The following is a 54,487-nucleotide window of genomic DNA, read 5'->3' as shown; positions in this document are numbered from 1 at the left end:
ATTTAAAGTGGTACGCGAGCTGGGTTTAGAACGTCGTGAGACAGTTCGGTCCCTATCTGCCGTGGGCGTAGGAAAATTGAGAGGAGCTGCTCCTAGTACGAGAGGACCGGAGTGGACGAACCTCTGGTGTACCGGTTGTCACGCCAGTGGCATAGCCGGGTAGCTAAGTTCGGACGGGATAACCGCTGAAAGCATCTAAGCGGGAAGCCTCCCTCAAGATGAGTTTTCCCATGAAGCCCGTTGAAGACTACGACGTTGATAGGCAAGGTGTGGAAGCGCAGTAATGTGTGAAGCTAACTTGTACTAATTGGCTGATTGTCTTGACCATATAATCTGAATTACTTTGGGTTATAGAAGTAGACGATAAAATAGAGTAGAATGTGTTACCTCGAATCTTTACCAGTCCTTGGGCTTGTTGATTGAAACCAATCATCAATCTGAAGGCAAACAGTTTTCCTGGCGACAATAGCGGTTTGGAACCACCTGATCCCATCTCGAACTCAGAAGTGAAACGAACATGCGCCGATGATAGTGTGAGGTTTCCTCATGCGAAAGTAGGTCATCGCCAGGGTTTTATTCCAGAAAAGCGGCTTTTTAGCCGCTTTTTTTTTGTCAATTTATTTATCGATTTTAAAATCATAAGGATATATTAAATTTCCGTAGGTATTTTTTTCTTCGTCAGTTTTCTTTCTTTCCTTGGTGTTTCCATAAGCAAATTCGATCGGTTTATCTTGAAGCTTATCGTTACGTAAAATTGCAAATACTATGGAGCACACTAGATTAATTTATTTCGTGGCGATCATGAATTAGGTGAGGATATCAGAATAATTACTCGTTATTTTTATCTATATTTTCTAATTTGTGGCCATCCAGATGACGTTGTTGTCGTTCAAAGTCTTGCTGATCTAATTGCTTTTCTATTTTTGTCCTTCCGAATTTAATACGATTTTCAGAAGCTTTTTTTTCCTTTTCCACTTTATTTTTAGCTTTTCTTTTCTTATTCAGATTAATCACGTCTGCCATAGCATTCTCTACCAAAAGATGTTGATTATACTATAGCGTATATATCCCATATAGATCATCTAACTGCATAAGTGAAGCGAAAAAATCCTATGTTATATAATACATATTGACTTAAGAGTCTGTAACCTCAAAAATGATCTTACAAATAAAATAGAACTACATTTTTAACCTGGACGTTAATGGCAAGATCAATCGGTATTAAGCATTATGTGACTATAGGGCTTCTGTTATTAAGCAGTTTATTACATGCCTCTTTTATTGAACAAACATTAGGAGCTGCAGTTGTTAGAGACGCTACAGCGGTTTATTTTAATCCGGCTGCCTTAACGGTAATTCCCCATCAACAACTTATTCTTTTAGGAACCATGGCACGAGCGCAATTTCAATTTGCTGGAAGCGCACAACAAGTTCCCTTCGGTGTTTCCGAGTCAGGGGCTGTGACTACAAAATCACATTTTATTTTGCCCTCTATGTACCTCAGCGTTCCCATAAACGATAAATTTTCTGGTGGTTTTGCACTGGTAATTAATGATTTTAATCGGGATCTGGATAATCATTCTGTTCTTCGCTACGTGCAGTCGCGTAATCAAACGGATGCTGTAGATTTAGTACCAGCAATAGGCATTAAAATTAATCAATTCTTATCTGTAGGTGGAAATCTAAATATCTCTCGTGCTCACTTGTACCAAGAGCCGATTTCAGGTGTGCCCCGTTTAAATATTCCTGACAGCCGAAGTATCAATAATACTAAAGCAAGGGGCTTAGGTGGTGACTTGGGGATTTTGATTCAATTAAGTAAATGGACCTCTTTAGGATTCAATTACCGTAGTACAATTACTTATAACTTTAAAGGAACCAGTACCATCACCAGTCCAGAATATGTCTCATCAGATGATTTTCATTTTAAATTCTGGACACCCGCGAGAAGCGTTTTTTCACTGAGTCACTTTCTAAATGAAAAGCTTGGCTTTGTGGGAACCATTCAATACCTTCAATGGGATGTATTTAAAGAGGCTTATGTCTATAATTTTGTAGCGCAATCTGGACGCCAGGCATTTATTGTTCCAAGGGGACGCATAGACTACAACTTCCATAATAGTTGGCTTTTGACCTTGGGATCGATTTATAATTTATCGTCAAAATGGAAGGTCAGGGTTGCAGGAACTTATAATCAATCTCCTTCAAATGGAGCGTTTCAAATAGGTACTGGTGATAGTTTGACTGTTGGTTTTTCTATGGGATATCAAATGCTGGAGCATTTGACTGTTGATTTCAGTTACGGTCATGCTTTTTATCAGAGAGAGCTTATTAATATCAGAGCAGCGCAGAATACCATCACCGGTGTGAATAATGGCATTCATGACGCGGTCTCCTTAAAACTCACCTTATCTGCATGATACTCAGGGGTTAATAATTGCTTTGCCCCTATCGGGATTATTTTTTACTCTTTACAATACTCATGGCCGTTGCAACTAATCCTCCCAGATCCGCCAGGTTTCCTGGCAGGATGAGAGTATTGTTTTCTTTAGCTACCTGGGAAAAGGCTTCTACATATTGCTCTGCCACTTTGAAATTTACAGCTTCCATGCCTCCCGATGACTGGATGGCCTGGGCTATTTGTTGAATGGCCTGAGCATTAGCTGAAGCTACTGCTTTAATGGCCTCAGCTTCACCTTGTGCGCGGTTAATTGCAGATTGTTTCTCTCCTTCAGATCTTTGGATAAAGGCTTCTCGCTCACCGGTGGCAATATTAATTTGTTCCTGCTTTCGCCCTTCTGAGGCGGCGATCAGAGCGCGTTTTTCACGCTCTGCAGTAATCTGGGCTTGCATCGCATGGATAATTTCCTTTGGAGGGGTCAAATCTTTAATTTCATAGCGTAATACTTTTACCCCCCAACTCGTAGCTGCCTCATCAAGCGCAGCTACCACTGCGGCATTAATATGTTCTCGCTCTTCAAATGTTTTATCCAGCTCCATTTTTCCTATAACTGAACGTAAGGTGGTCTGAGCGAGCTGGGTGATTGCTAATACATAATCACTGGTACCATAAGACGCAAGTCTGGGATCAGTGACCTGGAAATACAGGATACCGTCAACTTGCAATTGGGTGTTGTCTTTAGTAATACAGATTTGGCTGGGTACGTCCAGAGGAACTTCTTTGAGCATATGTTTGTATGCGATCCTGTCGATAAAGGGGATGACGACATTCAATCCGGGTGACAATGCAGCATGAAATCTACCCAGCCGTTCAACTATCCATGAATTTTGTTGTGGTACAACTTTCAATGCTGTAACGATAAAAATTACTGCTACAACTAAAATCAATAATGCAATTTCCATAACGCCTCCATACAGTATATCCGCAAGTCAAATCGGTTTTCGATTTGTTAATATTAGAACAGAACCTCGAACATCCTTGATGTAAAAGCTGCCTTCATGTCTAATCTCTTTGGCTTCCAGCTCTGCATCCCATTCAGTGCCTCGATAAAAGACACGTGCTGTTTCATTATCTCTCCACGTTAACACAACGACTGGTTGACCGATGTCCAGGTTTAAAGATGTTGCATCGGAAGGATGCTCATTTTTCCAGCGACGTAACAAAACAATACCGGCGATGCTCGCCAATCCTGCCAGTGAAAGTTGTGTTGAAAACGACAGACCTAACATCGCGAAGATGCCACCAATAGCCATTGCAATGGCGAGTATGAGTAAATAAAAAGTTCCTGTTGCCAGTTCCAGACCAAGCAGAATCAATGCTAATAAGAACCAATAAATATATAATGTCATGACTTATCCTGGAAATAATTTAAGCATGCTCAATCAACATGGCAAAATAAAAGCTTAATAATACTCATTATACACTAAAATATTTAAAGACTGCTGGCTAGGAACTTATCGAAAGAGGATTATCTGAATTGATTATTTTTTGGAAAAGCTTATCTTGATTCCTGGATTAGGTTATTATTAGGATTTGCTATTTATTGAACAGCTATACTCCGTCCAATTTTGATTTTGTAAAGGATTGTTATTTTCGATGTTAGTGCTCAGAGTGATACAGTTTATACAGGAGTTAGGATCGTCAGGTCCAACAATTCCCTGTGATATCAAGTTACATCAATTCCTATCCGATCGGTTTAAGGATAGTGCCCCAGTGGATGTTCTTAGTTCTGCAGATGTTCAGTTTTTATTGGAGTCCTATAAAGAACGATGGATCAGTGTGAAGGATACTGAAGACGATTATACTTTGAACTCTCAGGGAATTAATCAGGTATGGATTAAGTTTGCCCAGGAATTAGCTGAAGAGAACAATAAACAGCTGTTTCAGATATTAAGTCCCTTGTTAGTGCTCAGAGTGATACAGCTTATACAGGAGTTAGGTGCGTCAGGTCCATTAATTCCCTGTGATATCAAGTTATATCAATCTCTATCCGCTCGGTTTAAAGATAGTGACCCAGAGGATGTTCTTAGTTCTGCAGATGTTCAGTTTTTATTGGAATCCTATAAAGAACGATGGATCAGTGTGAAGGATACTGAAGACGATTATACTTTGAACTCTCAGGGAATAAATCAGCTATGGATTAATTTTGCCCAGAAATTAGCTGAAGAGAACAATAAACATCTGTTTCAGATATTAATTCCTTTTATAACCAATGACAAAGATTTTAACAATCTAACTTGTTTAACTGAAACAACCCGAATGGACAATTTTTATGTAGGGCATGGAGGACACACTCTGTACCGTAAAAGAGGGTTTTGTGAGCATTTATTAAAAAATGGTTTTATGCTGTCTACTTATCGCGATCTTTCAAATATCAAATTGCATCTGGTGACTGTTGATGAGCTGAGCAGGCTCAAATCCTGCAAGCAGACCAATGGTGAGTTTAAAATTGGCAGTGAAGTTTTTGTAAACTTTTGGGATTTTTTGAATAGAAAAGTTTTTCCCCGTCTGTTGGATAACGGGGAATTGCCCATGGAACTTTTACCTCGTTTATTAAGGTTGGTAGAGCAATATCATACTTTTAAAAATGCTGGCGCAGATTATACGAATTTTAAAAGGTCAGCCAATGAGTTTTTTCGGCTTCTTGCCCAGGGTGATTTACACAATATTAATTGTTTTTATGGGCAACAGATATCCTTTCAATCAAAGGACTATTACTTATTGGACTTTTTAATCGCAATCAACATGTCTCGCAGTTATGATTTGGATCAATTGCTTCATACATTGTTGCTGTGGTTATATAATATTAACCCTGCATTGAAAAGCTCTCTTGCTATTTTAGAATCTGTTTACAACTCAATCACCTCGCTAGCTTCAAGTAGCAGTAGCAGCGGGCAGTCCGTGAGTATTTCCTCTGAGGATCATCACCAACCTTTGAAGCATTGTTACCGTTTAATCGTATCATTGATGACCTCTGCCTTTGAAATGTGGCCTTTAACGGAGAGGACAATCAGTCTGTGGGACTTGAACAATGATGTTTTTCCTGAGGCTATGGAAATTTATAACTGTTTTTTACCTGCATTAAATGAAAACAGGGAGCAGGATTTAGAGGCCATTTATTTGTTTGTAAAGCAGCACTATTTTGCTCCGGCTCCTGTAAAAATGGGTTTTTTTTCCTGGATTTCAGGATTTTATTCTACAACAAGGTGGTATGAGCATGTAAGGCAAGAAACCCTGAATAGGTTAGGTGTATATTGGCATGAACCCGAGTTAATACTTCATGCATTATTACGTTTTAAACCGACAAGTTCTGTTATAACACCGCATATTAATTTATTTCTTGATGAACTACTCCATACGTATGCACAAACAGGCAGTGACTTATTAAAGCGGTTTCGAGTGAATATATTTTTTACTCGCTTATTGAAGAAATTTGATGCAGAGGATAAAACAGATTTGATAAGGTTACTGCAATTGTATGATTTAGGTAAAACCAGCACTGTCTTTCTCGATAATTGTGCTCATCATATTGGAAACAGATTAAATCAAATCAATTTAAGTCAGCCTGGACATCCCCAGTTGTTTTACAGCTTTGTTTGTCGTGCCGATAAATCAAAAGTTTCCATTTCAATGACCGGTTTAAAACAGGTAAGTTGCATTATTGATGCGTTCAAAGAAGCGTCGAGTTCGCCAAGCCTGAAATTGACTGAGAGTTCACGCCAATCGATGTTGTCTTATCTTAGAAACCTGGCGCGTCCTATTTTAACCGTTGGTGAATTGGAAGTAGCTAGCAATAGTTCTCAGTGTTTGGATTATTTGGGTGCTCCAACGTAATCTGATTTCCAAATACATTTGTGGTAGCTCCTTATAAAAACATCAGGGTGTGCTGACAATAGCCATGATAGCGTCTTAGGACGTTGAGACTGGCAAGCTTCGATAATCCCTTCAAGTTTCGACGTCCCGCGACTTGTTCGCGGGATCCAATTCACTCTTTATAGGCGCAATATATTCTTGATTTGCGCAAAATCTATCTATTCCGTGAACAAGTCGCGGAAAGTAGGCTTGAAAAAATGAAATGCCAACAGCCTCTAGGTTCTGTGAACGAATTTTTAATCTATTGCAAATAAGTCGTCATTGCGAACGAAGTGAAGCAATCCATTACAGCGTGTTAGCGAAGATTTGATCTGGATTGCTACGCTAACACTCGCAATGAAGGTTTTTTATGCAATAACTAAATTTTGTTTACGGAACCTGGATAGACGCGATTTAATATTTGTTCTTGCTAAATTGAGTACATAGTTTTATAAAATTTTCATAGCGTCTCAATGATACCTCACCATTCTGTACTGCTGCAATTATGGCACAGTGCGGGGTGTCAACATGGGTGCAATTTCGAAATTTGCAACGAGACAGGAATGGTTTAAATTCAGTATAACCCTGGGCAAGCAGGGAGGATTCCATATCCCAGAGACTGAACTCTCTAACACCTGGTGAGTCGATTAAAGCACCACCGCTTGGTAAATGATAATAGCGCGAGTTGCTTGTAGTGTGTCGCCCTAGTTCACTGCCTTCAGAAAGCTCATTTGTCGCAATATCTTTTTCATGTGGAAGAATTCTTGAAATCATAGACGATTTTCCAACACCGGATTGCCCTACAAAAACATTAATTTGATGGTTCAGGCTTTGTTTGAGTTGTTCAAATCCAATGGATTCTTTTTTATTGGTCATGATGATGGGATAGCCTAAATTCTGATAATCATTGATTAATTGTGTTCTGATTTCATCGCAGGGAAGATCGGTTTTATTCAGGACAATCAACGCGTGAAGATGGAGGATTTCAGCCATAATGAGGTAACTGTCGAGCAATGGCCAGCTAATTTCAGGTTTAGGGGCTATTACAATAATGAGTTGAGTGATATTCGCAGCCACAGGTTTTTTTAAACCGGTGCTGGTAGGCCTTGCCAGGATACTTCCTCTGGGATAAAGACTGACTACTACACCTTGTTTTACTCCTTCCATTTGCCAGACAATTCGATCCCCAGCGACCAAGGTATCCAGATTGGGTCTGATCGAACATCGTATGCGATTTCCCTGATTGTCTTCAATTTCAACATGTCTGCTGAATCGAGTAATCACTAAACCATCAGCAAGAGAGTCAGGATTGTTTTCTTTTGCCTCTTGATAATTTTGCTGTATTTTTTCAATACGTGCGGTTTGTTGTTTATTGATTCGTCTTTTACTCATGGTATCGATCTATATTATAATTGTCTCGTTTATTAATGATACAGTATGAAGGTAAATCCTATTTAATGAAAGTCTACTTGGTGGGTGGAGCGGTTCGGGATCAATTATTAGGCATTCCAATTCAGGAGCGTGATTGGGTTGTGGTTGGTTCAACTCCAGAACAGTTGCTCAACATGAAGTTTAGGCAGGTAGGTCGTGATTTTCCAGTGTTTTTGCATCCTCAAACTAATGAAGAATACGCTTTGGCAAGAACGGAACGAAAATCAGCTCCAGGATATTATGGCTTTGAATGTGATTTTAGCTCCGAGGTCACTTTGGAGGAAGATCTGGCACGCCGTGATTTAACTATTAATGCCATGGCGATGGATGAGCAAGGCACGTTAATTGATCCGTATCACGGGCAAAGGGATATTGAACGTAAAATATTAAGGCATGTTTCTCCGGCTTTTATAGAGGATCCGGTACGGGTTCTCAGAGTCGCCCGTTTTGCTTCCCGATTTCATAGTCTAGGATTTACTCTGGCAAATGAAACGCGTTCTTTAATGTATGAGATGGTTAAACGAGGTGAGTTATCTCATCTGGTTCCTGAGCGAGTTTGGCAAGAGTTCCAAAGGAGCCTGGAAGAGAAAAATCCCGAGCAGTTTATTATTTCCTTGCGTTCTTGTGGCGCTCTTGAAGTGATTCTGCCTGAAATTAACTCATTGTTTGGGGTACCTAATCCCTATCAACATCATCCGGAAATAGATAGCGGGATCCATAGTTTATTGGTCTTGCAATCGGCGGTAGCCTTAAGCCCGGATCCTGTAATCCGTTTTGCTGCTTTGGTACATGATCTGGGTAAAGCCATGACGCCGATACGCGAATGGCCAAAACATTATATGCATGAAGAGACTGGAGTTGCTGTAATCGAAGCTTTGTGTATGCGATTGCGAATACCCAATGATTACCGTGTTTTGGCTACTCTTGTTTCACGGCATCATTTGACCATTCACCGTTTTTTCGAATTGCGAGCTAATACTATGGTGAATTTATTGGAGCGTACCGATGCATTTAGAAGGCCCAATCTGTTTCATCAATTATTGATCGCTTGCCAGGCGGATGTTGAGGGGCGTGGAAACTCGCTAGACTATAAACAAAGAGAATTATGGTCTAAAATTTTATCTGAATGTGTTAAAGTAACCCCCAAAGAGTTAATAGAGCAAGGCTATGAAGGAAAGGCCATCAAGGAGGCTTTGCATGCACGTCGTGTAGCCCGCGTAAAACAATTACTAAATTCCTGGAAATGAAATGAAAAATAATCACAATTTAATATGGATAGATTTAGAAATGACAGGATTGGATCCTGAGCAGGATAGAATTATTGAAATGGCAACTATTGTCACAGATCCTCACCTGAATATTTTAGCTGAAGGTCCTGTGATTGCTGTGTCTCAACCCAAAGCCCTGATTGATGGAATGGATGCATGGAATACAAGGCAACACAATCAGTCTGGTTTGGTAAAAAGGGTATTGGAAAGTCATATTGGTGAAGCCCAGGCAGAACAATTGACCATCGATTTTTTAAAACAATACCTGGATAAAGGTAAATCACCTATGTGTGGGAATAGTATTTGTCAGGACAGACGATTTTTATATAAATACATGCCTGAGCTGGCTGCTTTTTTTCATTATCGAAATCTGGATGTAAGCACTTTAAAGGAATTGGCTATTCGTTGGAGGCCTGAATTATTGAATGGAGTTGTTAAAGAATCCAAGCATCTTGCCTTGGATGATATTAAAGATTCAATTAATGAACTAGCATATTATCGTCAGCATTTCATCAACTTGCCGGAAGTAACAAAATGATACAAAGAGAACGACTGGAATTACCTAATGGAGCGAATAAATTACTATTGCATTCGTGCTGCGCCCCTTGTTCCGGAGAGGTAATGGAGGCACTGGTATTTTCTGAAATTGAATTCGCTATTTATTTTTACAATCCCAATATTCATCCGGTGCAAGAATATGAAATTAGAAAACAGGAAAATATAAAATTTGCGGAAAAACATCACATTCCTTTTATTGATGCTGATTATGATAAGGACAATTGGTTTGAGCGAGCCAAGGGCTTAGAGTGGGAGCCAGAGCGCGGTAAACGATGTACCATGTGTTTTGATATGCGTTTTGAACGAACCGCTTTATATGCTCATGAAAACGGATTTCCGGTTATCTGCAGTTCATTAGGGATCTCGCGCTGGAAGGATATGAATCAAATTAACGATTGTGGCGTTCGCGCAGCAAGCCATTATCCCGATTTGGTATATTGGACTTATAATTGGAGAAAAAATGGTGGTTCTGAACGAATGTATGCGATCGCTAAACGGGAAGAATTTTATAAACAGGAGTATTGTGGTTGTGTTTACTCCTTAAGAGACACCAATGCCTGGCGAAAACAAAAAACTCGTGACAGAATTAAAATAGGGATCAATTATTATACCGACGAGCAGTAATCACAAGGAGCATTATGAGCAAACATTCGCAAGAAGGATCACATAATCATCATGACCACCATGGTCATAATCACGGTGAGGTCACTTACAACAAGTCCTTTCTAATTGCGATTATTGCCAATAGTGTCTTTGTGGTTTTACAGATTATCTATGCCTATGTAGCCAACTCAACCAGTTTATTAGCTGATGCCTTTCATAATTTAGGTGATGTGCTTGGCTTGATTTTGGCTTGGATTGCTATTGGCTTGATGAGTCTTAAACCGACCAAAAAAGCAACTTATGGTTTGAAGAAAACGTCCATATTGGCTGCATTAGTCAACGGAGGCTTATTAATTTTTACTTGCGGCATAATCGCCACAGAAGCAATGTATAAATTACTTTCTCCCACGGAAATTCAAGCGGTGTCTGTAATGGTTGTTGCAGGGATTGGAATTGTTGTAAATGGTACTACGGCTCTATTATTTTTGCGCGGATCTGATGATCTCAACATTCGAGGCGCTTATTTGCATCTATTTTATGATGCGTTAGTTTCTGTTGGTGTGGTTATTTCTGCTGCATTATTGTATTGGACTGGTTGGTTATGGATAGATCCTGTTGTGGGCTTATTAATTGCCATGGTGATAATTAAGGGAACCTGGTCATTATTTGCCGATAGCTTTAGGCTCATTATTGATGGTGTTCCCAGGGGGATTTCTTGGGCGGCGGTAAGTGAGTTCCTTATTTCCTGGCCTGGAGTTCAGAGTATTCATGATTTGCATATCTGGGCTATGAGTACTAAAGAAAATGCACTTTCAGTACATCTTTATATGCCTGATGATATTTTAACGGACGAATCCAGAGCAGAAATGGTCGCGCAGCTCAGAAAACAATTCGGGATTCAACATGTGACGATTCAGACAGAAAAGACAGAAAAGGATTGTAATGATGCCTGTCATTCACCAATGACCTGGATTTAATGGGCTGAGTGAATTTGAAAATAATCTAGTAATTTATGGGTATAGGCAAAGAATCGGTTTTTAGTCAATTAAGGATAAGCAAAATCATTAATGTTAATGCCCAAAGACCAGTGCCAATGCACATTCCAAGCACGTATTGTAAGCCTTTTTCTATATAAGTGAGTTTTTTTTCCTGTTTCATTGTGTGCTTCCAGCATGAACATGTTCTGGGTTTAGATGATTCAAATTTGAATGAACTTTTCCTTGTGAGTGAGTATATACCCCAAAAGCAAAATAAAAGAATCCTAATAAAAATCCAGAAATAATGCCTGAATACAACCACGTTCTGTTACGCCATTTTGATTTCTTTACCATGATAAACCTTTATTTTCTCCATAGATAAGACATAAAATAATTTACAGACTTCTCAGATTTTAAGCTCAATGGGTTAGTTATAACATAGCCGTTGCTTATTGGCCAGTTGATGCGTCTGAACAACCATAGCCTAAGTGTCTCAATCTTAATTCAAATTGAGTGAGGGCTGCATCAAGACTTGTCTATCGCTATTTCCAATCCTTTCCTGAAACTCTGACATGCCATAAATGGGTCGTTTAGTTTTTCATACAGTTTACCCAGTTCATTGTAGGCGGGCGGCGTAGGATTTAGCTCAATGGATTGCTCTAAATATTGTTTCGCTTTTCCCCATAAATGTTGAGCTATGCTGAGTCGTCCCAGGCATAGATACAAGGGGGCTGAATGGGGATTTTTTTTAAGTAATGATTCAGCGAAGGATAATTGGTGTTCGTCACAGTAAAATAAACCATAGAGCTCTATGAGTTGCGAATCCATTTCTTTGCGCAGACAACGCCTTAATAATGCTTCTGCTTGAGCATATTCTTGCTTTTGATTTAAGTAACGAACGTATTCTGAGACTATATCAGAATTGTACGTTAAGGATTTGGGGAGTGAATTAAAAAGATTGGTTATTGCCTCAGATTGATGTTGCTTGGTTAAATCAATGATGGCTCGCTGATAAGTATTTTTTTGTAATTGTTCAAAAGCACTATCAGAAATCACATGATGCTTTTTTAAATCGGGTAATAGGGCTATTAATTGCGGCCAATCACGAACTTCTTCATAAAGATTCATCAATAATTTTAAAACATAGGGATGTCGTGGCGCTAAATCTTGTAAATGTCTTAAAGTGGCTAATGCCTGTTCCCATTGATGGTTTGCAAGCTGAAGTTGCGCCTGGGTTAATTCCACTGCAATTTTAGCCTCTGGCATGGATTGTTGTGCTTCACGTAAATAATGGTCTCGTAATTGACTGTCGCCCATTTTTTGCGCGGCACGCGCCGCTGTCAGGTAATTCAGCAAAGGGGTATCTGTATTGGGTAATGCCTGGATTAAATGGTTTTTTGCTTTTTGCCAATAGCCTTCACTGTATTCAATTAATCCTTTTCGAGTGGTCGCTTGAGCCTTTTGCGCCAACCGTCGGGAATTCCATTTACCAAGGGCTCCAGGGGTTTTAGCAATTTTATGACACAATTGTAAAACAATATGCAGTACCATAAACAGGAAAAGCAGGCCGAATAGCATGACCCATAATGTGGTTTCGATAGTCCAGTGATTAATTGCGATTAATACATAGCCCGGATCGTAATTGAGCTGAATTCCCAGATATACCGAACCTAATAAGATTAAAAATGCAACGAGAATTCGTATCATTATCAGTTCGCTCCCTTCTCGCTTTTATTTACATTATTGTCCTGCTGTTCAATTTGCTCAATGATTTGATTCAGTTGCGGCAGGGCTGAGCCTGTTACGGGTTTTTCCTGAATTAGTTTGATGTTTTGTAATTCGCTTATTTGTTTTAGCAAGGCCAGCGTTTCGGGTGCTTGCTCATCAAATATTCTTTTGATGTTACTACTGGCTTGTTTCAGCGATAATTGATAAACCTCGGTATTATTATTCAGTATTGCCCACTGTGCTTCCTGGAGATTCAGTCTGATGCTCTCTTTTAATGCAGATTCGAATAAGGGGGACATCAGAGGTTTGATCTGTTCATCAGTACGGCGGACAATGACCAGTTGTTCTAACAATTTGAGATTGTCTTTTAAACGTGATTTCCAGGTTGAGGCGTTTGATGATTGAGGGAGTTCTGTCTGACCTGTTACATTATTTTTTTCGAGGGGTGATTGAATGGTCAGATTGCTCACACTGAGTTGTGCTGCATCCAGCTGGCTTAGTAATCCTGGAATATCAATAGGTGGCATCGCTTTTAACTGAGCAATCTCTTTAGCGATTATTTGCCGAATTTCAAAAATCTGAGGAGCGTTTAATTGACTTAGCAATTTATCGGCTTGCTGAAGCAGCGAAATTGACGCATTGAAATTGTCACTCCAATGCGTATTGATTTGCGCTAATTCGAGATAATAACGTGCTTTGAGAAGAAGCCAGTCTTGATTTTGATACAGGCGTTGTTGCATGGCAACTTGAAGCTCTTTATTTAAACTATCGATTCGGCTTTGCAGTTCGCGTTGCTGTTCTCGTATTTTATTTTCTTTCTCAGTCAATTGATCCTGAATGTTGGATTGATTTTGCCCCAAGTCCTCAACCTGAGCCATCAGGGTTTTATTTTCATCGGCTAAATGCGATTGTAATTTTTTATTGGTCTGAGTGTTATAAAGATTAAAGGCTATTGCTGTAATGGCTAGAATTAGCGCAGCTTTTGCGAGTAAGGTATTGTTTTTATTGCAAGGACGATGATTGAGTTCTTGTACTGGATTATCCTGGGTACGGTCTGCCTCATGGTGTACTTGAGTTGTTTCTTTTTTTTCGTTTTCATTGCTATTGGTCATGGATTAATCCTTGATAATAATCAAACAATGCATTCATCATCCTGTCTGGATGACTTATTATAGTTTTCGTAATACCATTTAAAGCAGCTGAATGAGCAAGTCGTTCACTTAGAACAATAAAGGGTTTATTTTTCAGCCAGTAATGAGCGTCCTTGCAGAACATGTTAAAAAGGTTATGCATGGACTGTTCACTTGTTAACAGTATAATATCCACCAAATCTTCACGCCATAATGAATTGATCAGTTGATGATTCACTTCGGGCATTACTCGTTGGTACACTTCCAGGCTGAATAGATTGGCTCCCTTTTCCAATAGGCTTTGTTCAATGAGTTGCCTGCCTCCTACTCCCTTAAATAATAGCACGGTTTGATTTTTTAATTGTTGCAGACTGTTGAGTGCTAATAAATGTTCGCTATCGGGAACATCAGGAATCTCTTTGACTTCAATATGAAATTTGCTTAATTCTTTTGCACTCCCATGACCAATTGCGATGACATTAATATGCTCTGGCCACACTATATTATGACGTGCGAGTTGAGTAAAACAATATTGTACTGCGTTAGCGCTGATAAAGAGAGCATGATGTACTTTATTTAAATCGGGTAATGAGTTTATCCATTCCTGTTCCGTTGCAACTATTTCCAGAGTAGGGCATGGTATGGCGATTCCACCGGCTTCAGTGATTGCGCTGTTAAGGGTTTTAGCTTGTTCTTTGGGACGTGTATTCAAAACACGCAGCCCATGCAATGACTGACTCATGGAGCGATACGTTCCAGTAACTGTGCCGCGCCGTTCTTTAAGAGATTTTCGGTGCATTGCATTGCTAATTGATGAGCCTGATCCAGCGTTCCTGTTTGAGTATCGCAGATGATTTGAGACCCATTCAGGTTTAAAACTTTTGCTTTCAACAGGAGTTGAGTGTTTGAGGTCGGTTTACAAAAAACAGCTAATGGAACATGGCAATTACCGCCGAGTTGAGCATTTACCGTTCGCTCCGTCTGAACACACAGTGAGGTAAGTGGATCATTTAAAACGCTGATGATGTTTTGCATGTCGTGATCATCTGAACGGCTTTCAATACACAATGCGCCCTGACCGCATGCGGGTAACATCATGTCGTCGGACAGCAGTTCTGTAATGGAGTGCTCCAGTCCCATCCGCTCTAGACCCGCTGCTGCCAGGATAATGGCATCATATTCACCCGCTTCGAGTTTGGCGAGGCGGGTGTTGATGTTTCCTCGCAGGGTTTTAATTTGGAGATCGGGTCTGTAAGCCAGTAATTGCGATTGTCGCCTAAGACTCGATGTGCCTACAACAGCGTTTAGAGGAAGAGCATCACATTGGGAGAACCGAGAGCTAACCAGGGCATCATAAGGATTGTGTCGTTTACAAATTGCGGTCAAACTAAGCCCAGAGGGCAGTTCTGCGGGCATATCCTTTGTGGAGTGAACTGCAAAATCGGCTCTATTATCCAGCAAGGCCTCTTCAAGTTCTTTAACAAATAACCCTTTTCCGCCAGCCACTAATAATTTATCTTTAAGAAATTTGTCGCCTGAGGTTACCATGGGCAGTAATTCGATAGTCAAAGAAGGCCATTTCATTAAAAGGGTTTCTCTGATATGGTTTGCTTGCCATAGTGCCAGAGGGCTTTGACGTGTAGCGATGCGAATGGTTTTTTGCTTCATGGATTATCTGATGCTTGTAAAATAAGCGCTGATAATAGCATTGATTCGTTCTTTCTGCTAAGGGGATGTCGTTTGGCAAGCTCAGAATTATAGGGTGAGTTGAGCCTTTTAATTTCAATGTTCTGAGAAGTGATGTTGGGGTTCAATTGAGAGTTGCTCAACACATTTTATAAAAAGGGGAAGGGAGTAAACAATGTGGCAAGTTAAAAACATTGTAAAGCATTTAGACGAGTCCATGCAGCGGAGTCTTTCCAATTCTGCTCATCAATTGGTTGCTGTTGGCGCCATAGCTTTTTTAGGGTTTCCTTTTTTTTACCTGATTTGGGCATATTGGTTTCCTCAGCCTTATGAAAGTATGCTCTTGCGTCTTATTGGCAGTCTGTTAGGTCTGGGGTTAATGCTGACTCCATATTGGCCTGCCCAATGGAAGAATTATTTATCCTGGTATTGGTTTTTAACCTTATTGTTTACCTTACCGTTCTTTTTTACCTTTCTTTTTTTGATGAATCAAGCCAGCGTTATTTCCGCAATGTCCTTATTATGCAGTGTATTTTTGTTAGTATTGCTCGTGGATTTACTGAGCTTGACCATCTTATTGAATTTGGGCGTTGGTATGGCGTTAATAGGATACTACTGGCTCTCTCCGCATATTTATTTCGGAGAGGAACATATAGAAATGGCCTTAGTGATTGTCTTTACCATAATAGCCGGCTCCACTTTAAATTATAAAACTGCTATGTTGCAGCAACAGCGTTTGGCTGGAATGGCTGCTGCTGCGGGAATGATTGCTCATGAGTTGAGAACCCCATTATTAGGAATTAAAAGCGGTGCACAGGCATTGGTTCAATATTTACCTGGATTGATTCAGGGTTATCAACTTGCAAAAGAGCATCAGTTGATTCCTGCTCCCTTGAGAGAACGCCGACTGCTTCAACTTGAAGGGGTTAGTGATCGCATTGTCAGTGAGATTGATTACGCCAATACAATTATTGATATGTTGTTGGTTAAGGCGGGTCGAGAGAATACAATACACAATTGTATTATGGAAACGTGTTCCATGGCCGAGTGTTTAAGTGAAGCGATTTCTCGATATCCTTTTTTATCGCCAAGAGAGAGAACTTTAATTACCTGGGAAGGAGATTTTCAATTTAAAGGTTCGAAGTTGCTCATGGAGCATGTCTTATTTAATTTAATAAAAAATGCATTATATATGATTGCTACCGCCCAACGAGGAGAGATTCAAATTTGGACCGAATACGGTGATAAATTCAATTATTTGTACTTTAAGGACACTGCAAAAGGAATGACCAGCCAACAAGTTTCTCGTTTGTTTAACCATTTCTATACCACGACATTTATGGGGACTGGTCTTGGGCTGTCTTTTTGTAAATTGGTGATGAATGGTTTTGGGGGCAATATTACTTGTGACGCTGAAGAAGGAAATTACGCTTTATTCAGCTTGAGTTTTCCAATTATCGATTAATTTTTAATATTCTGGAGTAGAAAATGAAAGGCACTAAATTACCCTGTTTAATCTATCTGATATTTTTTATGTGTTGTTCGAATCTCTTGTACTCGGGATCTACGCCTGAATTTTCTATTATTCCTTCAGTTCCCAATGGCAATATTGTCAGGGTTCCAGCTAATGGTACGGGGAATGTAACTTATATCGTAACCAATAACACTAAACTATCCCGTCCGTTGATTATGGTACCCATGACTGGTATTAGTATGATTGGCGGGGGTGCAACGAACTGCGTTGATGCTTTTTTCTTGCTTGCACCAAATCAGTCTTGTGTATTGGAACTTGAAATCCAGGGAAGCCAAATACCCGGTACTGGATATTTTGGCGGACCAATAATATGCAAGAGAATTGATAAGGATAAGCCCGATCCTTTTTTATGCTCAGAACCTTTGCCCCAGAATGTTTTGAATATCTACATTACTGCGCGTGAATAGGGGGTATAGAAATTTTGGCAGGGTGGACTACCTGTGCCTGGAAATGCCATAAAAGTGCATTGTTGGCTTCAGCTGAACCAAGGACAATCTTTAATAGACCATTTGCACGGGTATTATCACGTTACTTGTGTATGCTTGGGAAGTAACGGCGTTATTGCTGATTGAACTAGAACGACGCCGTTATTAAAATGAACCGTCTTGCACTGATTTTAAGACTGTGATGAACGTAAAGATAGAGCAATAAAGATGTAGGTCCAGCCATTGACTATCATTTCGATGGCAATAAACAGCCCAATTACCCATAAGCCGCTAATAGGCCATTGCGCTAATATCAGAACCCCTAAAATAATTGCAGTGATACCTGCTAATAATAACCAACCCCATCCTTTGGAATCCCGCAACACTAAAGCCATTATAATTCGGGTAAATCCAATGACGATGAGTACAGAGGCTAAAATTCCTGTTATTAATGTTGATGCCAGGAATGGGTCATAAAATACCAGGCATCCTGCTGCAATGTAGAGCACAGCAATCAGGGCTTGCCAGATGATCCCTTTCCATTCTTTATGTTTAAATACATCAATAACATGAGTGATACCGGAGACGATTAGTAATGCGCCAAAAAAATACATGCTAACCAGTGTTAAACCAACTACCATGCCCAGACCGATACAGCCCAGAAAGAGAAAGAGTATTCCGAGCCCTAAAATCCAACCCCAGTTGCGCTTTAATTCACCGACTATTGGTTGATAAACGTCATTCGAATTAGCCATAAAAATATCCTTATTTAATTTCAGTACTTGTGAGCAGGATGACTTCGAATTTTAAGAAAAAAGTAATGAAGTCAATTTAATATAGCCTAGGGTCTGTTGACAATTCAAGTTTCGACGTCCAGCGACTTGTTCGCGGGATCCAATTCACTCTTTATAGGCGCAATATACTCTTGTTTTGCGCAAGATCTATCGATTCCGCGAACAAGTCGCGGAAAGTAGGCTTGAACATAATGAAATATCAACAGCCCCTAATATTCAAGGAGTTGTCGAATGTTCGTTTCGTCGTTCCCGGTTTTATATGATAGAAATTAGTTACTGATGATTAATGCATATAAATCGCAAATAATTTGGCTTAAGTAGTCAATCATGATATTTTATAGGCAGGTTTCGCCTTGTTTCTTGATTTAGTTTGTAAAGGATTTAGTGCGTTACAATAGGATTTGTTTTCATATCGTTTTGCTCAGGAGGAGCTATGCAACATTTCTCTATACCTACCTGTTACTTTCCAAGTACTGCGGTATTTGTAGATGATAGTCGCGATTTTTTGCTCAACTTTGTTTTGCATTTAGATGAAGGATTGGCTTATCGCGTTTTTGATTCTCCATTTAAAGCGTTGGAATGCATCCATAAAAAGCGTTGTGAGTTGGAGCTATTGAGCCAGCGCTGCATTAGTGAATATACAGAAGCTAAAAATTGTCCTTTGACAAATCATACAATCAATCTGGATTTAGCCGCTATTCATGCTGAAGTTTATAATTCGAGACGATTTTCGGAAATATCCGTAGTCGTTGTTGATTACGCTATGCCAGGAATGGATGGCCTGGAGTTTTGCAGACGAATTGAAGATACCAATATAAAAAAAATCTTGTTAACAGGACAGGCTGATGAAAAACTGGCGATTGAAGCCTTTAATGAAGGTTTGATACATCGCTACATTAAAAAAAGTGATCCCGATGTGGCTGGGCTGATCATCAAGAGCATTCATGATTTGCAATTACAGTACTTCCAAAGTATGTCCGATATGGTTGTTCGTATGCTCTCGGTCACTTCGCCAAGCTGTCTTCATGATAAAAAATTTGCTGAATTATTTTGGGATTTGTGTAAAAAGAAAGGGATAGTGGAATTTTATCTCGCTGATAATTCAGGTAGTTTTTTCATGTTGGATGATGACGCCAATATCAGTTTTTTAATTGTAAAAAATGAAGCCGATATGCGCCTTCATTATGATTTGGCGCTGGATAATGGAGCCAGTGAAGAGGTTCTGGACCAATTACTCAGTGGAGAGAAAATTCCTTGTTTTTGGCAGTCTAATTCAGTGACGCCACAATGGAACGAATGGACCAATTGTCTGGTCCCAGCTCGTAAATTTGTTTCCGATGAAACCTATTACTATGCTTATGTGCAAGGTGCTGTTTTATTCGATGTTCGCCTGGATAAAATTTTATCCTATCATCAATATCTTGAAGAGTTAGATGCTGAGGAGATGTTCCTTACTTAATACTCCCCATTAAAAAAAGGAATATCTCGTTGATGCGCTACTAACTTGAGCAAGCAGTCTATCACTCGGAGAAGATCCCTTTTTTCGTGGTTGGAACTAAGGGATAAACGTATCAATGCTCTGTTCTTGGGGGTGGCAGGTGAACAAAATACAGCTCCAAAAATATCTTCCTTTTCCAGTTCATTGCGCAACCAAATCGTATTTGCTTCGTTTCCCGTCATAATTGGAATGATTTGTGACTCACTATCGCCAATATCAAAACCGTTTGCTGACAGGGCTTCTCGTAAAAACGTTGCGTTTGCATGCAATTTCTCTCGGCGCCATTCATCCCTGGAAATAATTTCCAGAGAAGATGAAAATCCAGCCAAATCATGAGGAACCAATGCTGAACTGAATATTGCTGGCAGGGAGGAATAGCGTACAAATTCAATTAATCGTTTTTTCCCGGCAATTAATCCACCTCTCCCTGAAAATGCTTTTGCCAAACTTGCGGTGATTACATCAACCTGATCGGACAGTCCTAGCAGGGTAACCAATCCTTTTCCACTTGGCCCATAAGTTCCAAGGGAATGCGACTCATCAACAATTAACAGGCAATCGTATTTTTTGGCAATTTTGACAAATTCCGAGAGGGGGCTAATTGTTCCTGTCGTGCTGTATATCGAGTCAATTGCAATAATCCCAGGTCCATGTCGCTCCAATCTTTTTATTAATGATTCTGTCGAATTATGTTGAAACGGAATGGGTTTGGCGTTAGCCGCTTTAACTCCGGCCCAAAAAGACATGTGGGTATAGAAATCTAGATATACTGGTGTATTTCGTTTGGCCAGAGCTTGAATGATCCCTACATTGGAACACCAGCCTGATTGAGTAAGCAAGCTTGAGGGATAGTTTAAAAAGGTGCTGAACTGTTGTTCGCAATTATCCAGCAATTGGCTATTGTTACTCAAAAACACGGCTGATTGCATTTGGCCATTACCGTATTTTCGCATGGCGTCCATCTGAGCATTAATTAATTCGGGATGCTGGCTAATATGTAAATAGTCATTACTTGAAAAAATAAGCGCGGTGGGAGTAGGGGTTTTTCCATTAAGAATATGCCGACCTTGCCATGACTTTTTCACTCGATCTTCGAAATAGTGTTCCATCGCATCGTTGATGAATTCAGGGTAGCGTTCGGTTTCTACATCTGATTCCCAAATCGATGACGCTGAATGATTATTTTCTGTACTGTTATCTTGAATTCCCATCCCTAGCTCAGCTTCTTGTCCATTGGCGGCAGTGTAACATGGCTTTAGCCGTTCCCCCAATAATCCTGTAAATGGAGGACGCAAATCTGACTTTTCCTCAAGATTTCATAAGTGAGACCAAGAGTCAGATGGTACACATCGAACTTGCGGCAGAAGTGGGACTTTAGTCGTTTTTTGCAGAACTTAGAGCGCATTTTTCTGCCGTCTTCTTTAAATGATGCTGGAAAAAAGCGTCACTTGTCGGTATGATTTTTAAATTGTAATCGAGAGGGCGCATTAATGAGGTTGATTAGCGTAGCGCTGTTAACAGCTTGTTCATTTTCTATTTTTGCATTGGATGATGTCGATAGGCAGCAAATACAACAAAGAATTCAACCCATAGGTAAAGTGCGTATTCAGGAACAAGGTAATGATACTTCTGGAGCCGGGGCGGTGGATAAGGCATCAACAACTGTAGAAGCTAAAGAACCAGGCCAGGAGACTTACGAACAATATTGCACTGTTTGTCATCGTGATGGACTAGCCGGGGCACCCAAATTTCGCGATGAAAAAGATTGGAAGCCTCGATTGGCAGGTAGGACGATTGATGAACTGGTTGCCTCAGCCATTAAAGGATTAAATGCTATGCCAGCAAAAGGAACTTGCGTTGAATGTACCGAAGCAGAGCTTAAAGCGGCTGTCCAGTATATGTTGCCAAAATCATGACTAAATTTGCCTATAGAAAAATTCAATCGTTTCTGGCATTGATCACGCTTTTTGTATTAATGTCTTCCCTTTATTTTCAATATATAGTCGGTCTTCAGCCCTGTCCACTATGCCTAATGCAACGTCTTTGTGTCTTTTTGTTGTTGGGAATTATGGGACTGAGTCTGGGCACTCTGAAAAAGGCTCATTTTGTCAGCTTGTTACAGATTATCGTCGCCTGTGCCGGTCTGTTTTTTTCGCTAAGACAGTTGTGGTTGCAATCACTTCCTGCAGATCAGGCCCCAGCCTGCATGCCTGGCCTGGATGTATTAATCCGTTATTTTCCCTGGCAATCTGTCGCTAAAGCATTATTTTGGGGGTCCGGAGATTGTGCAGAAACCACCTGGAGTCTGTTGGGTATTTCCATGCCGGGATGGGTCAGTTTGTATTTTCTTTTTATGGCCATTACAGGATTATTCTTGTTTCTACGAACACGCTCTTCCATTTATTAACTGGTAATCATGATTTGATTTGGCTATGATTGCTCTTTTTTTGAGTTGTCTTTTTTAGATGAATAAATTCTCTTGTGAAGTGCTGCACCGGCATGCCGGTACTAAAGCACGTGTTACCCGTGTTACGACCCCTCATGGCGAGTTCATTACTCCGGTGTTTATGCCCGTTGGAACTCGTGCCGGAGTAAATAACATGACTCCAGGAGAGTTGCTGGCTGCTGGCAGTCAGATTATTTTAGGCGGCAATACCTATCATATGCTGTGCGCTCCAGGAATGAACGTAATAGAAAAAGCGGGGGGGATGCATCCGTTTATGGGATGGCATGGTCCGATGTTAACTGATAGCGGTGGTTTTCAGGTCTTCAGTTTATCTAAAAATAAAGAGATTTGTACCATTGATGAAGAAGGGGCTCATTTTAAACTTCCTGGCAGTCAGGGACTGATTCATATGACTCCCGAGATGTCGTTGGAAACACAAAAAATTATTGGTGCAGACATTATCATGGCCTTTGATCAATGTACTCCCGACAGTTGCACCAAGGATGAAGTCGCTCATATTATGTCTCGTACCCATCGCTGGTTAAAACAGTCGGTTAATTATCATCTCGAGCATCCAGCGTCACGTTATGGGAATCAACAAGCTTTATTTGGGATTGTTCAGGGCGGCATTTTCGAAGATTTGAGGCGGGAATGCGCTGATTTTGTTGCATCAATGAATACAGACGGAATTGCAATAGGCGGTGAGACTATAGGGTTTGATATGAAGACTACAGTTGAGGTTATCCGCTGGGTTCGTGATTTTTTGCCTGAACATAAGCCTCGTTACACAATGGGGGTGGGTATGTCACCTCAGGATCTTTTGGATGTAGTTGCAGAGGGAATTGATATGTTTGATTGTGTCGCCCCTACACGCAATGCAAGGCATGGGGCGTTATATTGTGGTGAGTTGGTACAAGAGGGAAATTGGTTACGTTTTTCCAGTGAATACGAGAATGAACGAATTCAAATAAAAAAATCATGTTTTGCAGATGATTTGTCCCCTGTAATGGCGAGTTGCTCTTGTTATACCTGCCTCAATTATTCACGGTCGTATTTGCATCATTTATTTAAAAGAAAAGCCAATTTATTTACGGCTCTGGCCAGCATTCATAATATCCATGTATTGCATGATGTTTGTGCTAAAATGCGGGCTTTAGTAATAAATTGCTCATAATTTAAGATTTAACAGGAGATATAATGGTTGTAATTAGCACATCTAAAGGTGATATTCATTTACAGTTAGATACAGAGGGTACTCCAGGAACAGCAGAAAATTTTCTGAACTACGTTCGAAGCGGTTTTTACAATGATACGATCTTTCATCGGGTTATTGACGGATTTATGATTCAGGGCGGAGGCTTAAATGCGGATATGCAGCAAAAGCCAACCGAAGAACCCATTAAAAATGAAGCCAAAAATGCCAAGCCTAATAAGCGTGGAACCATAGCAATGGCAAGAACCATGGATCCTCATTCTGCTACCGCTCAATTTTTTATTAACGTGGCGGATAATGGTTTTCTTAATTACAGTGGCGATCATGCTCAAGTCTTTGGTTATTGTGTGTTTGGTGAAGTGGTTGAGGGTATGGATGTTGTCGATGCGATTGCAAAGGTAAAAACAGGACAGAAAATGGGGCATGGCGATGTGCCTTTAGAAGAAGTGAGCATCATTTCAATCAAAGAAGTTTAATAAGTTTTTTTCTCAGTAAAAAATAAAATTTATAAGGTGAACCATCTGAGGTTCACTTTTCCCTGCAAGCGAAGTGATGCTTGTGCGCGACGACCTAAACAGCTCCCATCGTCCCTCGCAACTTCACGGCTCTTCATCTCCGCGTTACCCAATACGTAACCCTTCGCTTTACCTCCTCGTCACCCTCCGCGAAAGCGGAGGGTCTATAGCAGCTCACCAAGTTTCTCCTGATTCTGCCCCCACGTTTTCGTGGAGGGTGACGGGAACTGAGGGTGATGAAGCAGGCGAAGGAGAGTCGCGTGAATTTGCGAGAATCTATTGGAGCGACACAAGGACGAATTTTTTGCTACTCAATTACCAATGCCATTGATTTGGGCTAAAACGTTATTCCAGTTATTTCTTTTTTCGCTTTTTTATACTTTCTGAATAATCAAAGATTGGTATTTCTATATGAAAGAAAATTGCCAATAACCGCGCTGTAAAAATGCTAATCAGAGTAATCAAGATATTCAGGTTATGTGGAACCTGAAAATGCGCAAGAGTAATAAATAACACCGCACCACCAAGAGCAATTACAGCATATAATTCTTTTCTCAGTACTAAAGGAATATCATTACATAAAATATCTCGTAACATCCCCCCACAAATACCCGTTAACATCCCGCTGATTACTGCCACGCTAGGCGACATTCCGTGAGAAAGGACTTTTTGCGTACCAATGATAACGAAAGCAGACAGACCAAGAGCATCAAGAATTAAAAATACTTTCATGATTCTGACCAGGGAATGAGCAATAAAGATAGTCAAAAATGCACATAATGAGGTGTACAATAAATACTCTGGATGAGCGACCCAAGTGATTGGGTAGGTGTTAAATAGCGCATCTCTTACCGTGCCTCCGCCTAACGCGGTAATACAGGCTATAAGCATCACACCAAAAAAGTCCATTTTTTTTCGCCCGGCAGCTAACGCACCAGTTATCGCCTCTACACAAATGCCCAAAAGAAAAAGGTAATGGAGTAGCATAGGATTCAATGTTATGAAAAAAAACAATGATAACACTATTAAAACAAATGGCGAAATACTGTGCTTCAACTAGAATTATACATAAGAACTATTTTCTACCTGGAGGGCATCGATGGAACCGGATACTCATAGTCACACGCAATTGGTTCACTCAAAATTGGATAAATCATTACCTGAGAATATTATTAATCTTGAACGGAGCTTAAGGGGGTTACGAGCTGAAATTGATGTGAAAATTCATAATTTTTCTGCATATGAAGGTGAAAATCGAGTAGCCTATTTAACCAGCCTCAGTTCCATTGCAAAAGAACTGGATGATGCCATTGCTGGTTTAGATACGCTAATCAATTTGGCGAACTCTCAAAGCGATGAGGAAAAACAAACATTTTATCAAAGTGAAACTATGCAGAAATTTTATAGCATCATAACAGAGCAATTAAATGAAATGTCACAATTAAGGAAGAGACTTTAAATCAGTAGTCCCTAATCTCTTCGATAAATGGTGTTTTCAATTTCGTCCTTTGGTGAGGAGCGCTAACACCCTTAAGGTTCATTATATTGGTTTTTGATATTGAACAGTAAAAACAGGGTTTTCCGAGTCCATCTGCGCAATTTGATAATTGTTTATACCTTTTCGATAACGACGAGCCAGAAAGCGAACATTAATCAGGACTGTAGTTGCCAGTACCATGATAATTATGCACGGTGAACTGGGCATATGCGTTGTTCTCGCCAAATAGTCAGCTAACAGGGGAGGCAGGCCAGCAGCCAAACTTGCAGATATTGAATAGACAATAGAAAGAGCCGTACACCGTATTTGTAATGGGAATAACTCCGTCAAAAGGACAGTCGATACACTGTAATAACAGGCACAGGGAATGGAGATTATTAACTGCATTAAAATAAAGTACCCGGCATTACCGTAATTGATCATGTGCATAAATGGGTAGGTCATAACCAGTAATCCACTGCTGGCAAAAATTAACATTTTTAAACGGTCGTGTTTATCTGATAACCAGCCAAACAGCGGAATAAGCAGGGTGACACATAATAAAGAGAAAATATTGGACATCATAATCAGGTTACGCGGTATGTGAGCATATTGAATGGCGTGCAAAGGGATATACAAGTAAAAGAAAAATCCTGTTGTAACGGATAAAAAGACAGAGAAAAATGCAAAGTAAAACATAAATGGGTATTTTTTTACAAAATCAAGTGATTGTTTATAGATATCACGTGTTGACGGTTTTTTTCTATTTGCGTAATAAATAATATAGGCCAAGCTTTCCGGCATTTTTGCACGGATATAAAAACCAATCAGGGTCGTCAGTAAAGCGAATAAAAATGGAATACGCCATAAATTATTAAGATCTGGATTGGTTTTTGAATAGTAATGGAAAAGCTCTGCCACCAGGCATGCGACCAAATACCCGGCTTTTACACCAACTGATGACCAGCATCCTCTAAAACCCCGCTGACTGGTATCGCCACTTTCAACCAGTAATGAAGATGAATTTAAAAATTCAGAACCGATAGCCATGCTCTGGATTATCCTAAAAGCTAACAAGCAGCCCGCAGCCATGATGCCAATTCGGTCATAAGCGGGTATAACACCAATCAGGGCGGTAGAGATACCCATAATGAGAATTGAACCCATTAGAACATTCTTTCTACCATAGAGATCAGAAAGTAGCCCAAGGATAAATGCTCCTATTGGTTTCGCCAGATAAGCGATAAAAATAAGAGAGAGCATTACAGTGGGTTTTCCCTTCGTGTCGCCTAACAAATTGCGGGATAGTTCGGCTGATAGGAAATAACAGATGGACATATCGTAAGCTTCTACAATATTTCCCATCAGTCCGCCTAATATTACTTTATTTTGATGTTTCATAATGAACCTGTAGCGGTAAATTCTGTGCTGACAAAGAGTCACAATAGTTAAATAATGGATTAAGCATATTTGAACAGTATTGGCCAATCTTATAAAAATCATCATGTTGGCTAGTGAACAGTTCTTGTGTATGAGGGCATGATTTACGACTAGCCAAAGAATAGATAACGTAGTCATTATCAATTTTTGCCGCCATTGATAATCCTATCGGGAATGCATGTTTAATCTGTTTAAGGTAATACAGTTCATCATATCGCTCCGGTATATATAATGTTTGCCAGCTAGCCTGAGCTCCCAATTGAAACCATTCAGGATCGTAGGTTTGATCAAAATGCCAAAGTGAGCTGCTGAACAAATTAAATTCCATAGAGGGGGTGGAGGATAAGGAAACCAGCTCATTCCGTTCATTAATCCGAGTTAAGGCAATGTGATGAATTTCATGTATTCCCAATACATCCCTGAATACGTTTGAAAGTTTACTTTTGAATGCAAATAGAATTTCCAGATGCTGTGGGTGGAGCATCAGTTTACGGCTATGTTCCATGAATACTTCTCTACGTTCCTTGCGGATGGCTAAAATGCTTCACTGAAGCCAAAGCCAGGTCAATAATTTTTTTTGACTGTTCTTCGTTAGCGTTGATTAAGCTGATGTCGTTAATCAATTCCATCAAAAACCCAGGCACCTCATTTTCCATTAAGTCGCCATTATATAGACATGCTGCTCGTGTGAAAATATAGTGAAGCAAATTCTTGCTGATTGTTAATTTGTCTTTCGATAATCCAGGGTCATTATGAGCATCACCAAACAGCAGCCAACCCGGAGAAACGTGAAGTTTCGCAGCAATTTCAACGAGTTTAACGGGCTCGGGTATGGCTTCACCCCGCAGATATTTTCGGCAAATTTGAACAGAGTAACCAGTAATTTCTGCTAATTTATGGATACACACTCCTGATGTTGAGCGTTGTGAATTAAATCCAGCAGCAATCATTGCGTCTCGCAAGCGGTAAGCAAACTGTTTTGTTAAGTTAACTTTTTCCATGGGGAAGCAATGTTCCTAATCTCTTAATGCTGAGTAGAGTGTAACAAAGGGTAATAAAACCTGCAAATTTTGAAATGAGTGGAAACTTTTAGTTTCGTTTGGAAATTATCAGTTGACAATGGAAATCAACTGAGTATAATGGCCTCCGAAACGTACGGAATCAGTTTCAATAGTCCAAACATGGAAGCACGTGATACCGGATGGAACCGGTATCACATTTAAGTCCAATTAATGGAACAGTGGTGTAACCATAGCAGTTAACCTCGCAAACTAATGGCTTGAATGGCTATCCTCCATTCAGGCCTTTCTATTTTATATTGGGAAGTTTGAGCTCATTAATCAGTCGAATTAAATGATCTGATAATGGAACCCTGATTTGTTTATGACGGCTGCTTTCGCCCCGGATTAATTCACAATGAGATTTGGGTAATTTGAACTGCTTCGATAGGAACTGTATCAATTCTTTATTCGCTTCCCCATCTTGTGGTTTGGCATGCAGCGCTATATGTAAGGCTTCGTCAGCAATGGCAAGCAACGCTGATTTTTTTGCATTGGGCTTGGCATAGACAGAGAGCACCACATAATTTTTTTCTATTTTAAACCACATAATATATTCTGCCTGTTCATTTAGTTGCTGCCAGATTGTTCAAGCCTGGCACCTGGTCTCGTAAAGCAAGCCTGACGGACGTGCCATCACCGGCAATGACTAAGGTTACGAACTGAACGCTGGCGATAACACCAATGGTGTCCAATTTCGGAATTGACGTTACTAATTTATCCGACATTTTGCTTTCTGATTCTTAGAACGTTGCAAATTATAAATTTAACTCCTTACATATAAGACCCTATTTAAAACTGATAATTAAAAATCCTTGAAAGTGAGGATGTTCTATCATCGGACAATTGTTTCGCCAGAACCAGTTAAAATTTAAGGTTTTTTATGATCGTTAATCACTGATTCAATTATGGCATTTTTCAACGGCTTCACTGCGCTGCCAAAAAAATTTAAACCGATACGTGCGTAGGTATAGCTCATTTCACCTATCGTTGCCACGGGCCTCACCACAACGGTTTTTGCTAATTTGTTGGCTTTGCCAAATATGCCTGGGTGTTCACTTAGACCAACATGAAAGGGGTTTCGCTCTTGGCGCCATGTCTCTCCCGCAAGATCTTGATTGATGAGTTCAATATTATGTTTACTGGATAAATCCAAAGCACCTGCGCCCATTAAGGGTTTAAGCATATAATCCATGCCTATATGTTCAAATCCGAAAGATGCGGGGGGAACAGCCGTTACAATGTCTCCGCTTCTCCACCAACGCATGATGTTCTTTTTTCCCAGGAGCCTTTCTGTTTCCTGAGCTGCATTAGTACCATAAACACGAGGTGATGATACGGTGATCAATCCAATATAGCCTGACTCAGGATGTTGCATTTTGAAATCGCGTGCCGCCAAACTGGCTATTGCACCACCCAAGCTGTGTCCTGAAAAAATAAAATACACATCGGAATAGGCTAAATGATGATCGTGTATTAACTTATTAATATCGGCATGCATATGGTCTTGCATACGACTATATCGTTTTATAAATCCACCATGAGCAGAATGTTCCCCGACAATTGCTACGACATCATAAATAAATTGTTCAGCAACACCTCTATCTTTTCTATCGATTTCCTCTAATGATCGATGGGGATATTCGCCATTAGTTTTGACAAAATCATCCCAAAGGGTGACGGAGCCTCTAAACGCAATGGTCATGACGGGATTTTCAGGGCAATTGTTGTATTCGATTAGATAGTCAATTAATCCACCTTCAACTCGGACAATGTTGCCGACTGCACGAAATTCAGCGATTTTTTCGTGATTATAAATTTTTTCTGCCAGGTGGCGTGCCTGTGAGCTTTCTTCAGATACAATTAATGCTGTTTTTTTCCCTGATTTTTTTATTGCAATTTCATGTTTCCAGCCTTGATGAAGTTGTAAGCTATCCAGTCTGGATAATCGATATCTCGCTCTTCGATGCCCTTGTTGTTTGGCTTTTAAATACCATATTCTTGCTTCAGTATATTTTGCTTTCTTTTCGTATAATCTTCCCAGTAAATATTGCGCATCCTTGAAACCAGCTTCTGCTGACAAATGAAAGAAGCGTAATGCTTCGTCTTCATCTTTTTTTACGCTGCGACCACTTAAAAAAAGAACGGCAAGATTATATTGCGCATACTGGCTTCCTCGTTCAGCTGCTTGAGTATAGTGCTCAATCGCTTTGTTGATATCCTTTTTTGCTCCATTACGGCCTAAAGCATAATCAACTCCTTGGGTGTTAAAAGAATTGGCTTCTGAATCAAGCGTATTAAATGCCTGTTGAATGAGAGGATTTCCCTGCTTTGCATCTTGTTTCAAACGAACTAATGCTGCTTGCGATTTTTCGTGACGATTTGTAGCTGCTTTGGTGTACAGTCGAATGGCTTTAAGAACATTTTTTTTAACCCCTAATCCTTTTTCATAACAATCCGCAAGATTAAAATGTGCCGAAATAATACCTTGGCTGGATGCTGACTTGTATAAAGATGCCGCCATAGTGTAATTTTGTTCCAGCCCCCCGGAACCCGCTTCAATCATAATCCCCAGATAATTCTGTGCAGATGGGCTTCCTAATACAGACGCCTCAACAAAACAGACTGCTGCTTTGAATTTATCAGGTTGGGGTAGCCCCTTGCCGGTAAAGTATTGAATCCCGAGTTTTAATTGGAGTTCAAGAAGTAATTTTTGGGCTTCAAGATGCCCTTGCTTTGAGGCTAAACGGTAATATTTGACTGCTTCAATTTCATTTGCAGGAATACCTATGCTGCCTTTTTTGAGCAGTTCAGCCAGTTCGAACTGAGCATCTTTAACTCCTTGATCCGCTGATTTTTTATACCATTTCATTGCCATTGAACTATTCTTCTCGACATATAATCCCCTTGCGTATCGACTGGCTAAGAAATACTGTGCATTTTTATGGCCCAGTTTCGCTGCAGATTCAAAATACTTGACTTCTTGCGTGCTACATTTTAGACCCATGGCCTGTTTGTATAATTTTTCAGCTTCGTCCTGTAGGGTTTTAATTCTGGATATAGCCGATTCGTGCTGCTGCGCAGCCGCTTTACGATAATATTTAAGTGCTTTTAGATAGTCTTGTTTCACATCATATTGATATGCTACATAATACTGTGAATCAACATGGCCACAATCAGCGGCTTTCTTATAATTGATAAAGGCTTTTTCGCTATCTTGACCATGCAAGTTAGCTAAATGTAGGTAATGATAGATGCTATTAGTCTCATCATTTATAGTGTTGGGCATGCAATCTCCACAAAATGTATATCTGGGTCTATGTAAGTCCTAGCGTGTTTGTCAAACTTACAATGTGAAAGATTGGCAACAGTCCAGAATGAATCTCAAAACAGTCATTAACAGAATGATTTTAATTGATTATTTTTCATACTAATAGGCTTGATTATTTTAAGGTGCGCAATAATAACCCAATCAAGTTGTTTGTCAAGTTGAAGGTAAAAAGCCCAAACAATCTGGTTTAGTTGATGGAATTAATGCTCTTGTGGTAATTATTTATCCATTGTTGATTGAAAATATCTTAAAAAATATCTATGATGCGCTTTTTTTATCCGAATGAACGGGTAGCATTACATTAGATCTATTATGGAATACGATCTCTTACGAATACATGACTCTGATTGTCATATCGATTGAAAAATGATGTACAGCTCCGAATTCAAATTTAGGAAACCATATAATGCCTTTTATTGTACATAGTGATCTCGAAAAGCGCGTAAAAAATAAAGATGCTTTAATTCTTAAAAATGGTGTCTACTCAAGTTTTGATTATGAATATTTTACTTTATCAGACCGCGAACCTCGGCAATTGAGAATTATTGAAATAATTTGTGATTTTTTAAATAAACATCCAGAAATTACAAAGCTTGATGTAAGCAAAAATGAGATCGGTACAAAAGGCCTGGAAAAATTAGTAGCTGTACCAAGCTTAAGAACACTAAAGATTAGAGGGAATAAACTAGGCGATGACGCTGTAAAAATATTAGCGTCCAGCCCTTATTTAGATGAATTGGATGTTAGTGATAACAAAATCAGTTATATAGGTGCTGAAGCCTTTGAAACGAATAATCGTCTGCTAAGCCTTGACATAAGCTGGAACCAAATTGGTCCTCAGGGCTCTAAAGCCTTCGCGCGTAATAAATTCATTCAACGTCTCAATTTGGGATTTAATGATATTGGTGATGAAGGTGCCCAATATTTAGCATCAAATATGCGACTTACATTTTTAGATGCTAGTAATAATCGCATCCGGGGAGAGGGAGCATGCGCATTGACCCAAATGCCAAATCTTCGTGAATTAAATCTCAGTAATAATCCCATTGGCGACTTCGTCCTGAGAATCGGTCCTAATATGAGAACTCTAAATCTTTCTTCTACTCGTTTAACTGATAGAAGTGCGTCTGCCTTAGCAAGGAACAACTCACTGTATCATCTTATTTTGAAATCAAACCGCATTACCAATGAGGGTGCTATTGCCTTGGCAGGTCATACATCGCTGGAAAAACTTGATGTGAGTTGGAATCACATTACTACTGAAGGAGCGATTGCTTTTGCAGCAAGCCAAAGTTTGATCTGGCTGAATATTGAGGAAAATAAGATTGGTCGCTCAGGTACCAATGCCTTTATAAACAATCGAAATTTGTTATGGCTGAATGTTGGATATTCAAGTCTTTATTATGATGGCTATAACTTGTTGCCGCATATCAGGGAAAAATTAGATGATGGTGTTTATGGAAAAATACTAGTACCTTTAAGAGACGTGAAGCTACCCAGCCCCGCTCCTGTTGATAAACCATTAATTAAAGCAGTAACGCCTCGCATTCCAGAGCGAAGAGTAGCCATACCTAGTCAGCCTGTTTGTTCTATGTCGATTTTAAGAGGATTTATAGCGGTGTTAGGTCTTACTCAGATTGCTGTAGCGTTCATTATTTTGGATGCAGCGTCTCTTGATCCTACCAGTTTTTTAGCGGCCACGACAGGAGCAGCTCTGCTTGCGTTCGGAGTATTTGGTACTACTTTAACGAACAATACTGCAAGTGAAAATACTCATTCATTTCCAGCTTATTGAAAAGGTCACACGTTAAACTGACGTAGCGCTCTGGAGCTGATATGGATTGACATCCACCAGGATGTCAAAAGTCATGAGGCTCAGGCCTTGCTTTTTAGCTATACATAGTGCAATAAGCAAGACCTGACCCCTTTAGCTTTGCTACCAGTTTTTTAGCGGCCACGACAGGAGCAGCTCTGCTTGCGTTCGGAGTATTTGGTACTACTTTAACGAACAATACTGCAAGTGAAAATACTCATTCATTTCCAGCTTATTGAAAAGGTCACACGTTAAACTGACGTAGCGCTCTGGAGCTGATATGGATTGACATCCACCAGGATGTCAAAAGTTTTGCTTTTCAGGCCTTGCTTTTTAGCTATACATAGTGCAATAAGCAAGACCTGACCCCTTTAGCTTTGCTGTTATTGCATTAGATTATTTCCTGAAAATCGTTGTCCAAAGGCCATGCCTGATCAGAATTTTAAGCCAGGGTATGGTGACATTGATTATGTGAAGGGTTTACAAACCAGGCTTATAATTTATGAATCATTGTTCTGGCAGTTGGTTGAGGCATGATTTGGTAGATTTTACTTTGTCATTTAAAGCCATCGATGAAACGGGACGGGGCCCTCGTAATTGTCTCGCTAGTCCATGAAAGAAATTGTATTCAAAATTCCTCCCTTCAGAAGCAAAAACTATTGGTAGAACATGCCAGGGAAGCCTTGGGAAACGATGATGTGTTCCATGATAATTAAAATTAAGGATAAAAATAGCGAAACACGTTGGTAGCTTGAAATTAAAAGCAAAGTATACATCGTCTGTTTTACTCCCATAATGGTACGAATAATCCGATACAGAAATAAATAATGCACGAGCCATCATTAAAATAATTAATACAGGCCAATGTGAGCCATAGCAATAAAAGCTAAGAAAAAACATAGAAAAAATGAATAAAAGATCAACTCTGGTTTCTGGCAAATTATTTTTCTTTTTTAAGAATCGTTCAATCGCAATCAACTGATAAGAGTTGGCAGGAAAATATTTCGTTAATTTAGTTTTTAGTGTTTTGCGTGATAATAAGGCAATTAGCGGAAAAAATAACTCCTGAATATATAAGCCAATGAATAAACGGAAATAAAAAGCAAGTTGGGCTATTCGTGGCGATAGTAGAGCTGGATCATATTCATCATGTCGTTCCATTGCTGTTCGATTATATTTGTGATGTAAAAGATGAGCCTGTTGAATCGCTCGAAAGGGTGAGCCAAAACAGATAGCCAATAGGCGGCTCATCGTATCATTACCCCTTCGATTCATTGATAGTTTGGAATGGATTCCCTCGTGGATTAGTGACCAGAAGCTATTATTCACGAGCATAAGGGGCAGTAAATTTAGTATCAAGAGAATCCCTGTCTCTGGCAATAAAAAGGGCAGAATAAAATATTGATACAGACTTATTAGAACAAAAAAAATAACGAGATAGCGGTTATATTGTTCTAGTGGGACTAAGAGATCGCTGTCCAACAATTCTAATGTTGTTGTATTTTTTTTTGGTGCGTTAAATTGATTTTTTGAATCTTCATGGCCCTTATTGGACTGCCATTTCTCCATTCCAAATCTCCAATATATTCGTTATCGGCAATAACGTCGCCAGACACAATATTTCCATAGCCTACATACGCTTTATCACCGATTTTACTGCCAGGGCCTATAATACAATTTGCGCCAAGAAAACAATTTGTTCCAATTGTGACAGGCTTTAACAGCAGGCGATCACCAGTAAAATAATGACAAGAGACATGAACATTTTCACCGAAAGTTGTTCCTGAACCAATGGATAATAAGGGAAGATCAACAAAGGTAAATTCCATTGGCGTATTGATGCCAAAGCCAATTTTGGCGCCTAATGCACGATACAGTAAAAATTTAAGTAAATAGGAAATATTCAGAAGATACCTAAGTCCAGACACCTTTATGGAACGATTTAATGCTAAATGACAATACCATGATAGAGTATTTTTATTGAATCCAATATGGGTCACGCCAGGTTTTAGTTTAGGAATAAAGAACTTAAATAGTGCTAAGAAAGATATGAAAGTCAAACCTGACAATAAAGGTGACAGTAATAAAACAAGAATCAACAAGGTAGTTGAGCCAGAAAAATAAAAGATCAGAAAAATAATAGCAGACCATGATAAAACGGCAGGACCTACTGCGAAGAATGCACTAAGAAGATCAAAAAATATATAATGGGGTATTTTTAAATTTCGATGATCAGTCATTGATTATCACCTGTGCCGATTTTTTTACTCGAAATAGTTTACGATAAATTGCTTGCGCAATTGTGATGGTCAGTGTCAATAAATAGGTCATGATCATCTGTCTGCGACGAAAATAAAAGACAGTGAGATCATTATCGTGTATTCCTTTGCGAACAAGCTTTGGGCTTAATAAAGTGTAGCGTTTTATCATTCCATGGCCGGCATAGGAACAGCCAAAAATGATGGGACGATTTTCTTTTAGAGCATCAAAAATAATATGGGACCCAATGTTCAAGTTAAACATCACGCGAGAAATTGATTTTGATTTCCAAAGTGCAACTATTTCACAGACCTTTTGCTTGCCCCCCAAAGCTTCAATAATATTTAATTGTTCTTCAGCCGTAAAATATTCAAAACAACGATGTGGATATTGATTAATTATGTATCCAGCGACTAATTGTGTGCCCTCATAAACACCTATAATGCGCTTATAGGAGAATAGACTTTCAGTTTTGATAGCCTGAATTGGGTCAAGTCGTTTCCCCTGAAAAGAGTCCATGTATCCTTTGGAAAACTCCGCAAATTCAGTTGCGGTTTTAAGATCTCTAAACTTAAATAATTTTGCCATATCAATTGTCCTTATGATCAAACGCAAAAAAGTTATTTTAGAGGACTTCCTCGGTAACAGCATGAGGTGAAGTAACTAACCCTAATTTGCAAAACATACGTTGTTGTGCTTTCAACCGGATATCAAGTTCTTCAGGAGAAGTTCTTAAAATTGCAGCCCCCGTTTCCAGATAACGGTCTTCGTTAGCCAGTTTCCAATCAGACCAAAGGCCTTCAATCCAGGTAATAATATTATTTTTTTCTATTTCACTCAGAAGAGGTAATTTGTCTCGCATATAGATAAAACCGAATCCAGAATGTCTGGCTTCATCTTGGATAATACGTGAATTAATTGCCTTGAAAATAGGGCAGGGTAGCGTTTCAATCCGCTTTCTTTGTTGATTCAGTGCTTCACTTTCCATGACTACATTTAAGGCAACAATCAATCCGCAATAGGATCCAGTCCAAGCAAGCGTCTTGGAAAAAATATCTGCAAGCCGTTCATTGACAGGTGCAATTTTGCCAAGCATTTGAATATATTTTGCATATACATCGGCATGACGTGCCTCGTCATTCATCTGCGTGCAGATAAAACGAAGCGCTTGAAAGTCTGGAATTTCAGTGATTAGTCGGGCACAAATTTTTAGGGTAAACAGTTCCGCATGGTAAAGCTGACTTATCATATCCACATAATCTGTTATTGTGACATCGTTTGGTACGATAGGGGTTTGATCCCAATCGAACTCAGAAATTGACCAATTGGATAATCCTGATTTTTCAATCAATTGTTGCAATTGAGGGGAATGATAAGTGTGTGAATCGTCCATAACATCAACCAGTCTCGGCATTTTTGATCATATTAATGCTTCACTGTTTAAAATTCAACTCATATCGATACTCTCTCTTTATGACTGCAATTTCATCCTTGGCATGGTGTTTTTTTCATCATGCTAGTCTTGGTATGTCTGTGTTGACGGCATTTTCAGTTGGCATTGAAGCACTCGCTTCTATTTCAATAGGAGATCTTGAGTTGAAAAAAGTCGAACGATATAGTCTTCTTGCCGCTGGAACGGCGTGTTGCTGTGCCTCACTAAATCCAATTACAAACTCAATTAAAGGCCCAAGCCAGGCAGTATAATCTACGCCATTTGCGATGGCTGCAAGCAGAGCTTGAGAGGCATGTGCAACCCCAGCCAAAGCCCCAACACCCAATGATAAAATCATAGAAGATGAATCACCATGCCTAAGCATGTTGGCAATATTATTGGGTAATTGTTCCATTTGATTAAGATGAGGAACTGACTCTGCTATGGCAAAACCAAATACAGCAATACGCTTGTAAAACTCTTGGTTAATTGGGGCAGCGATTAATTGTCCCTCTGGTAAATGCAGATAAACCATTGCTGCCAACATTAACCACCATTTTAAAGGAGGCCATGAGCTTTGTGGTCTCCCAATTATCTGACTATTCGTTACACTCAAACTATAATGTTCACGCGTACCATTCAGGGTGTGAAAAAGGTGTGGTACCGAGATAGCACAAAACTTTATTAACGCAGGTGCAGCGAAAACCAACCCTAAAAATTCATTATCATGTATTCCTAATGAACTGGCCAATAAGCTACCTTGTAAACGATGCGCCCATCCGCACATAGCTAATGGTGGTGCAAGTAACATCAAACCCGTTGACATGACTATAATATCACTCGTTTTTGCAGGCTGAAGTAATGATGGTTGTTTCTGCTCTTCATGCGCATCATTAGATTCATCGTATTGAGCTGGAAATAGATGATCGTATACCTCAATGGACTCACAACAACCAGCAAGAATTGCCAAGCCGAGAATATAGAGCCAATAAGTATCCTGCGCTGTGTCTGATAGCTCATCTATTGTCGCTCGGGAATAAGTCATTGAAGATACAACGAATACTAGAAACGTGAGAAATTGTCGTAATTCTTTTGGCATCACTTTAACCATACAAAAATGTCTTTGAGCAAGACGTAGAAGAAATTCGCGTTTTATTATATGGGATTATATAGACTAAAAGCTACGACTTTGAGTACGTTTTGGTTCATAGTCAATTTTATAAAAAAATTCTGAATTTTATGTGGTTCGCGTGTTACAAGCAATTTTAAATGTTTAAAGTCATTAATGTACAAGTATCTTGCTTTTTGCTCCAAAGCAATATACCTAGTAAAAAGCAAGATCCGCCCTTCCAAATGCTCACTCCGAGCCATGATAATTGGAATTTTTTATGAGTGGCAATTTCACGCTATCAAGTAACCCACATTCATCCAAGATAAAAGGCAATAGAGTAGTTTAAAACTCAAACCATGTAATTTGAAGTTCATACCAAGAGAGAGCAGTGCTCCGGTACTGTATGTAGTACTGAATACACGATATTCTTTGATGTGTTTTGGGCCATTCTTACTCATTGTATTTCCTATAGTATCATTGATATTAATCCGGGAGGCATGTAGTCCAGCCAGATGGCGAGTGCTAGTACGGGATTATCAAAAATTTTATTACTGGGTTCAACCATAATTTATCTTCTTAATGGGCCCAGAATTGCCTGCAATGAATATAAAATAAATTGCGAACTGTTCTGTGGAACCCTTTTTAGGCGCCAAGAAAGACTCTTTTGTCTGTTAACGGACGGGTTTGTGAATCCGTAAAAAGGATGTTTCAAAATTTGTAATTCACTTGGGACGCTAGTTCGAAAACTGTATCTATTAATCAAGGTTCAAATTAATACCAAAAATAATTGAATTAATGAAGGGTTTTACCTAGAGGTTTCGTTGGCTTGAGATGTGATAAAAAGCGTAATAAATTCTGATTACTTAATAATGGCAATAGTTAATGGTGTTCCGAGGAGGCAGACCACATCCTTGTGGTAGTGCATCGTCCTTGATGCGTTCAAATAATCCTTAATAAGACATCCGCTGTCCTTCCTCGTACTGATTTAAGCATAGCGAATAATTTTAATGAGTTATACTCAAAATAGCGCATAATCGTGTAAGAAATCTCTTAATTTGAGTTAGAGGGCCTAAAATGGGCTGCGATTTTAATTTATCTGACAGGTATAAGGGGCAGGACTTGAATTGTGAATTTATTGATATTCACAATTCAAGTCCTGACCCTTTCTTGCTACTCAATGAATCACTTGATAGTAAAGTATATGCCTTATATACCCCGGGAAGGGGCTATAAAGCGATGAGCGAATACTTTAATCCGTTTTTACTGGGGTTGATTCTTTTAAATTTTCAAAGGTTTTGTTTATTTTTCATAAGAAAAATCCCAAAACAAAACACTGCATGCGCTATCTAACAAGCTATTTGCCTGATTTAATGTATCCCCTTTTTTGATGTGCGTTATTTTTTTATGGCTAATAGTAATTTCAGGAAAGCATATATCACTTAGTACTCCATGTGTTTTGGGGTAAGTTATCCAGCCCGCACTGATTGATGGTTTTGGGCTTGTTTGGATTAAATCTGGAGCTATTTTGGTCATGAAGTGCGTCTGTTCAAGATTGAAACGATGACTGATTTCATACATTTAAGGAACAAGTGCCCGAGCAAACGTCAATAGGGTCAGGTCTTGCTTTTTAGCAATTCATAAAGCAAAAAGTAAGACCTGCCCCCTAAGCTTTGACTCCTTATTATTTCCCACAAAGTGTAATAATGATTCAGGCACAAGTTGTAATTTAAGCAACCAATGATAAACTTTCGTGCTGAAGATATTTTGAATCTATAGCGTTTTAAGAAATAATATTTGGGTAACTACGGAATTTGATCACTTATGGATAATCATATATTGAAATGGGTTACAGAATTGCACGCTATTTCCCAAAATGGAATGACGTATTCAAAAAACGAATTTGATATAGAGCGATACCATCAAGTTGAAAATATTGCTAAAGAAATGGCGGCATACTTCTCTGATAAAGATATCAATATAGTTGAGAATTTTTTTTCGTTAGAAAAGGGGTATGCAACACCTAAGCTAGATGTCAGGGCTTTTATATTAAAAGAAAAAAAATTATTACTTGTAAAAGAGCGTTCTGATCATTTGTGGACTTTACCAGGAGGTTGGGTTGATGTTAATGAGTCACCTTCTGAGTCGGTCACAAGAGAAGTACTGGAAGAAACTGGATTTAATATCAGGATTACCAGACTTTTAGCTCTTTGGGATAAGTTGAAACACGATCACCCTCCACAATGGCCGCATACTTATAAGATTTTTTTTCTGGGTGAAATAATATCTGGTTGTGAGAAAGCAAACCTTGAAATTTCTGAGATCGATTTTTTTCCAATAGATGAGCTTCCTAACTTATCAACACATCGTGTCACACGAAGCCAGATCAATCGGTTACATGAACTTTCCTTGAACTCAGGAATTACCGTCTTCGATTAAAGTAATTAATGAATACCGGAGTGGGCATATTTTCAAGGCAATTGAATTGTCATGCTAAAATCATTTAAATTGAACCATTAGAGACATCGTGTCGTGTTCCAATACCCCATGTTCTGAGAATGGACTTGTCTGCAGTATTTGGGAGTTTGCGAGTAATAGAAAAAGTAATTTAGCAACCGCACCTGATTTGAGCCTGTGTAATTTGTTAATCTATTGGCATCACTTAAAAATTATTTGAAGTAGTCGATTAAATAATTTGCTTTGTATTACAACTTTATTATATAATTCAAACCTATTTGAATACAGGTCGAATTCTAGGCACGTAGCTCAGTGGTAGAGCACCACCTTGACATGGTGGTGGTCGGTGGTTCGATCCCACTCGTGCCTACCAATTAAATCGAAAGATACATTTGAATCAATTTTATAGAGCAGCTGCTGCACTGAATACAAAAGTTTTAACCCTGCTCTGCAGGGTTTTTTTTTGAAAAGAAGTGCTTGACGGACGGAATGACGGACAGAACTATGCCAAACATTAAATTACCTGATGGTAGTGTGAAACATTTTGAAGCCCCTTTGACTATTTACGATGTAGCACACCATATTAGTCCAGGATTAGCAAAGGCAGCTCTGGCAGGTCGTGTTGATGGCTGTTTGGTTGATACCAGCTATTTGATTCAGAATGACTGCTCCTTGGTTATTATCACCGAGAAACAAGAAGAAAGTCTGGAAGTTATAAGACATTCTGCCGCACATCTTTTAGCTCAGGCCGTAAAGATTCTGTTCCCCCAAGCCCAAGTGACTATAGGCCCTGTCATTGAGGACGGTTTTTACTACGATTTTGCCTTTGAGCGACCCTTTACACCGGAAGATCTTGAGCTAATTGAAGCAAAAATGCAGGAACTGGCTAAAGCAAATCATCCTGTTACTCGCAGAGAATTACCGCGCGATGAAGCAATTCAATATTTTAAAAATCTGGGTGAAGAGTATAAAGCCAAGATTATTGCTGATATTCCTGCTGGTGAAGTGCTTTCATTATACCGTCAAGGTGATTTTGAAGATTTGTGCCGAGGTCCGCATGTTCCATCTACCGGTTTTTTAAAGGCCTTTAAACTGACAAAACTGGCAGGTGCCTATTGGCGTGGTGATTCTAATAATGAGATGCTGCAGCGAATTTATGGTACAGCCTGGACTGATAAAAAATCACTAGCCGATTATCTGTTTCGCATCGAAGAAGCGGAAAAACGGGATCATCGCAAATTGGGAAAAGCCCTCGATCTGTTTCATTTTCAGGATATTGCTCCCGGAATGGTTTTTTGGCATCCCAATGGCTGGATAATCTATCAGGAATTAGAGCGTTACATGCGCATGCGTTTGGCTGATTTTGGCTACCAGGAAATTAAAACCCCCCAGTTGGTCGATAAAGTATTGTGGGAAAAATCGGGGCATTGGGCAAATTTCAGAGATGAGATGTTTGTTACCGAGACCGAAAATCGTCAGTATGCCGTAAAGCCAATGAATTGTCCTTGCCACGTCCAAGTTTATAATCAAGGTTTGAAAAGTTATAGAGATTTGCCATTAAGGCTTTCTGAGTTTGGCAATTGCCATCGATGTGAACCTTCTGGTTCATTGCATGGATTAATGCGTGTACGAAATATGGTGCAGGATGATGCTCATATATTTTGTACCGAAGATCAGATTCAATCTGAAGTTGCGATGATGCTGGAGTTGGTTCAATCCGTGTACACCGATTTTGGTTTTAGTGCAATTAAATACCGTCTGGCTTTACGTCCTGAAAAACGTGTTGGTGCGGACGAGGTATGGGATAAAGCCGAGAATGCTCTAAAACAAGCCATGCAGGAAAGAGGAATTGAATGGGTTGATGCGCCAGGTGAAGGAGCATTTTATGGCCCGAAAATTGAATGTTCTTTATCGGATTGCCTGGGTCGAATTTGGCAGTGCGGTACCATTCAGGTTGATTTTTCAATGCCCGCTCGTTTGGAAGCAAGCTATATTGCTGAAGACGGTAGCAAACAGACTCCTGTCATGTTGCATCGTGCGATTTTAGGTTCTTTTGAGCGCTTTATGGGCATATTAATCGAGCATTATGCTGGAAAATTACCACTTTGGTTGTCGCCAGTACAGACTGCTGTACTCACTATAAGTGAAAAACAGAACGCGTATGCGGAAAAAGTCACACGAATTTTACAAAAAAATGGTATTCGTGCACATTTGGACTTGAGAAATGAGAAAATTGGCTTTAAAATTCGCGAGCATACTTTACAAAAAGTGCCTTATCTATTAGTAATAGGCGATAAAGAAGTTGAAAATGGTCAGGTTGCCGTTCGTTCACGTGAAGGTGTGGACTTAGGCGTGATGACAATAGATACAATTTGTGATACCTTGACGCAAGAAATTGTCCGTAAAGGATCTCTGTAAATAACGAACTGGAGGATTAAACCATTAGTGCACCAACTAAGCGTGAAAATGATCGCGCACGAATTAATGAACAGATCACTGTACCTGAGGTACGCTTAATTGATGTCGATGGTAACCAGGCAGGAATTGTATCAACACGAGAAGCCCTAAGGGCTGCGGAAGAAGGCGGATTGGATTTGGTAGAAATATCTCCAACAGCCAAGCCTCCCGTATGCCGTATTATGGATTATGGTAAATTTCTTTTTGAACTGAGTAAAAAGCAAGCTGAAGCAAAGAAAAAGCAAAAGCAAATTCAGGTCAAAGAGCTAAAATTCCGTCCTACGACGGAAGATGGAGATTATCAGGTCAAGCTACGCAACCTGATCCGTTTCCTGAATCATGGTGATAAGGTCAAAATCACGCTTCGTTTTCGTGGTCGTGAAATGGCTCATCAAGAACTCGGTATGAAAATTCTGGAGCGAATCCAGCAGGATACTGCTGATGTAGCAGTTGTTGAACAACATGCTAAGCGCGAAGGAAGACAATTACTGATGGTATTATCACCCAAAAAAACTAAGTAACAAATGCGGAGTATATTGTTATGCCGAAGTTAAAGTCACATCGCGGAGCAGCTAAACGCTTCCGCAAAACAGCAAGTGGTGCGATTAAACGTCGTGGCGCTTACAGGAATCATATCCTCACCAAGAAGTCTACTAAGCAAAAACGCCATTTACGCGTAGGTGCCAGTACTTTGAAGCCATGCGATGCGCGTTTGGCAGAGCGTATGTTGCACGGTAGTTAAGGGGAGATTAAGATATGCCAAGAGTAAAACGTGGTGTGACCGCTAAAGCGCGTCACAAGAAAATATTAGACCAAGCAAAAGGTTATTACGGCGCACGTAGCCGGACCTATCGCGTAGCGAAGCAGGCTGTAATCAAAGCAGGCCAATACGCTTATCGTGATAGACGTCAAAAGAAAAGACAGTTTCGTGCTCTATGGATAGTTCGTATTAACGCACAGGCTCGTGAGTGTGGTTTGTCATACAGTCGTTTGATTGATGGTTTGAAAAAAGCGTCAATTGAACTGGATAGAAAAATTCTGGCTGATATGGCGATTCATGACAAAGTAGCTTTTGCTGCAATTGCTGAACAAGCCAAAGCTGCATTAGCAGGTTAAGCAGTCTTTATCTATCACAGCAAAAGAAAGTACTAATAAAATTATTTAGGAGGCTAAGGCCTCCTTTTTACTTGTGGGTATAAAAATGCAGGATATCATCACCATACAAGAACAAGCCTCTGAAGCCATTAATCAGGCCCCGGACATTGCCGCTCTTGAGTTAATTCGTGTCGATTTTTTGGGAAAAAAAGGTAAACTGACTGATATTTTAAAAGGCCTTGCGAATTTATCCGCTGAAGAAAAACCCAAAATGGGTCAATTAGTTAATCAGGCAAAGCGCGAGATCAGCATGCTGATCGAGACGAAAATGCTTGAATTAAAAGAAAAACAATTGCTGGAAAAATTAGCTCAAGAACAAATCGATGTAACCCTTCCAGGGCGACATCGTGAGTCGGGATCTTTACATCCGGTGACTCAGGTAAAACATATAATTAATGATTTTTTTACTCGCTTAGGCTTTGATATAGTTGATGGCCCTGAAATTGAAACAGAATTTTATAATTTTGAAGCCTTGAATATACCTGGTCACCATCCTGCGCGTGCAATGCACGATACCTTTTATTTTGGGGATGGCAGATTACTAAGAACTCATACATCGCCAGTACAAATTCGTACTATGGAGCAACGTAAACCTCCTTTTCGTCTGATCGCACCAGGTCGGGTATATCGATGTGATTCTGACATGACCCATACACCCATGTTCCATCAGGTTGAAGGCTTATTAATTGATAAACAGGCAACACTGGCTGGATTAAAGGGATTGCTGAACGATTTTTTTGCTCACTTTTTTGGGCGAGAACTGGCGCTTCGCTTTCGTCCTTCCTATTTTCCCTTTACCGAACCCTCTGCTGAAGTGGATATAGAATGTACTCAGTGCAGTGGCAAGGGATGCCGCTCGTGTAAGTTTACCGGATGGTTAGAGGTTCTGGGCTGTGGTATGGTTCATCCTAATGTTCTCAAAGCGGTCAATATCTCTCCTGAGGAGTATCAGGGTTGGGCATTTGGCATGGGCATGGACAGGCTGGCCATGTTGTATTACGGAATTGATGATTTGCGCATGATGTTTGAAAACGATGTAACATTTTTAAGTCAGTTTTAAGCATTTAATACCGATCTCTGTCCTCTCTTATTGCGAACTTTATACGGATTAAATCATACACATCAGAATTATAGTCCGTAGAGGAAGTGAACCATGTATATGAGAGGCAGCAATTGAATTATGGGGACTATAGATGAAATTAAGTAAGTTATGGTTACGTGAATGGGTTAACTTCTCATTAACAGAACAAGAGTTAGCCGATCAATTGACTATGGCTGGTTTGGAAGTAGATGCGGTAAATCCTGTTGCTGGAGCGTTTACTCATGTGGTTGTTGCTGAAGTTCTAAGTACAACGCCTCATCCTGATGCGGATAAACTGACTTTATGCGATGTCAGCGTGAATGCTGATAAACCTTTAAAAATTGTATGCGGCGCAGCAAATGTACGCGCTGGTTTAAAAGTTGCGCTAGCGATGGTTGGCGCCAAATTACCTGGTGGTCTTCAGATCAAGGAATCCAAACTGAGAGGCGAGTTGTCTCAGGGTATGCTGTGTTCCGTTACTGAACTAGGGCTTGCTGAACACTCTGAAGGCATTATGGAGTTAGAGGATGATGCCCCTGTCGGTATGGATTTACGTGAATATCTGACTCTTGATGATCATGTCTTTGATGTCGATTTAACCCCTAATAGAGCGGATTGCTTTAGTGTATTGGGTATAGCCCGGGAAGTTGCAGTACTCAATAAATTGCCATTGATGGAGCAACCTGTTGCTACAATTACCCCAGCAATAGATGATGTCCTTAGCGTTCATTTGCACAATCCAGAGGCATGCCCCAGGTATTGTGGGCGAATTATACGAAACATTGATACTCAGGCCAAAACACCATTATGGATGAGTGAGCGTCTGCGCCGGGGGGGGATCAGAATACTCCATCCCATTGTTGATATTATGAATTATGTCATGCTCGAATTAGGGCAGCCTATGCATGCATTTGATCTGGCGAAAATTGATGGTGAAATTAATGTTCGTTTTAGTAATGATTCAGAGCAATTAAAATTATTAGATGGTCAAGAGGTTCACTTAAACGACAAGGTTCTGGTTATCGCTGATAAAGAAAAGCCTTTGGCCATGGCGGGTATCATGGGCGGTGCTGACAGTGCGGTCGAAGCTCATACTACGGATGTTTTTCTGGAAAGTGCTTTTTTTAATCCGATTATCATTGCCGGTGTCGCTAGAAAATATGGCTTATTCAGCGATTCATCACAGCGCTATGAGCGAGGAGTTGATCCCTATCTCCAGTTGAAAGCGCTGGAGCGAGCCACTTCGCTAATTACATCTATTGCTGGCGGTACAGCAGGGCCAATTATTGAATCGTCTGATGCGACCCATTTACCCAAACGAATCCAATTTACTTTTGATACTACAAAAGTAAAACAACTGACCGGGCTGACTATCTCGTTACAGGAAATGAACAGTTTATTGGCGGGATTGGGCATCGTTATTACTCATGAAGCCGGTACACAATTTGACGTAACGGTTCCTTCACATCGATTTGACATACAGCAAGACGTTGATTTGGTAGAAGAAATCATCCGCTTATACGGTTATGATAATTTAAAGGCCGAGCCGATGAATACAGTGGTTCAGGCGGGCGCCATCTGCTCGAATGAACGAATAGCTGCTCAATTGTCTCATTGGTTCCGCTCAAGAGGATATCATGAGACCATAAGTTATAGCTTTGTTGATCCAGAGATACAAGAAGCTCTTTATCCTGAGAAGGAATTCATGCAGTTACTCAATCCTATTTCTTCAGAATTATCGCAGATGAGAGTAGGGATGTGGCCGGGGTTAATTGCCTCAATGATTTACAATGTCCACAGACAACAAAATGCGATTAAATTTTTTGAGATTGGGGTTGTGTTTGATGTTGAGAAACAGAACTTAACCGAGCGTCCATGTATTGCCGGTTTGTTGATGGGCGAACGTGGCAGCTTGAACTGGAATGAAACAAAACGTTGCTACGATTTCTATGATTTGAAAGGTGACCTGGAATCGTTGTTTGCATTATTAAAATTAAATGACGTGGCGTTTATACCGGCTGTTAATGATGCTTTGCATCCCGGTCAATCAGCACAAATCACAATAGGCGGGCAGCATGCTGGATGGATTGGGGTATTGCACCCACGACTGTCCGATGCTTTAGATATTGCTCAAGATGTTCTGTTATTTGAGTTAAATGTAGAGGCATTGAAGAATCCTGTTACACCCCTGTATAAAACGATTTCAAAATACCCTCAAATAAGAAGAGATCTTTCGTTTTTGGTTGATGAAAAAATAAATGCCAAGCAGATTGAACACGCTGTCCGATCAGCAGTTACAGAAAATTGGTTAAAATCATTTGATGTCTTTGATGTTTATGTCGGTAAAGGGGTGCCAGAAGGAAAGAAAAGTCTTGCTGTTGCAATGACCTTACAGGATGATACACGAACATTAGTAGATTCTGAGATCAATTTGCTAATTGATGCTATAATCAAGACACTGCAAAATGAATTTTCAATCATATTGAGGGACTAATCGTGAATGCATTGAGCAAAGCAATAATGGCTGAATCCTTGTGTGATGATTTAAAGCTTTCCAAGCCGGTAGCCAAGGAACTGGTAGAAAATTTTTTTGAAGAACTACGTCATGCTCTGGAGCATGGGCAACCTGTGAAATTATCCGGATTCGGTAATTTTACTCCCAGAGACAAACCTGAAAGACCCGGTAGAAATCCTAAAACCGGTGAAGAAATTCCTGTGGTTGCCAGAAGAGTGGTAACCTTTAAGCCGGGCTTAAAATTAAAAACAAAGATAGAAGCAATAGGAAAGTAAACCCTTGACTTATTATACCAAGCACATAATGATATGCACGAATCAAAAGGCGGCAGGTAAGCAATGCTGTGCGAATACTGGTGGCGAAGAATATTTTGACTACCTTAAATCTCGCCTTTTGGAACTGGATATGCACGGCCCCGGAAAGTATCGGGTCAGTAAGTCGGGTTGTCTTGGACGCTGCAGTTCGGGGCCATGCATAGTGATTTATCCTGAGGGAGTGTGGTATTCTTATTCTTCTCTTGCTGATATTGATCAAATAATTGAAAGCCATTTAATTGCGGGAGAAACCGCAGAACAGCTTTTAATTGATAAGTAAATTATTTATTTCTTATGTATAGATAAGTGCTGTTGAATTGCAGGAATCAGTTCACATTTTCATGTGAAATTAGATGTTTTTATATGGATTTAATTAATTGTTAATAAATTTTTATCCTTTTTACTTGTAGGATGTTTCTGTTTTGGTTAAAATCGCCCGTCCATGATAGAAAGATTACCAATTTAGGCGGTTCGGAGTTTATTTAATGAAGACAATTAGTGCCAAAGGCCATGAAGTCAAACGTGACTGGTTAGTGGTCGATGCCAGCAATAAGGTTTTGGGTCGCTTAGCTACTGAGATTGCCCGTCGTTTGCGTGGCAAACATAAAGCTGAGTATACACCCCATGTTGATACTGGTGACTACATCATTGTTACTAACGCGGAGAAAGTCACTGTGACTGGCCGTAAATTTAAAGACAAGATGTATCATCGTCACACAGGTTTTCCTGGTGGTATCAAATCGGTTACTTTCGAAAAAATGCAGGCACACAATCCTGTAAGAATTATCGAGCTTGCTGTAAAAGGCATGTTACCAAAAAATCCATTGGGTAGAGAGATGTATCGCAAACTGAAAGTATATGTTGGTAGCGAACATCCGCATACTGCACAGCAACCCAAGCAACTTGAGATTGAGGAATAAGTATTATGGCTGAAATGAAGCAATACTATGGCACTGGCCGTAGAAAAAGTTCAACAGCTCGTGTTTTTTTACGTCCTGGTAAAGGTGAGATTAAAGTCAATAATCGCACTCTGAAAGAATATTTTTGTCGTGAAACTTCTTGCATGGTTGTAATGCAACCTTTAGAAACTGTTGACGTTCTTGATAAATTTGACATTTTCATCACTGTTGTTGGTGGCGGTGTTTCTGGTCAAGCAGGTGCTGTTCGTTTGGGTATCGCCAGAGCATTGGTTGCCTATGATGAGCATGGATTGGCAGAAGATGCTGAGCCAAGCCCTGATTCATTTCGTAGAAAGCTGCGTGCTCGTGGTTTGTTAACTCGTGATTCACGTCGTGTGGAAAGAAAGAAAGTCGGTCTGCACAAAGCACGTCGTGCGACTCAGTACTCCAAACGTTAATAACGTTTTATTTAAAAACCCGCTTTATGCGGGTTTTTTTTTTATTTCTATAAAATAGTCCTCCCATCCGTTTGAAAAAGTGCATTTCTTTGTTATAAATAAGTTTATCTTAAATCAGGGCGGCATGACGGTGAGTGAAATTACTGATCTGAATCAGGATGTGGATAAGAAACCTGAAAATCCATTTGATGAAGAGCGGCGTCGATTTTTGTTAACTTCGACCTGTGTTTTAGGTGGCGTGGGCGCTGTTTGTGCTTTAACTCCCTTTGTTTCATCTTGGTTGCCTAGCGCTAAAGCACAAGCAGCAGGCGCGCCTGTACAGGTTGATTTATCAAAATTGGAGCCTGGAGAACAAGCGATTGTAGAATGGCGTGGAAAGCCGGTCTGGATTATCAGGCGAACCAATGAAATGCTTCAACAGTTAAATGTTGATGATCCACGATTACGAGATCCCCAATCATTAGTAGAACAACAACCAGAATATGCAAAAAATAAATACCGTTCCATTAATCCTGAATATTTGGTGTTAATTGGTATTTGTACCCATCTTGGGTGTTCGCCAAAATATAAACCTGATTTGGGTGAGTTAGGACCTGATTGGCCAGGAGGTTTCTTTTGTCCATGCCATGGCTCCACTTTCGATCTCTCAGGCAGGGTTTTCAAGGGTGTTCCTGCTCCTATAAACCTCGAAGTACCTCCATATCACTTTATTAATGAGCATACGATAGTGATAGGTGAGGAAGCACAATAAGGACTGAACCATGAGTGGACTGGTGAGCTGGTTAGATGCACGTTTTCCCTTGTTAAGCACCTGGAAAAGTCATTTTAGTAATTATTATGTCCCGAAAAACCTGAACTTTTTTTATTTCTTTGGCTCACTGGCTTTAGTGGTTCTGATGAATCAGTTGGTCACTGGTTTATGGTTGACCATGTTTTACACTCCCAGTGCTGATCAAGCCTTTTCTTCTGTTGAATACATTATGCGTGATGTCAATTTTGGCTGGTTATTGCGTTACATGCATTCAACAGGCGCGTCAGCATTTTTTATTGTGATCTATCTCCATATGTTTCGAGGTTTGCTTTATGGCTCTTATCAAAAGCCAAGAGAGCTAGTCTGGCTACTGGGCATGGTTTTATATCTTATACTGCTGGCGGAAGCATTTTTTGGCTATTTATTGCCTTGGGGACAAATGTCCTACTGGGGCGCAGAAGTGATTACCTCGTTATTCGGAGCAATACCCTACATTGGTAAAAGTTTAGCGGTTTGGTTAAGAGGTGATTTTGCTGTTGCAAATGCTACCTTACAACGTTTTTTTGCCTTACACGTCATTGGTATCCCTATTTTAATGCTCCTTTTGGTGTTTATGCACATCGTTGCCTTGCATAAGGTTGGTTCCAATAATCCTGAAGGAATTGACATTAAAAACACTGTAGATGAGCGAGGCATCCCATTGGATGGAGTTTCTTTCCATCCCTATTACTCGGTGAAAGATTTTTCTGGAATTATAGCGTTTTTAATCCTGTTTTTTGGGGTCGTTTTTTTTGCCCCCGAGATGGGGGGGTATTTTTTAGAGCATGCTAATTTTGTTCCAGCCAATCCTATGGTAACTCCTGAGCATATTGCTCCAGTCTGGTATATGGCACCGTTTTACGCCATTTTAAGGGCCATTCCTGACAAGTTATGGGGAGTTGCTTGTATGCAATCCGCGATATTTATTTTATTTTTTATTCCTTGGCTGGATCGAAGCAGCGTTCGCTCGATGAGATATAAGGGAGTATTTTCACGAGTAAGCTTAACTCTTTTTATTTTGAGCGTGTTGCTATTGGGGTATTTAGGTACAGCTCCGGTTACACCACTACGCTTATTGCTGGCCAGGTTGGGTACGGTTATCTATTTTTCCTTTTTTATTTTCATGCCGTTCTATAGTCGATTAGAGCGTACGAAACCCGTTCCTGCCCGAATAGGTGAATCATGATGAAACTCATAACCTTAGTGATGGTCTGCATTTTTTTACTTGACACAGCTCCATTGGCAAGGGCAGATGATAGGCCCATGCATTCCGTGACAATAAACTTAAAAGACAGAGAGAGCTTACAAAGAGGCGCCAGACTTTATATGAATTATTGTTCGGGTTGTCATTCATTAAAGTACATGCGTTACAATCGGATGGCTCATGAATTAGGTCTAACTACTTTTGATGGCGAGCTGGATGAAGACTTGTTAAAAAGTAATTTAATATTTACAGAAGCAACGGTATACGACCCCATTCGTATTGCAATGCCTCCAGAAGATGCCAGGCAGTGGTTTGGTATCGTGCCTCCGGACTTATCTTTAAGTGCTCGAGATCGAGGCCCTGAGTGGATTTATACTTACTTAAAGAGTTTTTACAGTGATGGCTCAAGGCCTTTTGGTACCAACAACCTTCTGATACCTGATGTTGCCATGCCCAATATCCTGGAGCCATTGATCGGAACAGTAATCTTAAGGCACAATAAATCTGCCCATTCTTCGGATTTAATAGTTCTTGAACCTGGTCAAATGTATCAGGCTGAATTCGATAGTGCGCTTAAAGATTTAGTCACCTTTCTGGTTTACGTCGGGGAGCCTGCCAAAATGGTGCGATATAAGATTGGTGTCTTTGTTATTCTGTTTTTATGCATTCTTTTTATTTTTGCCTACCGCTTAAATAAAATTTATTGGCGAAGAATAAAATAAGTTCCGAGTTTTCTCGGTTCTGTTGGCAATTGCTCCTAGCCTGCGTTCTGCGCTTAATGCGCGGGTAGCGGGGAGCGATAGATGAATTGTCAACAGACCCTTGAGTATTGAATGATATATTTGCAAAAATGAATTAGATTTTGGCATAAAGTCACCCGGAAGGGTAAAAATGTGGTAGAATGTTGCTCTTTGAACTGTAAAATACGGAAGCTGTTTCCGGGCTTCATGAATCGATAGGAGTTGCTAATGGCAATTGTTGCAAAGCGCACCATAATGTCTTTATTTTCTGATGTTGATGATGTTTATAGTCATCAGGTACGGATAGTATTAGCTGAAAAAGGCGTTAATGTAGAAATTCTTGCTGTGAATCAAAGCGAGCCAAGCTCAGATCTGTTAGCGATTAATCCCTATGGGACAGTTCCTACATTGCTTGATAGAGAATTGGTTCTTTATGAAGCACGCATTATTATGGAATATCTGGACGAGCGCTTCCCTCATCCTCCTTTATTGCCTGTATATCCTGTTGCCCGAGCAGAAACCCGTAAAATGATGCATCGGATTGAGCAGGACTGGTACTATCTGATGAATTACATTCTAAACGATGACAATGCTGAACAAGCTCGGGTCAATTTGCTGGAAAGCCTAACCAGTCTGGATCCTGTATTCGCTGATAAACCTTATTTTTTGAGCGATGAGTTTTCTTTACTGGATTGCGCTTTAGCACCACTATTATGGCGTTTGCCTAAATTAGGTATGGAAATTGCCCCTCAGTTTAAAGGCATCCTCTCTTACATGCAGCGTGTATTCAAACGTGATTCGTTCCAAGCGAGTTTGACTGATGCTGAGAGACAAATAAGAGCTGCATAATATGGCAATGACATCAAATAAACCTTATCTGATTCGCGCTTTTTACGACTGGATCGTAGATAATGAGCTGACTCCTTATATTTTGGTTGATGCAACTTATCCAAATGTTCAGGTTCCCAAGGAACATATTCGTCATGAGCGTATTGTTTTAAATATTTCCCCATCAGCAACACGCGGTCTTTTACTGGAAAATGATCGTATTGTATTTACCGCTCGATTTTCTGGTCAAACGGAACAGATCTTCGTAGTTCCGAATGCGGTATTGGAAATTTATGCTAAAGAGAATGGTCGTGGGATTGCTTTTGCTATTGAAGAAGGTGAAGAACCTCAACCACCAACCAGTTCACCGGATTCTGAAGCTGCCGCAAGAAAAAAACCATCATTAAAATTAGTAGAGTGAGTTATCCGGGTTTCTGGACAATCTGAAACCCATAGCTTCCTGATATGTTGTGATATTGGATTTTTTCGAGGAGACTGTTCACCGCTCGTCAAGAGTCTGGTGAACAGTTACTCTTCAAATACAGATTTCGGAGCACCAGGTGACCAAGCCAGAAAATGCCCTTTATCGTTGTGAGCACATTAGAGCCTGCGAACAGCAAGCCATGCATTTATATCAATTGGATGAACATGAATTAATGACCCAGGCTGGAACTGAGGCATTTATGTTTGTTCATGGCCAATTTCCACATGTGCGGCATGTTGCCGTATATTGCGGCTCGGGAAATAATGCAGGAGATGGCTATGTATTTGCCAGATTAGCGCACGAACATGGATTATCCGTTGTAGTTTACCAATGTAAAGCGATTACTGATTTACCGCCGGCAGCCAAAAATGCAGCAAATAAAGCAATAGATGCAGGAGTTGATTGCCAATCAGCAGATGAACCTCTGGATAGTGAAGTTGAGCTCATCATCGATGCCTTATTGGGTATTGGCTTAAAGGGACCCGTTCATGGTGTTATTGCAACGGCCATCAATCAAATCAATTCAAGTGGATTACCCGTTGTATCATTAGATATTCCATCCGGATTAAACGCAGATACAGGGCAAGTTGAGAATTTTTGTGTAAACGCAACAGCAACTCTTACTTTTATTGCGCTTAAAGCAGGAATGTATACTCTGGATGGGCCGGATTATTGTGGTGACCTATATTGCAGTACATTAACTCTTGAATCTTTGGTGGAGAAAGTTCCTCCCTATGCAACATTGTTAAGTAAGTCGATATTGCCTTTGCCACTCCAACCTAGAAAAAGAAATTCCCATAAAGGGGATTACGGCCATGTTTTGGTCATAGGCGGCGGTCCCGGAATGCCGGGGGCTGTCAGTTTGGCTGCGAAAGCAGCCCTGCGAACTGGTGCGGGCGCGGTCACTGTTGCTACCTGGCCTGATTATGCAAAAAACGTCTTGCCAATGATACCTGAAGCTATGATTTGGGGAATAAAATCAGCACACGATTTAACTCCTTTACTTGATAAAGCGACTGTTTGCGTCATCGGGCCGGGCCTTGGCGAGAGTGATTGGGCCAGAACCTT

At 40.0% G+C, this 54,487-nt stretch carries 56 protein-coding genes, 1 tRNA gene and 2 rRNA genes (1 of these 59 only partly in view); 35 read left to right on the top strand and 24 right to left on the bottom strand.

The window, feature by feature from the left end:
• Positions 1–328: ribosomal RNA gene (locus tag G543_RS0104055) — 23S ribosomal RNA — on the top strand; the annotation flags it as partial.
• Positions 329–455: 127 nt separating this feature from the next.
• Positions 456–571, top strand: a 5S ribosomal RNA gene (rrf, locus tag G543_RS0104050).
• A 257-nt stretch (positions 572–828) separates the two neighbouring features.
• On the opposite strand, the gene G543_RS0104040 is transcribed toward rrf, so the two are convergent.
• Positions 829–1,023: a DUF4169 family protein gene (locus G543_RS0104040; protein ID WP_028383398.1), complete on the bottom strand. Its 195-nt coding sequence runs from the start codon at positions 1,021–1,023 to the stop codon at positions 829–831.
• Between the two features lie 179 nt (positions 1,024–1,202).
• Between G543_RS0104040 and G543_RS0104035 the strand changes: the two genes are divergently transcribed.
• Positions 1,203–2,420, top strand: a complete 1,218-nt coding sequence (locus tag G543_RS0104035) for an OmpP1/FadL family transporter (protein ID WP_051190571.1) — start codon at positions 1,203–1,205, stop codon at positions 2,418–2,420.
• Positions 2,421–2,457: 37 nt separating this feature from the next.
• On the opposite strand, the gene G543_RS0104030 is transcribed toward G543_RS0104035, so the two are convergent.
• Together G543_RS0104030 and G543_RS0104025 are read right to left on the bottom strand one after the other, a co-directional pair.
• Positions 2,458–3,363 carry an SPFH domain-containing protein gene (locus G543_RS0104030; protein ID WP_028383396.1) on the bottom strand — a complete coding sequence of 302 codons (906 nt, stop codon included), beginning with the start codon at positions 3,361–3,363 and terminating at the stop codon, positions 2,458–2,460.
• A gap of 27 nt (positions 3,364–3,390) precedes the next feature.
• Positions 3,391–3,810, bottom strand: coding sequence for an NfeD family protein (locus tag G543_RS0104025; RefSeq protein WP_028383395.1), 420 nt, complete (start codon positions 3,808–3,810; stop codon positions 3,391–3,393).
• Between the two features lie 247 nt (positions 3,811–4,057).
• On the opposite strand from G543_RS0104025, the gene G543_RS0104020 reads away from it, so the two are divergent.
• Positions 4,058–6,295, top strand: coding sequence for a hypothetical protein (locus tag G543_RS0104020; RefSeq protein ID WP_051190570.1), 2,238 nt, complete (start codon positions 4,058–4,060; stop codon positions 6,293–6,295).
• A gap of 432 nt (positions 6,296–6,727) precedes the next feature.
• Here the strand turns inward: G543_RS0104020 and rsgA are convergent, their stop codons facing one another.
• A complete protein-coding gene (gene rsgA / locus G543_RS0104015) occupies positions 6,728–7,705 on the bottom strand; it encodes a small ribosomal subunit biogenesis GTPase RsgA (protein WP_028383393.1) in 978 nt (325 codons plus the stop codon).
• Between the two features lie 65 nt (positions 7,706–7,770).
• Between rsgA and G543_RS0104010 the strand changes: the two genes are divergently transcribed.
• The 4 genes from G543_RS0104010 to G543_RS0103995 are packed head-to-tail and all read left to right on the top strand — an operon-like array spanning position 7,771 to position 11,150.
• A complete protein-coding gene (locus G543_RS0104010; protein ID WP_028383392.1) occupies positions 7,771–8,991 on the top strand; it encodes a multifunctional CCA addition/repair protein in 1,221 nt (406 codons plus the stop codon).
• 1 nt (position 8,992) lies between these two features.
• Positions 8,993–9,550 carry an oligoribonuclease gene (gene orn, locus G543_RS0104005; protein ID WP_028383391.1) on the top strand — a complete coding sequence of 186 codons (558 nt, stop codon included), beginning with the start codon at positions 8,993–8,995 and terminating at the stop codon, positions 9,548–9,550.
• Complete coding sequence (locus G543_RS0104000; RefSeq protein WP_028383390.1) at positions 9,547–10,194, top strand: epoxyqueuosine reductase QueH; 648 nt, start codon at positions 9,547–9,549, stop codon at positions 10,192–10,194. Before orn ends, G543_RS0104000 begins: the two co-directional genes overlap by 4 nt.
• Positions 10,195–10,208: 14 nt before the next feature.
• Entirely contained in the window at positions 10,209–11,150 is a 942-nt protein-coding gene (locus G543_RS0103995; protein ID WP_028383389.1) for a cation diffusion facilitator family transporter, read from the top strand.
• Positions 11,151–11,327: 177 nt separating this feature from the next.
• On the opposite strand, the gene G543_RS18915 is transcribed toward G543_RS0103995, so the two are convergent.
• From G543_RS18915 to hemC, 5 genes are all read right to left on the bottom strand, one after another.
• Positions 11,328–11,504, bottom strand: a complete 177-nt coding sequence (locus G543_RS18915) for a hypothetical protein (RefSeq protein ID WP_155824908.1) — start codon at positions 11,502–11,504, stop codon at positions 11,328–11,330.
• Positions 11,505–11,675: 171 nt separating this feature from the next.
• Positions 11,676–12,857, bottom strand: a complete 1,182-nt coding sequence (locus G543_RS0103980) for a heme biosynthesis HemY N-terminal domain-containing protein (protein WP_028383388.1) — start codon at positions 12,855–12,857, stop codon at positions 11,676–11,678.
• A gap of 2 nt (positions 12,858–12,859) precedes the next feature.
• Complete coding sequence (locus G543_RS0103975) at positions 12,860–13,990, bottom strand: uroporphyrinogen-III C-methyltransferase (RefSeq protein ID WP_028383387.1); 1,131 nt, start codon at positions 13,988–13,990, stop codon at positions 12,860–12,862.
• Complete coding sequence (locus G543_RS0103970) at positions 13,980–14,750, bottom strand: uroporphyrinogen-III synthase (RefSeq protein ID WP_028383386.1); 771 nt, start codon at positions 14,748–14,750, stop codon at positions 13,980–13,982. The genes G543_RS0103975 and G543_RS0103970 overlap by 11 nt, the downstream gene beginning before the upstream one ends.
• Positions 14,747–15,676, bottom strand: coding sequence for a hydroxymethylbilane synthase (hemC, locus tag G543_RS0103965; RefSeq protein WP_028383385.1), 930 nt, complete (start codon positions 15,674–15,676; stop codon positions 14,747–14,749). The genes G543_RS0103970 and hemC overlap by 4 nt, the downstream gene beginning before the upstream one ends.
• Before the next feature lie 193 nt (positions 15,677–15,869).
• Between hemC and G543_RS0103960 the strand changes: the two genes are divergently transcribed.
• Together G543_RS0103960 and G543_RS0103955 are read left to right on the top strand one after the other, a co-directional pair.
• Positions 15,870–17,159: a sensor histidine kinase gene (locus tag G543_RS0103960; RefSeq protein ID WP_028383384.1), complete on the top strand. Its 1,290-nt coding sequence runs from the start codon at positions 15,870–15,872 to the stop codon at positions 17,157–17,159.
• 23 nt (positions 17,160–17,182) lie between these two features.
• Positions 17,183–17,635, top strand: coding sequence for a hypothetical protein (locus G543_RS0103955; protein ID WP_028383383.1), 453 nt, complete (start codon positions 17,183–17,185; stop codon positions 17,633–17,635).
• 209 nt (positions 17,636–17,844) lie between these two features.
• Here G543_RS0103955 and G543_RS0103950 read toward each other — a convergent pair whose 3' ends face one another.
• Positions 17,845–18,408 carry an HdeD family acid-resistance protein gene (locus G543_RS0103950; RefSeq protein WP_028383382.1) on the bottom strand — a complete coding sequence of 188 codons (564 nt, stop codon included), beginning with the start codon at positions 18,406–18,408 and terminating at the stop codon, positions 17,845–17,847.
• Positions 18,409–18,880: 472 nt separating this feature from the next.
• Here G543_RS0103950 and G543_RS0103945 point away from each other — a divergent pair, with 472 nt between their 5' ends.
• Positions 18,881–19,906 (top strand): response regulator, encoded by a 1,026-nt coding sequence (locus tag G543_RS0103945; RefSeq protein WP_028383381.1) that lies wholly within the window; start codon positions 18,881–18,883, stop codon positions 19,904–19,906.
• Here the strand turns inward: G543_RS0103945 and cqsA are convergent.
• The gene (gene cqsA / locus G543_RS17015) at positions 19,903–21,240 is read right to left on the bottom strand and encodes an alpha-hydroxyketone-type quorum-sensing autoinducer synthase (protein WP_238584723.1); all 1,338 of its coding nucleotides are present in this window, start codon (positions 21,238–21,240) and stop codon (positions 19,903–19,905) included. The genes G543_RS0103945 and cqsA overlap by 4 nt on opposite strands.
• Before the next feature lie 195 nt (positions 21,241–21,435).
• On the opposite strand from cqsA, the gene G543_RS0103935 reads away from it, so the two are divergent.
• From G543_RS0103935 to G543_RS0103920, 4 genes are read left to right on the top strand one after another with little or no spacing between them, the layout of a single operon-like run.
• Positions 21,436–21,861, top strand: a complete 426-nt coding sequence (locus G543_RS0103935) for a c-type cytochrome (protein WP_028383380.1) — start codon at positions 21,436–21,438, stop codon at positions 21,859–21,861.
• Positions 21,858–22,352, top strand: coding sequence for a disulfide bond formation protein B (locus tag G543_RS0103930; RefSeq protein WP_028383379.1), 495 nt, complete (start codon positions 21,858–21,860; stop codon positions 22,350–22,352). The genes G543_RS0103935 and G543_RS0103930 overlap by 4 nt, the downstream gene beginning before the upstream one ends.
• A gap of 58 nt (positions 22,353–22,410) precedes the next feature.
• Positions 22,411–23,565 carry a tRNA guanosine(34) transglycosylase Tgt gene (gene tgt, locus G543_RS0103925; protein WP_028383378.1) on the top strand — a complete coding sequence of 385 codons (1,155 nt, stop codon included), beginning with the start codon at positions 22,411–22,413 and terminating at the stop codon, positions 23,563–23,565.
• A gap of 23 nt (positions 23,566–23,588) precedes the next feature.
• Positions 23,589–24,080: a peptidylprolyl isomerase gene (locus G543_RS0103920; protein WP_028383377.1), complete on the top strand. Its 492-nt coding sequence runs from the start codon at positions 23,589–23,591 to the stop codon at positions 24,078–24,080.
• A 393-nt stretch (positions 24,081–24,473) separates the two neighbouring features.
• Here G543_RS0103920 and G543_RS0103915 read toward each other — a convergent pair whose 3' ends face one another.
• Positions 24,474–25,106 (bottom strand): trimeric intracellular cation channel family protein, encoded by a 633-nt coding sequence (locus G543_RS0103915; RefSeq protein WP_028383376.1) that lies wholly within the window; start codon positions 25,104–25,106, stop codon positions 24,474–24,476.
• Positions 25,107–25,218: 112 nt separating this feature from the next.
• On the opposite strand from G543_RS0103915, the gene G543_RS0103910 reads away from it, so the two are divergent.
• Positions 25,219–25,578, top strand: coding sequence for a hypothetical protein (locus tag G543_RS0103910; RefSeq protein ID WP_028383375.1), 360 nt, complete (start codon positions 25,219–25,221; stop codon positions 25,576–25,578).
• A gap of 81 nt (positions 25,579–25,659) precedes the next feature.
• On the opposite strand, the gene G543_RS17010 is transcribed toward G543_RS0103910, so the two are convergent.
• The 5 genes from G543_RS17010 to G543_RS0103880 form a co-directional block, all read right to left on the bottom strand.
• Positions 25,660–26,997 (bottom strand): MFS transporter, encoded by a 1,338-nt coding sequence (locus G543_RS17010; protein ID WP_051190569.1) that lies wholly within the window; start codon positions 26,995–26,997, stop codon positions 25,660–25,662.
• Entirely contained in the window at positions 26,981–27,541 is a 561-nt protein-coding gene (locus tag G543_RS0103900) for a hypothetical protein (RefSeq protein ID WP_028383374.1), read from the bottom strand. Before G543_RS0103900 ends, G543_RS17010 begins: the two co-directional genes overlap by 17 nt.
• A 10-nt stretch (positions 27,542–27,551) precedes the next feature.
• Positions 27,552–28,037, bottom strand: a complete 486-nt coding sequence (locus tag G543_RS0103895) for a helix-turn-helix domain-containing protein (protein ID WP_028383373.1) — start codon at positions 28,035–28,037, stop codon at positions 27,552–27,554.
• 307 nt (positions 28,038–28,344) lie between these two features.
• Entirely contained in the window at positions 28,345–28,644 is a 300-nt protein-coding gene (locus tag G543_RS0103890) for a DUF167 domain-containing protein (RefSeq protein ID WP_028383372.1), read from the bottom strand.
• 321 nt (positions 28,645–28,965) lie between these two features.
• On the bottom strand, positions 28,966–31,383 hold the full coding sequence (locus G543_RS0103880) for a lipase family protein (RefSeq protein WP_028383371.1): 2,418 nt from the start codon (positions 31,381–31,383) through the stop codon (positions 28,966–28,968).
• Between the two features lie 448 nt (positions 31,384–31,831).
• On the opposite strand from G543_RS0103880, the gene G543_RS18295 reads away from it, so the two are divergent.
• Positions 31,832–33,220 (top strand): leucine-rich repeat domain-containing protein, encoded by a 1,389-nt coding sequence (locus tag G543_RS18295; protein ID WP_028383370.1) that lies wholly within the window; start codon positions 31,832–31,834, stop codon positions 33,218–33,220.
• 525 nt (positions 33,221–33,745) lie between these two features.
• Here G543_RS18295 and G543_RS0103870 read toward each other — a convergent pair.
• The 7 genes from G543_RS0103870 to G543_RS0103845 form a co-directional block, all read right to left on the bottom strand.
• On the bottom strand, positions 33,746–34,573 hold the full coding sequence (locus tag G543_RS0103870; RefSeq protein ID WP_238584729.1) for a fatty acid desaturase family protein: 828 nt from the start codon (positions 34,571–34,573) through the stop codon (positions 33,746–33,748).
• A 152-nt stretch (positions 34,574–34,725) separates the two neighbouring features.
• The gene (locus G543_RS17000) at positions 34,726–35,478 is read right to left on the bottom strand and encodes a DapH/DapD/GlmU-related protein (protein ID WP_051190568.1); all 753 of its coding nucleotides are present in this window, start codon (positions 35,476–35,478) and stop codon (positions 34,726–34,728) included.
• Positions 35,471–36,085, bottom strand: a complete 615-nt coding sequence (locus tag G543_RS0103860) for a hypothetical protein (RefSeq protein WP_028383368.1) — start codon at positions 36,083–36,085, stop codon at positions 35,471–35,473. Before G543_RS0103860 ends, G543_RS17000 begins: the two co-directional genes overlap by 8 nt.
• A gap of 37 nt (positions 36,086–36,122) precedes the next feature.
• A complete protein-coding gene (locus G543_RS0103855; protein ID WP_133141346.1) occupies positions 36,123–36,890 on the bottom strand; it encodes a ferritin-like domain-containing protein in 768 nt (255 codons plus the stop codon).
• 118 nt (positions 36,891–37,008) lie between these two features.
• Entirely contained in the window at positions 37,009–38,028 is a 1,020-nt protein-coding gene (locus G543_RS0103850; RefSeq protein ID WP_035921355.1) for a hypothetical protein, read from the bottom strand.
• 302 nt (positions 38,029–38,330) lie between these two features.
• Positions 38,331–38,498, bottom strand: a complete 168-nt coding sequence (locus tag G543_RS18910; protein WP_155824906.1) for a hypothetical protein — start codon at positions 38,496–38,498, stop codon at positions 38,331–38,333.
• An 841-nt stretch (positions 38,499–39,339) separates the two neighbouring features.
• The gene (locus tag G543_RS0103845) at positions 39,340–39,573 is read right to left on the bottom strand and encodes a hypothetical protein (RefSeq protein ID WP_162145878.1); all 234 of its coding nucleotides are present in this window, start codon (positions 39,571–39,573) and stop codon (positions 39,340–39,342) included.
• A 288-nt stretch (positions 39,574–39,861) separates the two neighbouring features.
• On the opposite strand from G543_RS0103845, the gene G543_RS0103840 reads away from it, so the two are divergent.
• The 18 genes from G543_RS0103840 to G543_RS0103760 all read left to right on the top strand — a co-directional run.
• A complete protein-coding gene (locus tag G543_RS0103840; protein WP_028383364.1) occupies positions 39,862–40,476 on the top strand; it encodes an NUDIX hydrolase in 615 nt (204 codons plus the stop codon).
• 316 nt (positions 40,477–40,792) lie between these two features.
• A tRNA-Val gene (locus tag G543_RS0103835) sits at positions 40,793–40,867 on the top strand.
• 131 nt (positions 40,868–40,998) lie between these two features.
• The gene (gene thrS / locus G543_RS0103830) at positions 40,999–42,912 is read left to right on the top strand and encodes a threonine--tRNA ligase (protein WP_028383363.1); all 1,914 of its coding nucleotides are present in this window, start codon (positions 40,999–41,001) and stop codon (positions 42,910–42,912) included.
• A gap of 23 nt (positions 42,913–42,935) precedes the next feature.
• A complete protein-coding gene (infC, locus tag G543_RS16995; protein ID WP_035921352.1) occupies positions 42,936–43,472 on the top strand; it encodes a translation initiation factor IF-3 in 537 nt (178 codons plus the stop codon).
• A 20-nt stretch (positions 43,473–43,492) separates the two neighbouring features.
• The gene (rpmI, locus tag G543_RS18605; RefSeq protein ID WP_035889291.1) at positions 43,493–43,693 is read left to right on the top strand and encodes a 50S ribosomal protein L35; all 201 of its coding nucleotides are present in this window, start codon (positions 43,493–43,495) and stop codon (positions 43,691–43,693) included.
• Between the two features lie 14 nt (positions 43,694–43,707).
• Complete coding sequence (rplT, locus tag G543_RS0103820) at positions 43,708–44,067, top strand: 50S ribosomal protein L20 (RefSeq protein ID WP_028383361.1); 360 nt, start codon at positions 43,708–43,710, stop codon at positions 44,065–44,067.
• An 85-nt stretch (positions 44,068–44,152) separates the two neighbouring features.
• On the top strand, positions 44,153–45,166 hold the full coding sequence (gene pheS, locus G543_RS0103815) for a phenylalanine--tRNA ligase subunit alpha (RefSeq protein ID WP_028383360.1): 1,014 nt from the start codon (positions 44,153–44,155) through the stop codon (positions 45,164–45,166).
• Between the two features lie 133 nt (positions 45,167–45,299).
• On the top strand, positions 45,300–47,681 hold the full coding sequence (gene pheT / locus G543_RS0103810; protein WP_028383359.1) for a phenylalanine--tRNA ligase subunit beta: 2,382 nt from the start codon (positions 45,300–45,302) through the stop codon (positions 47,679–47,681).
• A 2-nt stretch (positions 47,682–47,683) separates the two neighbouring features.
• On the top strand, positions 47,684–47,977 hold the full coding sequence (locus G543_RS0103805) for an integration host factor subunit alpha (protein ID WP_028383358.1): 294 nt from the start codon (positions 47,684–47,686) through the stop codon (positions 47,975–47,977).
• A gap of 4 nt (positions 47,978–47,981) precedes the next feature.
• Complete coding sequence (locus tag G543_RS0103800; RefSeq protein WP_028383357.1) at positions 47,982–48,296, top strand: (2Fe-2S) ferredoxin domain-containing protein; 315 nt, start codon at positions 47,982–47,984, stop codon at positions 48,294–48,296.
• A 205-nt stretch (positions 48,297–48,501) separates the two neighbouring features.
• Positions 48,502–48,936 (top strand): 50S ribosomal protein L13, encoded by a 435-nt coding sequence (gene rplM, locus G543_RS0103795; protein ID WP_028383356.1) that lies wholly within the window; start codon positions 48,502–48,504, stop codon positions 48,934–48,936.
• Positions 48,937–48,941: 5 nt separating this feature from the next.
• Entirely contained in the window at positions 48,942–49,373 is a 432-nt protein-coding gene (rpsI, locus tag G543_RS0103790; protein WP_028383355.1) for a 30S ribosomal protein S9, read from the top strand.
• A 130-nt stretch (positions 49,374–49,503) separates the two neighbouring features.
• Positions 49,504–50,124, top strand: a complete 621-nt coding sequence (petA, locus tag G543_RS0103785) for a ubiquinol-cytochrome c reductase iron-sulfur subunit (protein ID WP_028383354.1) — start codon at positions 49,504–49,506, stop codon at positions 50,122–50,124.
• A 10-nt stretch (positions 50,125–50,134) separates the two neighbouring features.
• Positions 50,135–51,349 carry a cytochrome b gene (locus G543_RS0103780; RefSeq protein ID WP_028383353.1) on the top strand — a complete coding sequence of 405 codons (1,215 nt, stop codon included), beginning with the start codon at positions 50,135–50,137 and terminating at the stop codon, positions 51,347–51,349.
• Positions 51,346–52,089 carry a cytochrome c1 gene (locus G543_RS0103775; protein WP_028383352.1) on the top strand — a complete coding sequence of 248 codons (744 nt, stop codon included), beginning with the start codon at positions 51,346–51,348 and terminating at the stop codon, positions 52,087–52,089. Before G543_RS0103780 ends, G543_RS0103775 begins: the two co-directional genes overlap by 4 nt.
• A 246-nt stretch (positions 52,090–52,335) precedes the next feature.
• Positions 52,336–52,956 (top strand): stringent starvation protein SspA, encoded by a 621-nt coding sequence (sspA, locus tag G543_RS0103770; RefSeq protein WP_028383351.1) that lies wholly within the window; start codon positions 52,336–52,338, stop codon positions 52,954–52,956.
• Position 52,957: 1 nt separating this feature from the next.
• Positions 52,958–53,356 (top strand): ClpXP protease specificity-enhancing factor, encoded by a 399-nt coding sequence (locus G543_RS0103765; RefSeq protein WP_028383350.1) that lies wholly within the window; start codon positions 52,958–52,960, stop codon positions 53,354–53,356.
• 139 nt (positions 53,357–53,495) lie between these two features.
• Positions 53,496–54,487, top strand: the 5' portion of a protein-coding gene (locus G543_RS0103760) for a bifunctional ADP-dependent NAD(P)H-hydrate dehydratase/NAD(P)H-hydrate epimerase (RefSeq protein WP_028383349.1). It continues 499 nt past the right edge of the window; 992 of the gene's 1,491 nt are visible here — the first part of the coding sequence; the start codon lies at positions 53,496–53,498; the stop codon falls past the right edge of the window.

The sequence above is a fragment of the Legionella moravica DSM 19234 genome (genome assembly GCF_000423305.1).
Taxonomy (GTDB): Bacteria; Pseudomonadota; Gammaproteobacteria; order Legionellales; family Legionellaceae; genus Legionella; species Legionella moravica.
This window is presented reverse-complemented; position numbering and strand designations above follow the sequence as displayed.

Excerpts from the sequence above, each read along its gene's own strand:
- G543_RS0103915 (WP_028383376.1), bottom strand. The coding sequence starts at position 25,106 with ATGCTACTCCATTACCTTTTTCTTTTGGGCATTTGTGTAGAGGCGATA.
- G543_RS0103900 (WP_028383374.1), bottom strand. The coding sequence starts at position 27,541 with ATGGAACATAGCCGTAAACTGATGCTCCACCCACAGCATCTGGAAATT.
- G543_RS17000 (WP_051190568.1), bottom strand. The coding sequence starts at position 35,478 with ATGACTGATCATCGAAATTTAAAAATACCCCATTATATATTTTTTGAT.
- G543_RS0103880 (WP_028383371.1), bottom strand. The coding sequence starts at position 31,383 with ATGCCCAACACTATAAATGATGAGACTAATAGCATCTATCATTACCTA.
- pheT (WP_028383359.1), top strand. The coding sequence starts at position 45,300 with ATGAAATTAAGTAAGTTATGGTTACGTGAATGGGTTAACTTCTCATTA.
- G543_RS0103980 (WP_028383388.1), bottom strand. The coding sequence starts at position 12,857 with ATGATACGAATTCTCGTTGCATTTTTAATCTTATTAGGTTCGGTATAT.
- sspA (WP_028383351.1), top strand. The coding sequence starts at position 52,336 with ATGGCAATTGTTGCAAAGCGCACCATAATGTCTTTATTTTCTGATGTT.
- G543_RS18910 (WP_155824906.1), bottom strand. The coding sequence starts at position 38,498 with ATGAGTAAGAATGGCCCAAAACACATCAAAGAATATCGTGTATTCAGT.
- G543_RS0103995 (WP_028383389.1), top strand. The coding sequence starts at position 10,209 with ATGAGCAAACATTCGCAAGAAGGATCACATAATCATCATGACCACCAT.
- G543_RS0103950 (WP_028383382.1), bottom strand. The coding sequence starts at position 18,408 with ATGGCTAATTCGAATGACGTTTATCAACCAATAGTCGGTGAATTAAAG.
- G543_RS0103780 (WP_028383353.1), top strand. The coding sequence starts at position 50,135 with ATGAGTGGACTGGTGAGCTGGTTAGATGCACGTTTTCCCTTGTTAAGC.
- G543_RS0104020 (WP_051190570.1), top strand. The coding sequence starts at position 4,058 with ATGTTAGTGCTCAGAGTGATACAGTTTATACAGGAGTTAGGATCGTCA.
- G543_RS0103890 (WP_028383372.1), bottom strand. The coding sequence starts at position 28,644 with ATGTGGTTTAAAATAGAAAAAAATTATGTGGTGCTCTCTGTCTATGCC.
- G543_RS0103860 (WP_028383368.1), bottom strand. The coding sequence starts at position 36,085 with ATGGCAAAATTATTTAAGTTTAGAGATCTTAAAACCGCAACTGAATTT.
- orn (WP_028383391.1), top strand. The coding sequence starts at position 8,993 with ATGAAAAATAATCACAATTTAATATGGATAGATTTAGAAATGACAGGA.
- G543_RS0103970 (WP_028383386.1), bottom strand. The coding sequence starts at position 14,750 with ATGAGTCAGTCATTGCATGGGCTGCGTGTTTTGAATACACGTCCCAAA.
- G543_RS0103920 (WP_028383377.1), top strand. The coding sequence starts at position 23,589 with ATGGTTGTAATTAGCACATCTAAAGGTGATATTCATTTACAGTTAGAT.
- G543_RS0104040 (WP_028383398.1), bottom strand. The coding sequence starts at position 1,023 with ATGGCAGACGTGATTAATCTGAATAAGAAAAGAAAAGCTAAAAATAAA.
- rplM (WP_028383356.1), top strand. The coding sequence starts at position 48,502 with ATGAAGACAATTAGTGCCAAAGGCCATGAAGTCAAACGTGACTGGTTA.
- G543_RS0103930 (WP_028383379.1), top strand. The coding sequence starts at position 21,858 with ATGACTAAATTTGCCTATAGAAAAATTCAATCGTTTCTGGCATTGATC.
- thrS (WP_028383363.1), top strand. The coding sequence starts at position 40,999 with ATGCCAAACATTAAATTACCTGATGGTAGTGTGAAACATTTTGAAGCC.
- G543_RS0103910 (WP_028383375.1), top strand. The coding sequence starts at position 25,219 with ATGGAACCGGATACTCATAGTCACACGCAATTGGTTCACTCAAAATTG.
- G543_RS0104025 (WP_028383395.1), bottom strand. The coding sequence starts at position 3,810 with ATGACATTATATATTTATTGGTTCTTATTAGCATTGATTCTGCTTGGT.
- G543_RS0103935 (WP_028383380.1), top strand. The coding sequence starts at position 21,436 with ATGAGGTTGATTAGCGTAGCGCTGTTAACAGCTTGTTCATTTTCTATT.
- G543_RS0103975 (WP_028383387.1), bottom strand. The coding sequence starts at position 13,990 with ATGACCAATAGCAATGAAAACGAAAAAAAAGAAACAACTCAAGTACAC.
- G543_RS0103850 (WP_035921355.1), bottom strand. The coding sequence starts at position 38,028 with ATGCCAAAAGAATTACGACAATTTCTCACGTTTCTAGTATTCGTTGTA.
- G543_RS0103960 (WP_028383384.1), top strand. The coding sequence starts at position 15,870 with ATGTGGCAAGTTAAAAACATTGTAAAGCATTTAGACGAGTCCATGCAG.
- G543_RS0103845 (WP_162145878.1), bottom strand. The coding sequence starts at position 39,573 with ATGACCAAAATAGCTCCAGATTTAATCCAAACAAGCCCAAAACCATCA.
- tgt (WP_028383378.1), top strand. The coding sequence starts at position 22,411 with ATGAATAAATTCTCTTGTGAAGTGCTGCACCGGCATGCCGGTACTAAA.
- G543_RS0103895 (WP_028383373.1), bottom strand. The coding sequence starts at position 28,037 with ATGGAAAAAGTTAACTTAACAAAACAGTTTGCTTACCGCTTGCGAGAC.
- G543_RS0103955 (WP_028383383.1), top strand. The coding sequence starts at position 17,183 with ATGAAAGGCACTAAATTACCCTGTTTAATCTATCTGATATTTTTTATG.
- G543_RS18915 (WP_155824908.1), bottom strand. The coding sequence starts at position 11,504 with ATGGTAAAGAAATCAAAATGGCGTAACAGAACGTGGTTGTATTCAGGC.
- G543_RS0104035 (WP_051190571.1), top strand. The coding sequence starts at position 1,203 with ATGGCAAGATCAATCGGTATTAAGCATTATGTGACTATAGGGCTTCTG.
- G543_RS0103840 (WP_028383364.1), top strand. The coding sequence starts at position 39,862 with ATGGATAATCATATATTGAAATGGGTTACAGAATTGCACGCTATTTCC.
- hemC (WP_028383385.1), bottom strand. The coding sequence starts at position 15,676 with ATGAAGCAAAAAACCATTCGCATCGCTACACGTCAAAGCCCTCTGGCA.
- G543_RS0104010 (WP_028383392.1), top strand. The coding sequence starts at position 7,771 with ATGAAAGTCTACTTGGTGGGTGGAGCGGTTCGGGATCAATTATTAGGC.
- G543_RS18295 (WP_028383370.1), top strand. The coding sequence starts at position 31,832 with ATGCCTTTTATTGTACATAGTGATCTCGAAAAGCGCGTAAAAAATAAA.
- rpmI (WP_035889291.1), top strand. The coding sequence starts at position 43,493 with ATGCCGAAGTTAAAGTCACATCGCGGAGCAGCTAAACGCTTCCGCAAA.
- G543_RS0103855 (WP_133141346.1), bottom strand. The coding sequence starts at position 36,890 with ATGGACGATTCACACACTTATCATTCCCCTCAATTGCAACAATTGATT.
- G543_RS0103945 (WP_028383381.1), top strand. The coding sequence starts at position 18,881 with ATGCAACATTTCTCTATACCTACCTGTTACTTTCCAAGTACTGCGGTA.
- G543_RS0103775 (WP_028383352.1), top strand. The coding sequence starts at position 51,346 with ATGATGAAACTCATAACCTTAGTGATGGTCTGCATTTTTTTACTTGAC.
- G543_RS17010 (WP_051190569.1), bottom strand. The coding sequence starts at position 26,997 with ATGAAACATCAAAATAAAGTAATATTAGGCGGACTGATGGGAAATATT.
- pheS (WP_028383360.1), top strand. The coding sequence starts at position 44,153 with ATGCAGGATATCATCACCATACAAGAACAAGCCTCTGAAGCCATTAAT.
- G543_RS0103870 (WP_238584729.1), bottom strand. The coding sequence starts at position 34,573 with ATGCTCGTGAATAATAGCTTCTGGTCACTAATCCACGAGGGAATCCAT.
- rplT (WP_028383361.1), top strand. The coding sequence starts at position 43,708 with ATGCCAAGAGTAAAACGTGGTGTGACCGCTAAAGCGCGTCACAAGAAA.
- G543_RS0104000 (WP_028383390.1), top strand. The coding sequence starts at position 9,547 with ATGATACAAAGAGAACGACTGGAATTACCTAATGGAGCGAATAAATTA.
- rpsI (WP_028383355.1), top strand. The coding sequence starts at position 48,942 with ATGGCTGAAATGAAGCAATACTATGGCACTGGCCGTAGAAAAAGTTCA.
- G543_RS0104030 (WP_028383396.1), bottom strand. The coding sequence starts at position 3,363 with ATGGAAATTGCATTATTGATTTTAGTTGTAGCAGTAATTTTTATCGTT.
- G543_RS0103765 (WP_028383350.1), top strand. The coding sequence starts at position 52,958 with ATGGCAATGACATCAAATAAACCTTATCTGATTCGCGCTTTTTACGAC.
- rsgA (WP_028383393.1), bottom strand. The coding sequence starts at position 7,705 with ATGAGTAAAAGACGAATCAATAAACAACAAACCGCACGTATTGAAAAA.